The following is a 54,627-nucleotide window of genomic DNA, read 5'->3' as shown; positions in this document are numbered from 1 at the left end:
GTCGGCCAGTGACCCCATGGGCCCCCAACTTACTGTTTCCGTACCTGAGAGGGACGCCGTGCAGGATGCCGTGGAACCGGCCCAGGCGTTTGCCGCCGCGGCGGGGCTGGCGGGGCCCCTCGCGGCCGGGCCGCTGGCGCCCGAGCTTGAACCGCATCTCTCGCTGGCTGTGGCCCCCGCTGAGGAAGAGGACGTGCTGGCCGAGGTGTGGCGCACCAGCTCCCGCCTCGAAAGCATGCAGTGGGAGCTGGATACCGCCCAGGAGTCCCTGCGGCAGGCAGTCCGCAAAGCCTCGGCAGCCGGCGTCGCGGACCATGAACTGTGCGCGGCGGCCAACCTCACGCAGGACGAACTCACCACCGTGCTGGTAGCCGCGGCTCCCGTAACCCTGGAGCTCTAGCAAACCCTGTGGCTGGCCGTCCCCATTGGGGGCTGGGCTCGCTGCGCACGGGCTGCCCCTGCACGCTGAGCCGGCCCGTCACTGCGCCGCGCGGTACATCCAGCGCGGTACAGGGGCGCCCTGCGGAGTGGCTATTCGGGAACTTCCAGCTGGAACCCGCAGTGGCAGCGCAGGACCCGGGTGGGGAGGGCCACGGCGCTGAGCGTGCTGCCCGACCTGCCGCTGCGGTAGCAGAGCCGCTCAACCTCGAACTCCGCCTCTTCCATGGGGAAGCCGCAGTGGATGTAGTCGTCCCCGAAGAGGATGACGTCGGTCTTCCAGTGCACCTGGTTCAGCGCGGCCGCAACGTCCGTGGCGTAGGCGGTGTGTTCCTGGAACAGGTCGCAGTCGTTGCAGGTGTAAGAGACCGTGACCAGGTCACCGCCTGCCGCGCCGATGGCCGTGATCGCGTGGATGGTGAGCTGGTGCTCGGTTCCGCAGGCCTCGCACCGGGGCTGCCGGGGCTGTGGAAGGGGGCGCCGGGAATACGAGGGAGACATGACGCCTGCTCTTTTCCGCGTTGTGCATCCGAACCGCCGGTTGGCTGCAGCGGCGCGTCGTCCGCAGCCCTGCACACGGCGTGGACGCCGGTCCCCGGCACCGTTGACCCGGGGGCGCACTTTGAATGTACGTCACACCGGATTCCCTGTATAGGGGGAGCTGCCCGCCTACGTGGAGATGGGGGAGAGTGCCAGCGCAAGCACGAAGCCGAGGACGCAGGTAGCCAGCGGGGTCAGCCCCCAGAGCCACAGGATCCGGATGACCAGCTTCCGGTTGGTGACCGAAAAATGCTGGTTCTCCCCTGCACCCAGGGCGCCGGCTGTGACGGTGTGGGTGGTGGAGAGGGGCCAGTGCAGCCCGATCGCGCCCACAAAGAGCATCACCGCGCTGAATGTCTGTGCCACGGAGCCACGCAGGGGATCGATCCGGGTGATCTTGTAGCCGATGGTGTGCGAGATCCGCCACCCTCCGAAAAGGGTCCCGGCGGTCATCATCACCGCGCAAAGCCCCGCCACCCAGGTGGGGATCCCGCCGTCGGCATAGCCGGCCGCCAGCAGTGCCAGCAGCAGGACGGCGCTGACGCGCTGTCCGTCCTGCAGGCCGTGGCCGAACGCCACCGCCCCCGCCGCTACGGCCTGCCCCCGGCGGAACCGCTGGTTCACCACGTTGGCCTGGGTGTAGCGGGCCACCCATGTGGCCGGGTACACCAGGAGGAAGGAGCCGCTGTAGGCCACCAGCGGGGAGAGGACCAGCGGCAGGACCACCTGGAACAGCAGCGACTGGTCCACGCCGGCAACGCCCGGTCCCCCGATGGCCAGGCTCGCAAGCCCTGCACCGGCAAGGCCGCCCACCAGGGCGTGGGTGGAGGACGCGGGAATGCCGCGCCACCACATCAGGATGCCCCATGCGCACGCGCTGGCCAGGCCGGCCACCAGGATGGACAGTCCGTCGGTGCCGGCGGGGAGGCTGATCCAGGTCCGGCTGACGGCGACGGCGAGCAGGGCGCTGAGGAGGGCGCCGACAAAGTTGAAGAACGCGGCCAGGAGGATGCCCACGCTGGGGGTGAGGGCCCGGTTCCGCACCGCCAGGGCCACCGAGGTGGATGCGTCGCGGAAGCCGTTCAGGAAGGCAAACGCCGCGGCCAGCAGGACCACCGCGCCGAAGATGACTGCCGCCACGTCAGGATTCCTTGACGATGATGCTGCCTACCTGGGTGGCCACCCGCCGCATGTCCTTGGTGACCTCCACCAGCTGGTTGGCGATGTCGCGGTTGCGGGAATACTGCGCCCACTTCATGTCCGCGATCATGTCCGCCACCCACACGCGGTGTGTGCGCTCCGCCCGTTTGGCGAGGCGCAGGATCTCGATCCAGTAGTCCTCGAGGTCGTCCAGGTCATTGAGCCTGCGCATGGCGTCAACGGTCAGTTCGGCCTGCCGGCTGATGATCTCCAACTGGTCGGCGGCGCGTTTGGGGAGACGGTCAAGCCGGTACAGGGCCACCAGTTCCGCTGCCGCGTCCATCTTTTCCATGGCCTCGTTGAGGTACCGGGACAGGGCGTACATGTCCTCGCGGGGGAGGGGGTTTACGAAGCTGGTGCGCATGTGGGTCAGCAGCGCGAAATGCAGTTCGGCGGACTTGGCCTCGATGTTGTGCATGTCCTCGACGAGCTTGGCGTGCTCGTCCGCGGGTACGCCAAGGATCTCGGCCAGGGTGGCGGTGGCCAGCACGATCTGTTGTGCCATCTGTGAGAGCAGGTTCAGCCCTGCGGGCTCCTGTGGAAAAAGGCGCAGCTTCACGTGTTTACCGGTCTCCAGGGACTTATCAAGGCGGGCGTTGCTGCCGTGTGACTTGACGGCGGCGGGCAACTGGGGATTACTCTACCGGCCCGTAACTGCACCCCGGAATCGGCCACCTGGAAGAGGGCAGAAAAATGGTGCCGAACCGGATACGCCTCTCGGCGGTAGGCCGCTCTAGGCGGCTAATTGTTGAAGCCCGGGGGTTTCGCGGCTCGGCACCGGTTTCAGTCTTCTACTTCACCCGGCCCAAGTCAATCTTGACAGCGGGGGCTTGGTTCGTCCCGGAAATCCGGTCCGCCGGCGCCAGCCGGGGCTCAGTCCAGTTCGCCCAGGCGCCACGCGTTGGCGGCATGCTCCAGGTCCTCGGCGGTCTTCACCAGCTGGTGGGAGTTGCGGGTCAGCTTGCTGGCATGGGCCTCGTTGGCGTGTTCGGCGCCGTCGGCGAGGGTGGCCTGCCCGAGCGCCACGACGCGGCAGAACGCGGCGGAGCGTTCCAGCGCGACGTCGAAGTCGCCGTCGAACGCGCCGGAAAGGATGGCATCCGCCATGGTGCGCATTTCGTCGGCGCCCGGCGGCTCAGCCGCGCCGGCCACCACGTTGGATACCTGGGCGGTGTCCCGTCCCGCCCGGAAATAGACGCTGATGCGCTCAGGATCCTGGACGGTGGCGGCGCGCAGCGCGTAAAGCCGCCACAGCGCGCCGGGAAGTGAGCGGGCGGGGCTCTCCGCCCACATCTCGGCGATCGCATCCAGCCCCTGTTCGTCCGCGAGCTTGACCAGCCGTTCGGTGATCACGGGATCGTCGCTGTCGCGGCCATGGCGGACCAGTGCCTGCGCGGCAAGGTGGGCGGCCTCCGACACGCGGGCGGGATCGGCCCCGCCTGCGAAGGGCTCGAAGTCCAGCGGCGCGAAGGGCTTGGGCTTATGGTGCCGGTTGCTGCCGCCGTACGGAGTGTGTCCTGCTTGCTCGCTCATGCCCCCACGCTACTCCTGTGCCGCCGCGGAAATCGAGCGTCTTCAGGGCTTGTCCGCGGGCGGCGGGAAGGCCTGGAACCGTGGGGTGGAAAGGTTCGACGGCGGCGCCCGCGGGGTGTGCGAAGTGGCTGGAACCATGGGTTAGAGTATTAACGTCCAGAAATGGATTGGGCCGTACGGGCAGGCACAGAGTGTTTGACCGGCCGGCAGGGGCCTTTAGCTCAGTTGGTAGAGCATCGGACTTTTAATCCGTGGGTCGTGGGTTCGAGCCCCACAGGGCCCACCCATCAGGACTACGAAGGTCCGCCGCTAGCGCAGGCGGACCTTTCCTTTTAACCTCTTCCGGACCCCAGCTTCCATCCCGGCGGCAGCCCGCCCGAACCCCCTGATGTGTTCCGGCGGGTGCATGGGTCAGCTGGCGGGGTCGTACTGGAAAGCCCGCACCTCCTGTGCGCAGCGGCAGGCCCCCGGGCAGCTGCGGCGCAAGGATCCATCCGGAATCGCCAGCCCATTTGCGCACGCGGGGCACCGGGGTCACAGGCACAATAGGCTCATGGCAAATACCAGCAAGGGCCGGATGCCGCGCCTGGAAGACGTGGCCAAGGTGGCCGGCGTCTCCCACCAGACCGTCTCCCGCGTGGTGAACCACCACCCCAATGTCAGCAAGGCAACCCGGGAAAAGGTGGAGGCAGCCATCGCGGAACTGGGATACCGGCGCAACACCGCAGCCCGGAGCCTGGTTACGCGGCGCTCGCAGACCATCGGCGTGCTGGCCAGTGAGCTTTCCCAGTACGGTCCGGCCAACACCCTGCTGGGCGTTGAGCATGCCGCCCGCAACGCCGGCTACTTTGTCAGCATCGCTGCACTGCGCGAGGTCAGCCGGGAAGCCATTTCCGACGCCGTGGGCCACTTTATGGACCAGGCCGTGGACGGGATCGCGGTGCTGGTGCCGCACGCGGACACCCTCGCCGTGCTGGAGCAGATGAACCTTCCGGTGCCCGTGGTGGCCGTGGGCTCTGCTGGCAGCGCGAAGGTGAGCGGGGCCATGGTGGACCAGCGTGCTGGCGCAAGGCTCGCCGTCGAGCATCTCGTCGGGGAAGGCCACCTGCAGATCGGGCACATCGCCGGGCCGCCCGACTGGACGGACGGGGCAGAACGGGCGGAGGGGTGGCGGGCCGTCCTCCGGGAGGCAGGCCTGGACGAATCCCTCCTGGTGGAGGGGGACTGGAGCTCGGGGAGCGGCTACGCGATCGGCCGCCGGCTTGCGTCCGGACTCACGGCGACAGCCATCTTCGTGGGAAACGACCAGATGGCGCTGGGCCTCCTGCGTGCGTTCACGGAGGCAGGCGTCAAGGTGCCCGACGACGTCTCCGTGGTGGGTTTCGACGACCAGCCGGAAGCCGGGTACTTCACGCCGCCGCTGACCACCGTCCGCCAGGACTTCGAGGAACTGGGACGCCGCTGCATGGACATCATGCTGGAGGAGATCGAGTCCGGGGCCGCGGTGAGCTCCACCGTGGTGCCGCCGCAACTGGTCCTCCGCGCCAGCACCGCCTCCCCGGCCTCGTCCTAGCGGCGACGGAAGCCAGGGGGCCAAAAGCCAGGGGCGCCGCAAGCCCTTGGGCGGCACGCAACACTGCGGCAGGAAAAATCCAAAAAAATCTCCATGAATCTGCATCCAAATCCGTGCCCGCGGCGGTAGTAGGGGTGTCAGAACAAAACGCCCGGCAGCCGGGCCTTTCAAGGAGATGGACATGCGCAAAACGATCTTCACCGCGGGTGCCGGTGCGGCAGCCATTGCAGCCGCAATCGCCCTGGCCGGTCCCGCCAATGCAGCAGAGGGAGACGCCCAGCTCTCGGTGCTGCACGGGGTCCCCGGACTGACCGTGGATGTATGGGTCAACGGCGACCGCACGCTTGATGATTTCGCCCCGGGAACCCTTGCCGGGCCGCTTGCCCTCCCGGCCGGCACCTACGAAATTGCCATCACGGCGGCCGACGCCGCGGACGCCTCCGCCCCGGCGATCGGTCCCGTCAGCGTCAACCTGGCCGCCAATGGAAACTACACTGCCGCGGCCCACCTGGGCGCGGACGGCAAGCCCACGGCGAGCCTGTTCACCAATGACGTCTCCCAAATCCCGGCGGGCAAGGGCAAGCTGACGGTCCGGCACGCCGCGGCGGCACCCGCCGTCGACGTCCTGGCAGGAGGTACCGCCGTGGTCACCAACCTGGCCAACCCGAACGAACAGACCCTTACCCTTGATCCGGGAACGGTTCCTGCCGCGGTCGCCGCCGCCGGCACCACCACCCCGGTGATCGGCCCGGCGGACGTCACCGTGGGCGAAGGGACGCACACCATCGTCTACGCCTGGGGCAGCCTGGCGGACCAGAACCTGAAGCTCGCCGTGCAGACCATCGAAGGCCTGCACACGGCTCCGGCATCCGTGCCCGGTGCCCTTGGCGGCTCACCTGACCCCGGCAGGGCAGGCTCCGCAGTTGCCACTGCCGGGTTCAGCCTTGCAGCCCTGGCGTTGCTGGCCGGCGCTGTGGGCGTAAGCCGCGCAGTCCGTACCCGGCGTGCGGAGCTGTAAGCGGCGCCGCTGATTGACCGTCAGGCGCAGGGGCCCGGCCGCTCACCCGCGGACGGGCCTTTGCGCCGGGCCGTTTCCTGTCCAGTGACGTGTTCCCGGGAAGGGCGGAAGCAATGAACGCACGTACGACGCCGGCGGGTGGGTACCGCCGTCGGCATTCCATCAGGAGCGTGGCAGCGGCGGTGGCAGTCGGGGTGCTGGCTCTTTCCGGCTGCGGTTCCCCTGGGCCGGACGGTTCCCCGCAGGTGTCGCCTCCAGCGGCTGCCCCCAGCCCGGCGGCTCCGTCGGCCTCCGCTCTGCCGCAGGCCCCCACGGGCGAAAGCGGCCCTGCGGTTGCGCCGCCAGGTGCCATTCAGGTCAGGCCGGCCACCCTGTCGGCCAGTGCCGCCGTGCCGGCGCCCACCACGCTTACTGTGGCGGGCACCGCCATCGACATGCCGGTGGTGCCCGGGGGAGTGTCCGCCGGGGGAGCGATGGAGATTCCGGACGTGTTCGACCGCGCCGCGTGGTACAAGTTCGGCCCGGCGCCCGGGGCAGCCGAAGGCGCTGCCGTTATCGCCGGCCACATCGACACAAGATCGGACCGCGCGCCGTTCTCCGCGCTGAAGTCGGTCCCGGCCGGAACCATCATCCGGGTGGGAAGGGAAGGCGCTCCCGCTGTCACCTACCGGGTGGTTGGCGTGGAACTGATGGCGAAGGACAGGTTCGACGGCGGGTCCCTTTTCAGGCGGACGGGTCCACACGAACTCAAGTTGGTTACCTGCGGCGGCACATGGCTGGACGAGCGGATGGACTACAGCGACAATGTGATTGTTACCGCAGTCCCTGCCTGAGCCGGCTCCGCCATGAACCGGTTCGTGCCCGGCCAGTGGACCGCAATGTATCTCGTCGCCGAAGCCGGGAGGGAGCCGCCCGTGACGCTCCCCGGCCGTGACTCCCCTGGATGGGATGACGGGCTGACCGCATCCTTCCTGTCCGGCGATGAGCAGGCGCTGGCGGCGGCCTACCGCGAGTTCGCGCCACTGGTGCACACGCTGGCCCTGCGGTCCCTGGCGGACCGCGCGGCCGCAGACGACGTCACCCAGGAGGTCTTCATCCGGGTATGGCGCTCGCGGAGCACCTTCAATCCGCAGGTGGCCCGGCTCCCGGCCTGGATCGTTGGAATCACCCGCAATGCCATCACAGACGCCCAGCAGTCGTCCGCCCGCGAAGCGCGCAAGGCCTATGCCGCTGCGGGCGCCGGGATGGCAGCGGAGGCGGGGGCGGGGATGGAAGCGGCGGAAACGCTCGCCGACCGGCTGCTCCTGGACGGCGAACTGGAGCGGCTGGGTGAGCCCCAGGGCTCCATCATGAAGCTTGCCTTCTACGAGGACCTGACGCACGAACAGATCTCGCGGAAACTGGACCTGCCGCTTGGTACCGTCAAGAGCCACATCCGCCGCAGCCTGACACACCTAAGAAGCAGATTGGAGGTAGACCATGCCGCATCTTGATCCGGAACAGTTGAGCCTCCTGGCGCTGTACGACGACTGGGATGACCCGGATGGCCGGCAGCACCTCCTGGTCTGCTCCCGGTGCGCCGCCGATTACGCCGCCCTGCGCCGCACCGTGGAAGCGGTAAAGACAACGCCTGACACCAGCCGGCTGTCCGTTCCCGGGCCCCAGGTCTGGGCCGGAATCCACCGCGAACTGGGCCTCGGGGAGCCCGTCCGGGAGGACCCGCTCGCGGCTGCGGCTCCCCAGGAGGCAGGCGCCGGCACGGATGGTGCGGCAACTCCCGCTGCCACGCCGGCACCCGCGGCTGGGCCGTCGTCGAACGCTGTCCGGCTGGATACCGGAACGAAGGGCGCGCCCACCAGGGGTGCCCGCGGCGGGACGGCATGGTGGCAGCATCCAGGCACCTGGCTGGCCACGGCGGCAGCTGCTGTCCTGGTGGTTTTCGGCGCCGTCTGGGCCTTCGACCGGCCACCCCAGCCGCAGGAGCTGGCCGCAGCCCGGCTGAGCCCCCTCGCGCAGCACTCGGCGGCGGGGTCGGCCAAGGTGGTGGCGGCCGCAGACGGTTCGCGCAGCCTGTATGTGAGCCTGGACAAGGATGAGGCCAAGGGTTACCAGGAGGTTTGGCTCATTGCGCCGGACCTCTCCAAGCTGGTGAGCCTGGGGGTCATGAACACCACGTCGGGAACGTTCCAGGTGCCGGCAGGCCTTGACCTCTCCCAGTACCCGGTGGTGGACGTGTCCGACGAACCCATGGACGGCAATCCGGCCCACTCCAGCGTCAGCATCGCCAGGGGCACCCTCACATCCTGAGCTGCGCCGGGGCGCCCCGGGAGTGCCCCGTCGCAGTGCGTTTGCGGGTCAGCGGCCGAAGTGCGGGTGCGGCGCACCTTCGGGCAGGCGCTCAAGGATGTCTTCGGCCACCTTGCGGACCTTGATGTTCCGGTGGCTCGAAGCCTTGGCAAGGATGGAGAAGGCCTCCTGGTAGGAGCACCTGTTCTGGGCCATGATCACTCCGCACGCCACGTTGATGGAGGTGCGGCTGTCCAGTGCCGAGCGGAGGTCGCTGGCCAGCGAGCGTGTAGTGTGCAGGTTGATGGCCATCTGGAGGCTTCTCGTGGCCAGCTGCGCGAAGCTTCGTGCTTCGGCAATGGCCTGGAGCGGGAAGGCTTTTGCGTCCTGGGCGAAGAAGGCGAGGGCAGCGCTCGACTGGCCGAGGTTGCTGGTGCCGGGGACCCCGTCGTCGGAGGGAAGATCAGCGTCCAGGCGAAGCCTGACGGCAAGGGTGCTGCCGAAGCCGGCCGCCTGCAGTTGGCTTGAGTACTGCCGCCACCGGAAATCGCCGTTGCGTTGGAGGACCGCCACTGGGTGACCGCCGGACATCACATCGGTCACCGGCCCCTCGGCGCTTTCCCGCTCCCAGTCGAGCAACCGGACCACCTCGTCGGTGGTGCCGGTGATTACAGCCCCGCGCTTGGGCTGCAGCAGCACCAGTCCGCAGCCCACATCGATTCCGGCGGTCCGGACCACGTGGACAGCCGATGCTGCCACCAGCAGGTCCAGGGAATCTGCCAGGGTTTGGGCGCCGTTCACCAGGTCAAGAAGGAGGGCGTTGTTCCGTGGAGCCGCCCGTACCTGGCTGGTAGCGGAGGGCAGGGGGGAATGCCCGCCGCGGCGGGCCAGACGGGCCGGAGGGCCGGCGACGGCTGGGGGAGAGCCCTTGGTCTCGAAGGACTCCTCGTCGCCGGCCCCGCCTATTACCCGGGTCCTGTGGACCGGGAAGCTTGGGCCTATATGTTGTGAGTGATGCATACCAGTCTCGAACCCCCCTAGTGAGACAAGTACCGAGAGCCTGGAGGCCTTGTCTCTGTGAAAAACCTAATTGCCCTCCTGCCTCCGGTGAATGCGTAGCTGGTACCTGTTTTTCCGATTAGGTAGTACTTGGAGACTGGCTGTTCGCCGCCGACCTGGACGTTGCCGCAGGTGAGGTGCTCCTTGGCCCGCTCCTGACGCGCAGGAGCCGTTGCGCAGGATGGCCGGCGGCATCCTTGACGCTGGCAGCGGCACGGCAAACAATGTTTCTATAACGTTGTAAATTGATTGCCGAGGATACCTTCGTGACCCAGCCACAGCCCGCCGCAGCAAAAATCACCATTGATCCGTCGTTCACCGTGGGTCCCGTCCGTCGTCGTACGTTTGGCGCGTTCGTTGAGCACCTTGGCCGGTGCGTGTACACCGGGATCTTTGAGCCCGGGCACCCGGCGGCCGACCAGGACGGCTTCCGCAAGGACGTCCTGGAACTGACCCGCGAGCTGGGTGTCACCACCGTCCGCTACCCGGGCGGCAACTTCGTCTCGGGCTACCGCTGGGAGGATGGCGTGGGCCCGGTGGACCAGCGTCCCGTCCGCCTGGACCTGGCCTGGCATTCGACTGAACCCAACACCGTGGGCGTGGACGAGTTCGCCAAATGGTCCGCCAAGGCGGGCGTGGAACTGATGATGGCCGTGAACCTGGGCACGCGCGGCATCCAGGAGGCACTGGACCTCCTGGAGTACTGCAACATCGACGGCGGGACAACCCGCTCCGAACAACGCCGCGCCAACGGGGCCGCCAACGGCTACGGCGTCACCATGTGGTGCCTGGGCAACGAGATGGACGGCCCGTGGCAGATCGGCCACAAGAACGCCCTCGAATACGGCAGGCTGGCCGCGGACACCGCCCGCGGAATGCGCATGATCGACCCCGGGCTGGAGCTCGTGGCCTGCGGCAGCTCCAGCCCCGCCATGCCCACCTTTGGCGAGTGGGAGCGTGTGGTCCTCACCGAAACCTATGACCTGGTGGACCTCATTTCCGCGCACCAGTACTTCGAGGACACCGGCGACCTGCAGGAACACCTGGCCGCCGGGCACAAGATGGAAGCCTTCATCCACGACCTCGTGAGTCACATCGACCATGTGAGATCAGCCAGGAAGTCCAGCAAGCAGGTGAATATCTCCTTCGACGAATGGAACGTCTGGCACATGAGCCGCGAGGCGTCCAGGGTCCCCACCGGCAAGGACTGGCCGGTGGCACCCGCCCTGCTTGAGGACAGCTACATGGTGGCCGATGCCGTGGTGGTGGGCGACCTGCTGGTCACGCTGCTCCGGAACACCGACCGCGTCCACTCGGCCAGCCTGGCGCAGCTGGTGAACGTGATCGCACCCATCATGACCGAACCCGGCGGGCGGGCCTGGAAGCAGACCACCTTCCACCCGTTCGCCCTGACATCGCGGCACGCATCCGGAACGGTGCTGCGGCTCGCCGTGGAATCCCCGCTGGCCAGCGGCGGGGTGACGGCGGATTTCACCGCGCTGTCCGCCGTCGCCACGTTTGACCGGGAAAAGGGTGAGGCCGTGCTGTTCGCCGTGAACCGTTCGGCGCGCCAGGCGCTCACCCTCGACGCCGCAGTGGGTGCCCTGGGTACCGTGCGCGTGCTGGAAGCGGTGACCTACGCCAACAAGGACCCCTACTGGCAGGCCAGCGCCGATGACTCCACTTCCGTCCTGCCTTCCGGAAACGCCACGGTAAAGGCCGACGGCGGGCGGCTCACCGCCGAGCTGCCGGCAGTCTCCTGGTCCATGATCCGCCTGGCTGTGGGGTCCTGACATGCCTGGACGCGATGCCGGAAGCCCTTATGACGACGACGCCCCGCAGGTGGGAGGATGGACGGCATGGAACTGCACATCACAGGGGATCCTGCTGCGGACAAATTGCTGAGTGAGGACGATTTCGCCCTCCTGACCGGCATGCTGCTGGACCAGCAGGTAACGATGGAATCCGCGTTCGCCGGGCCGGAAAAGATCCGGACACGGTTGGGGTCGCTCAAACCCGAAGCCATCGCAACGCATGATCCGGCGGCTTTCGTGGAGATGTTCAAGGAACGCCCCGCCGTGCACCGCTTCCCCGGCTCCATGGCTGCACGCGTCCAGGCGCTTGCCGCGGCGGTCCAGGACGAATGGGACGGTGAGACCGCCGCCATCTGGACCAAAGGCTCGCCGGACGGTGCCGAGGTGCTGCGCCGGCTCAAGGCCCTGCCCGGTTTCGGGGAGCAGAAGGCGAAGATCTTCCTGGCCCTGCTGGGCAAGCAGCGCGGCCTCAAGGCGTCCGGATGGCGCGAGGCGGCGGGCCACTACGGCGACGACGGCGCCTACCTCTCGGTGGCCGACATTGTGGACCCGGAATCCCTGGCCAAGGTCCGCGCCAGCAAGCAGGCTGCGAAGGCGGCGGCGAAGGCTGGAAAAGAGCGTTAATGGCAGTAACCATGAACGACGTCGCGAGGGCTGCCGGTGTGTCCCTCAAGACCGTTTCGAACGTATTGAACGACTACGAATTCATCCGTCCCGCCACCAAGCAGCGGGTGCAGGATGCCATTGCGGAGCTGGGCTACGAGGCAAACCTCACCGCCCGCAGCCTCCGGTCCGGCAAGACGTCCATGCTGGGCCTGGTGCTGTCCGACCTCTCCGCCCCCTACTACGCCGAGCTGGCATCCAGGCTGATGAAAGCCGCGGCGCGGCACGGCTACCGGGTGCTGGTGGAGCAGTCCGACGCAGAGGCCGCCGCCGAACTCGGCGCCCTCCACGGGACCTTCCGCCAGCTTACGGACGGCCTCCTGTTCACGCCGTTGGTGGTGGATGCGGAGGCCATAGCTGCGCGGGCGGGCAGGAAGCCGCTGGTGATGCTGGGTGAGCACATTGTGGATCCCCGCTTCGACCTGGTGACCATGAAGAACAGGGAAGCCGCGGACGCCCTGACCAGGCACCTGCTGGCCGGTGGCCGCCGTCGTATTGCCGTCATCGGAGCTGACCCCGGCGAGTCCGCCGGAACCGGTGGGCTGCGCCTGGACGGGTACCGGACGGCCCTGGCAGCGGCGGGCATCCCTTACGACCCCGCGCTGGTGGCACCCGCGCAATGGCGCCGCGACACCGGTGCCGCCGCCGTCGCCGGGCTGCTGGACAAGGGTGTGGAGTTCGACGCAGTGTTCGGACTGAACGACGTCCTGGCGCTGGGGGCAATGCACGAATTGCAGGTCCGGGGGGTCAAAGTCCCGCAGGACGTGGCGGTGGCAGGCTTTGACGACCTCGACGAGGCGCGGTTTGCGTCCCCCTCCCTTACAACAATCGCGCCGGGCATGGACGAGATCGCGGAGCGGTCCATCGGGCTGTTGCTGGACAGGATCGCCGGCCGCGAGCCATCGGTTCAGGGGGTGCATGTGGAAGCCGGGTTCGAACTGAAGATCCGGGAATCCGCGCCCTAGGCTCCGTCCGGATGATGGACCTGAAACGTGGCGGAAACGTGCGGGGCCTACGCTGAATCCACGCTGTCCCCAGGCCGTCGAAGGGAACCCCATGCATTTGTTGCCGCGTGAGCAGGAAAAACTCCTGATCGTGGTGGCTGCCGATCTCGCCCGCCGGAGGCAGTCCCGCGGCCTCAAACTGAACTATCCCGAGGCCGTGGCCATCATCAGCTACGAATTGATCGAGGGTGCGCGGGACGGCAGGACCGTGGCCGAGCTCATGAGCTACGGCACCACGCTGCTCACCCGCGACGACGTGATGGAAGGCGTGCCGGAGATGATCCATGACGTCCAGATCGAGGCCACCTTCCCGGACGGCACCAAGTTGGTCACCGTCCACAACCCCATCCGTTAAGGAGCTTGGCAATGATTCCAGGTGAGTACATCCTGCGGCCGGAGCCCGTCACCGCGAATGCGGGCAGGGAGGCAATCGAGGTCGCCGTGACCAACACTGGCGACAGGCCCGTCCAGGTGGGCTCGCATTTCCATTTTGCCGAGGCCAATTCCGCCCTGTCCTTCGACCGCGAAGCAGCTTACGGCCGGCGCCTGGACATCCCTGCAGGAACGGCGGCCAGGTTTGAGCCGGGGGATTCGCGGACGGTCCGGCTCATTGGGCTGGCCGGGAACCGGGAGGTCTACGGGCTCAGCAACGCGGTCAACGGAAGGCTCGACGGCGGGACGCGCCAAAGCGGGCTTCTTGCGGAAGGGAACGGCGAGTGAGCTTCGACATTCCGCGCCGGCAGTACGCCGACCTCTACGGACCCACCACCGGTGACAAAATCCGCCTGGCAGACACCGAACTCTTCCTGGAAATCGAAAAGGACCTCACCGTGTACGGGGAGGAAGTGGTGTTCGGCGGCGGCAAGGTGATCCGTGACGGCATGGGCCAGAACGGCCAGGCCGCCCGCGACGAGGACATCCCGGACACCGTGATCACCAACGCCGTCATCCTGGATTACACCGGAATCTACAAGGCAGACGTGGCGCTGAAGGACGGCCACATCTTCCGGATCGGCAAGGCCGGCAACCCGCAGATCACGGACGGCGTGGACATCGTGATCGGCTCAAGCACGGAAATCATCGCCGGCGAGCGGAAGATCCTCACCGCCGGCGGCATCGACACCCACATCCACTTCATCTCCCCGGACCAGATCCCGACCGCCCTGGCCAGCGGCGTGACCACCATGATCGGCGGCGGCACCGGCCCGGCTGAAGGCACCAAGGCCACCACCGTGACGCCCGGAAAGTGGCACATCCAGCGGATGCTGCAGGCGGCTGAGGCGTTCCCCATGAACATCGGCCTGTTCGGCAAGGGCCACGCGTCCGCCGTCGAACCCCTCGCCGAGCAGATACGCGCCGGGGCCATCGGGCTCAAAGTCCACGAGGACTGGGGCGCCACCACCTCCTCCATCGACACCTCGCTGAGGGTTGCTGACGAATACGACGTCCAGGTGGCCATCCACACCGACACCCTGAACGAGTGCGGGTTCGTGGAAGACACCATCCGGGCCATCAACGGGCGCGTGATCCACACCTTCCACACCGAGGGCGCCGGTGGCGGCCATGCCCCGGACATCATCAAGATCGCGGCCATGCCCAACGTCCTGCCCGCCTCCACCAACCCCACGCTGCCCTACACGCGCAACACCATCGAAGAGCACCTGGACATGCTGATGGTCTGCCACCACCTCAACCCGGACATCCCCGAGGACGTGGCCTTCGCCGATTCCCGGATCCGTGCCGAGACCATCGCCGCCGAGGACGTCATGCAGGACCTGGGCATCTTCTCCATCACCTCCTCCGACTCCCAGGCCATGGGCCGCGTGGGTGAGGTGATCACCCGCACCTGGCAGGTGGCGGACAAGATGAAGAAGCAGCGCGGGGTGTTGGAAGACAACGACGGCGGGGCGCACGGCAGTGCGGACGGCGACAACTTCCGGCTCAAGCGCTACGTGGCCAAATACACCGTCAACCCCGCCATCGCGCAGGGGATCGCAGACACCGTAGGGTCAGTGGAAGTGGGCAAGTTCGCGGACCTGGTGTTGTGGGATCCGGCATTCTTCGGGGTCAAACCGGAACTGGTGCTCAAGGGCGGACAGATTGCCTACGCCCTGATGGGTGACTCCAACGGGTCCATTCCCACCCCCCAGCCGCGGACCATGCGGCCCATGTTCGCCACCTTCGGCAAGGCGGTTCAGCAGTCCTCCATCACCTTCCTGTCCCAGGCCGCGATCGACGCCGGCGTGCCCGGGGAATTGGGGCTGGAAAAGGTCATCCGCCCCGTCTCCGGCATCCGGAACCTCACCAAAGCCGACCTCAAGTACAACGACGCGACGCCCGATATCCAGGTGGACCCGGAAACCTACCAGGTGACGGTGGACGGCGAGGACGTCACCTGCGAACCGTCCGACGTGCTGCCCATGGCGCAGCGGTACTTCCTCTTCTAGAGCCGCGAATTCAAGACCCCGAAAGCAACCACATGATCATCGACAAAGTCCTGGGCAACCTGCACGACCTGCCGGACTCCGACCTCGCCGCCTACGCCGGCCTGCACCGCGAAAAAGTCGTCCTGCCCAGTGCCCAGCTGGTCAAACGCATCCAGCGCGCCACCACGGACCACGGCAAAGAGATCGGCATCCGGCTCCCGTCCGGGTCAGGCGACCTCCGTGACGGCGACATCCTCCACGTCGCCGACGCCAACATGATCGTGGTGTCGGTGCTGCCCACCGACGTCCTGGTCATCGCACCCCGCACCGTGCACGAAATGGGCGTTACCGCACACTCCCTTGGCAACAGGCACCTCCAGGCACAGTTCTTTGACGCGTCCTCCGAATACGGGGCCGATGTCATGGTGTGCGCCTACGACCACACCGTCGAGGACTACCTCCGCCACAACTCAGTGCCCTACAACCGCCAGGAACGCGTCATGCCTGTGCCTTTCCGCCATGCTGAACACTCGCACTGACTCTTTAGCGCTAAGCGCTTCAAGCGATTCCTTGGTTGGGTGCGCCGCCCCGGGATGGGGGCCGTGCCCGCTTCGCGGTGCCCGCCACGCCGCGGCCCCCATCCCCGGGCGTCGCTTGGGTTCGTCGCCTTTGGTGCGTCATTCGTGAGTGGGTACCAGCTTGCTTTGCAGCAACTTACTGACTCCGCTTTGCCTACCGGGGCTTTTGCGCACTCTTTGGGTTTCGAAACCTACATCGACCGGGAGCTCGTTTTAGATGAGGCTTCGTTTGGTAGGTGGCTGGCCGCTTTTGTGTCGCAGCAGCTGACCTATTCCGATGGCCTGGCGATTCGGCTTCTTTATGAGGGGGTTGATCTTGGGGAGCTGGATTCTTTGCTTTCTGCTTCTCTTTTGCCGCGGCAGGTGCGGGAGGCCAGTTTGAAGATGGGCGGCCGGCTCTTGGAGATTGGAGCTGAGGTGTTTCCTTCGCCCGCCCTGGACCTGTACCGGGGCTTGGTGGCCACAGGCCGTGCCGCAGGGCATCAGCCGCTGGCGTTCGCCGTCGTCGCCCGCTCACTGGGCGTGCCGCTCCAGGAAGCGCTCGCCGCCTACCTCTTCGCCACCGTCACCTCCCTCACCCAGAACGCCGTCCGCGCCATCCCCCTGGGCCAGAACGCCGGGCAGCGGGTGCTGCGGAAAGCGCACTACGACGTCGCTGCCGCCATCGCCACGATCGCGCACCTGACGGCGGACGACTTCGGCGCCGTCAGCCCCGGACTGGAAATTTCGCAAATGCGGCACGAACGCCAACGTGCCCGCATGTTCATGAGCTAGCAGGAGGAAACCATGACCGAACCCATCAAAATCGGCATCGGCGGGCCCGTCGGCGCCGGTAAAACCCAGCTCGTGGAGCGGCTCACCCGGCACATGAGCGGCGACATCTCCATGGCCGCCATCACCAACGACATCTACACCATCGAGGACGCCAAAATCCTCGCCGCCAACGGCATCCTCCCCGTGGACCGGATCATCGGCGTCGAAACCGGCGGCTGCCCCCACACCGCCATCCGCGAAGACACCTCCATGAACACCGCCGCCATCGAGGAACTCAAGGCCCGGCACCCCGACCTGCAGGTCATCTTCGTCGAATCCGGCGGCGACAACCTCTCCGCCACCTTCAGCCCCGAACTCGTCGACTTCTCCATCTACATCATCGACGTGGCCCAAGGCGAAAAGATCCCCCGCAAAGCCGGCCAAGGCATGATCAAGTCCGACCTCTTCATCATCAACAAAACCGACCTCGCACCCCACGTCGGGGCGGACCTGGCCATCATGGAGAGGGACTCAAAGGAGTTCCGCGGCAATAAGCCGTTCTGCTTCACGAACCTGAAAACCGACGAAGGCCTCGAGAAGGTCATCGAATGGATCCGGCACGACGTCCTGATGCTCGATTTGGCGCAATGAGTACGACGGCGGCAGTGCCACCGGCGGCTTCACCGGATGTAAGGGGCCGTGCCCGCTCCGCGGTGCCCGCCACGCCGCGGCCCCTTACATCCGGCTCAGCCGCCTCAGCAGGAACGTCACCGATGGGGCGGCTTGAGTTGGGCGTCAGTTTGCGAGGTGGCCGCTCGGTTGCCTCGCATCAGTACCACCAGGGCGCTCTTCGGGTTCTTCGTCCTCATTATCTCGATGACTCGGGGCAGGTTTGTTATGTCGTCGTCAATCCTGGCGGGGCGTATTTGGGGGCGGATCTCTTTCTTGTTGATGTTGAGGTCCACGATTCTGCTGACCTGCTGTTGACCACACAGTCCGCTACGAAGGTTTATCGGACCCCCGGGTCCTTTGCCGAGCAGCGGATGGCTGTCCGGCTGGGGGAGGGGGCTCGGCTGGAACTCATGCCGGACCAGCTCATCGCCTACCGGGAGTCCAGCTACCGGCAACGGACCTCTGTAACCTTGCGGCCGTCGTCGTCCTTGGTCATGGCCGAGGTGGTGACGCCCGGCTGGTCGCCGGACGGCGCCGCCTTCCGGTATGAGGAAGTGCGGCTGAGGAACCGCATCTGCGTGGAAACCGGGGCGGGCACCGAACTGCTGGTGTTGGACAACCTGCTGATCCGGCCGCCGCTGCACGACGTAAGCGGGCTCGGTTTCATGGAAGGCTACAGCCACCTCGGATCCCTGGTGGTGGTGGATCCCCGGGTGGACCAGGCGCTCGCCGACGAACTGCACCTGCTGACCGCCGGCGGCGAAGCGCTGACCGGCATTTCACTGACGCGCCCAGTTGCGGGAACTACCGGGCTGGTGTTGCGGAGCCTGTCCAACAGCACCGACGAACTGAACCGCCTGCTTCGGTCCTGCACCGACTTCCTGCGCAGTCGCTGGTTCGGCCAAGGGCCGCTGGACCTGAGGAAGCACTGATGACCAGCATCGCCGCGCTCTACCGGGACCGGGACTCCCTGCCGCTCCGGACCCGCGCGCTGTTCACCTTTGGTGCAGTGGCCGCGCTGCACGCTGCCGCCGTCGTCCTTTTGCTTGCCGGAACCCGGCCCGGGGGCGGCGGGGCGCTCTCCTGGGGACTTGTCCTCACCGCTTACCTCGCCGGAGTGAAGCACAGCTACGACTGGGACCACCTGGCGGCCATCGACAACTCGACCCGAAAGTTCGTGGCACAGCGGCAGCATCCGGTGAGTGTGGGCTTCGCGTTCAGCCTGGGCCACAGCTCGGTGGTGACCCTGGCCGGGGTGCTGGTGATCGCCGGTGCGTCCATGGTTGGCAGCCTGATGGAGGAAGGTACGGCCGGCAACGTCGTGCTGGGGCTGATCGGCAGCGGTGTATCCGGGCTGTTCCTGCTGGCCATGGGGCTGTTCAACGGCTCGGCCTTCACCCGCTCGGCCGCTGCCTTCCGGCGCTCCCGGGCCGGAGCGGCCATCGATCCCCGCGACCTGGAACCGCAGGGGCCGGTGGCGCGGCTGCTGGCCAAACCCCTCGCGAGGGTGCGCCGGCCGCGGAACATCTACGTGGTCGGCTTCCTCTTCGGGCTGGGTTTCGATACCGCAACCACCATCGGGCTGCTGATGATGACGACGGCGGCGTCCCTGGCCGGGGTGCCCCCGTTCGCCCTGCTCGCCCTGCCGCTCGCCTTCGCAGCCGCAATGACGCTGTGTGATTCGGTGAACGGCATGGTGATGATGCGGATGTACCGGTCGGCGCTGGCTGACCCGCGGCGGAAGCTTGGCTTCAATGCTGTGGTGACGGGCATCTCGGCTGTCTCGGCCCTGTTCATTGCCTTGATTACTTTGGCAGGCTTCATGCATGCTGCCTTCGGCCTGGATGATCCGGTGACGGCTTGGCTTTCATCGATCGACCTGGGAGAGGCCGGCCTGCTGCTGGTGGGGCTGCTGCTGGCCGTCTGGGGCGGCGCCGCGCTGGCGTGGAGGCAGGCCCGGAACGGATAGGGACGCGTTGCCGGCATCCACTGCCGGCAACGCGCCCCGTGGCTCCTAGCCGAAATCGGCCACGTAGCTGGGAACTCCGACGGCGTCCGTGGACACCGGTGCTCCGGTGTCGTTGACCACGTGGTCCAGTGTCCCGGCGCCGAGATTCACGGTCAGCAGGCTGTGCAGCCTGACGCCCGGAGTCACCGGAACCTCGAAGCCGCGGGTGGCGTGGATGGTGGGATCCACGTTGGTGTATACGTAGCTGCCGCCGCCCCAGAGTTCGTGGGTTTTGACGGAATCCGAGACTTTGTACCCGGCCCAGCCCAGGACCCCGTCATGCTGCCACGCTGCCTGGTTGGGGGCGTCGTAGGGCAGTTCGTTCTGGAAGAAGACGGTCTTGCCGTTTTCGCCGTTCCAGATGACGTTGTACTCCTGGTAGTGCTCCACGAACAGGCCGGTGGCAGTGACGTTGTTGCCGTTGACGATCACGCCGTTCCGGCCGGTGTTGGTGGTCCAACCGACACCGTTCCCATGGTCTGCGCGCCAGGCCCAGATGTGGTCCAGGAGGACGTTGTCGCTGTTGACTTCCAGGCTGACTGAGGCCTTGCCCACGTGGGGCCCGCCGATGCGGAAGAACACATCGTGGAGCGTGGTGGGGTTGGCTGGATCGCTGAGGACGGCTGAGCTGGCTGGTCCGCCCCCTGCGCCTGGAATCGCTTTGCCGATCCGCATCAGGGCAGGGGAGTTGACCTCGCCCGCGTCCACGGTAACGGCGGCGATGTCCACGCCGGGGACGTCCGCAACTGTCAGGGGAACCGATCCGTTGACGGCGGAAAGTGTTGCCATTCCAAGTCCAAGCACCACTGTTCCTGCACGCTTGACCTCGATGCTCCGGTCAACGTCGTAGACCCCGGGGGTAAGGAGCAGGTTCTTTCCACGGGCCAGCTGCGCGTTGATGGCCTGCGCTGAATCACCGGGCTTTGCAACATAGAAATCGGACAGGGGGATGCTGCGGCCTTGGGTGGGACCGTTTTCCCAGGTGGTCCCGGCCGGGTCCTTGCGGACGGAGGGCACGAACACGCTGTACTGGCCGGCCGAATCCAACGTCAGGTAGGGCTTCTCGCGGCTGATCGGAGTCTTGTCCAGCGTGGTGTACGGCGGGTTGGGGAAGGAGTCGGCGGGCGCGCCGTCCACGCCGGAGAAGACCTGGTTCCAGACCCCATTGGACCAGCTGCCGATGCTGCTGTCGCGCACCAGGTACTGCTGCTGGGAGCCATTGATGATGGCACCGGTCTTTGAGTCCGCTATGAACCCGCCGCTGGCGTACTGCGGGCCGGCGGTGCAGTAGTCCATCAGGGAGAGGTTGCCGCCGGTGATGTTGACCCGGCGCATCGGTGAAGCCTGGGATGCCGCCCAGAAATTCGCGGAACTTCGGCAGCCTTCCAGGCCGGTGACGTTGATGGTGAGGTTGGACAGGGAGCGCCAGAAGTTGTTCAGGGCGATGCAATTGTCCGCAGTGAGGCAGCGGTTGTAGACGTCGACGTGTCCATTGATGGTGACGTCGGTGGGTGCGGCGCCCAGTCCCGCCACCTCGGTGGAGTAGCCCACCTGGACGATCAGCGGCTCTTCGGGGGTGCCATAAGTCCCGGGCTTGAACAACAGCGAGTAGCGCTTTGAGCCCATCTCATCGTCCACCTGCTGGGCCGCAATGGCGTCCACGGTGGCCTGGATCTGCGCCACCGGCATGCCGGGGTCGAAGACGTAGGTATTGGAACCGAACGGGTTTTGCGGCGTCGGTGCCGGCGGTGGCGGCGACGCAGGAGCCTGGGCCGCGGGCTGGGCGGCTGAGGGTGCCGCCTGTGCTGGGGCCGTCCCGCCGGCGGCAACAAGGCCAAGGAGAAGGGCGGTGGCGGCTGCAACAGTGCCGGCGCGGGTCCGGCGCTGCGCCGGAAGGGGTCTGGGTGCGTCTGGGCGTAAGGCTAGCGGCATTGCTGGTCCTGTCAGTGGAGGGGCTGGACGACCACGACGGCTGCGACAGGCAGTCGGGGTCGAGAGGTGGGAGCGCTCCCGTCGGGAGAGCGTAGCATCGGGATTTTGCCCCGGCAAGGGTTGACGGGAGCGCTCCCACGCTGGATCGGTGTCGTATTGTCGGTGTAATGAACGAAAAGACCAGCCGGTCCGCTCCGGAAGGGGCAGGGCGGCTCAGTCCCACGCTGGAGGACTTGGCGTCAGCGGCAGGGGTGTCCCGCTCCACAGCATCCCGTGCCATCAATGGCGGCTCAAAGGTCAGCGCGCAGGCCCAGGCGGCCGTTGACGCCGCGATCGTGGCGCTGGGCTACACCCCCAACCGTGCTGCCCGGAGCCTCGTCACCCGGCGCGCCGGATCCGTGGCACTGGTGATCCCCGAACCTGACGCCCGGGTCATGTTGGACCCGTACTTCGCCGCCGTCATTACTGGAGTCAATGAAGCACTGCGCGAGACGGACCTGCAGCTGGTACTGCTGATGTCCCGGGCCGGTGACGACTCGGCGCGGACCATCCGCTACCTGCGCGGCGGCCACGTTGACGGCGCGATCGTGGTCTCCCACCACCACGCTGATGACTGGGTGGAGACTTTGGGCGGCACCGGTCTGCCCACCGTCTTCATCGGCAGGCCGTGGGACACGTCGTCCGGAATTCCCTATGTGGACCTGGACAACTTCGAGGGAGGCCGGTTGGCGGCACGGCACTTGGCCGGCATCGGCCGCACCCGGCTGGCGACTGTTGCCGGCCCTCCTGACATGACGGCCGCCGTCGACCGCCTGGAAGGATGGCGGCAGGGACTCAGGGAAGCCGGCCTTGAGCCCGGACCGGTCATCCACGGGGACTTCACGACGGCGGGCGGTGCCGATGCTGCAGCCCAATTGCTGGCTACATCGCCTGACGTGGACGGAATATTCGCCGCATCGGACCTGATGGCGCTCGGCGTCGTGGACACCCTTCGCGGAAGGGGGCGGCGGGTGCCGGACGACGTGGCAGTGGTGGGCTTCGACAACCACTCCATCCAGGCGGCAACCGGCCTGGGCCTCACCACGGTGGCCCATCCCATGGTGGACATGGCAGCCGCAGCCGGAAAGCTCCTGGTGGGTGCCATCGCGAATCCCGGCGGGGTTCCTGGACCAGTCATCTATCCTGCGGAACTGGTGGTGCGCGGAAGCTCCGTGCAGTAGCGGACCCAAAGCCGCAGGATGTCCGCCCGACTGCCTGGCTGCACCTAGGCGGCCAGACCGCCCTTTACCTTGCGGTGCGTCCTATGCCTGGCCGGCGCCAGGCGTGAATGGGCGCCCGCGAGGACCTCGCTGCCGTCCGGCACGGTGCTGTCCGAATCCAGGTGTGCGCCGTGCTCGATCAGGACGCTTGAGCCGATGCGCGAGTGGCTGCCAATGTGGACACGGTTGCCGATCACCGTGCCCCGGCCGATGCGCACGCCGTCGCCGATGACCGTCCTGTCACCGATGATCGCGCCGCGGTCGATCCAGCTGCCGTGTCCAATCCGGCAGCCTGAACCCACCTGCGCGCCGTGCTCCACATAGGTCATGGGGCCGATCCGGGTGCTCTCAGCCACGCTGGCCCCCGGAGCGATGAGGCCGCCGCCGTTGTCGTGGCGGCTGTACCGGGTGACCTTCCCGGCGTCGTCCTCTACTGACACAAACTTCGCGGTCATACCATCCCTCGTTACCACCGCGGCTATTTACCGCTCAGTAGGTTAACGGCCGGGAGCCCGCGAGGATTCCCAGCACGCGGGTCGCGACGGGCTACGCCACCAGGTTGGCGGCAGCCGTGTCCATGTGTTCAAGGATGGTCTTCCGGGCCAGGGTGGCATCGCCGGTGTCGATGGCGCCCACGATGTCCTTGTGGCGGTCCACGCTCATGTTGCTGACGCCCTTTTCCAGTCCGGCGAACATGATGGACATCCGGATGGAGCCCTCAAGGGATTCCCAGGAGTGGAGCAGTGTTTCGTTGCCTGTAAGCCGGCACAACGTCCGGTGGAACTCGAGGTCGGATTCGATCCGTTCCTCAAGGCTGCCGCTGGCCGCGGCATCCATGGCATCAATGGCCTTGTGCAGCGACTCGGTGACCTGCTGCCGGTCCGGCAGTTCGCAGAGGGTCCGGGCGGCCAGCGATTCCAGGGCGGCACGGACAGCATAAATGTCCCGGATTTCCTTTTCATCCAGGTGGCGGACGGACAGGCGTCCGCGGGGGCCGGCGGACAGCAGGCCTTCCTGTTCCAGCTGGCGGAGGGCTTCGCGGAGCGTGCCGCGGCTGATCTGCAGCATCTCGGACAGTTCCGTTTCCACCAGGTGCCGGCCCGGTTCCAGCTCGCCGCTGGTGATGGCGGTCCGCAGCGCCGAGAGCGCCTGCTCACGAAGGCTCTTCTTTTCCAGTCCCAGCAGGGGTGCGCCCAATCCGGCCATGGCTCTGTCCTCAATGTCTTAAGTCGACTGCTAACAGTCGGTAGTAATTCCGATGGTACGGCAGAAAGCACGGCACCGGCCTTGACCGGTGCCGTGCTTTCCCACATGTCTTGAAATCCGTCAGCCGAGTTCGGCGAGGACCTTGGCCACGATGCGGTCCACGGATAGCCCGTAGCGCTCGTGCAGGGTGGGCAGGGCGCCGGCGTCGAGGAACTGGTCCGGCAGCCCGATGGGCACCACGCGCTTGCCTGCTCCGGCGGTGACGACGGCGGAGGCAACAGTTTCGAAAAGCCCGCCCACCACGGAGTGGTTCTCCAGGGTGACGGCGAGCCGGTCCGTGTTGATTTCCTTGAGGACGGTTTCGGCGTCGAACGGCTTGATGGTGGGGGTGTGCACGACGGCGACGTCCACGTTGTGTGCCGCAAGGGCCTTGGCTGCCTGCAGGGCACGCATGGTCATCAGTCCGGAGGAGATGAAGACGACGTCGTTGCCGCCGCGCAGCACCTTGGCCTTGCCGAGTTCGAACGTGTAGCCGTACTCGTCCAGGACGGTGGGCACGTTGCCGCGCAGCAGCCGCAGGTAGGTCGGTCCCTCGGAGGCGGCGAGCTGCGGGACGGCCTGTTCGATGTCGATCGAGTCGCAGGGGTCAACGATGGTCAGGTTGGGCATGCCGCGGAAGATCGCCATGTCCTCGGTGGCCTGGTGGCTGGGGCCGTATCCGGTGGTCAGGCCCGGCAGGCCGCCCACAATGTTGACGTTAAGGTTCGGTTCGGCTGCGTCCAGGCAGAGGAAGTCGTAGGCGCGGCGGGCTGCGAACACCGAGTAGGTGGACGCGAACGGCACCAGCCCGGTCTCGGCGAGCCCGGCGGCGGCGCCGAAGAGCAGCTGCTCGGCCATGCCCATCTGGAAGAACCGCTCCGGGTAGGCCTGGGCGAAGATGTGCATGTCCGTGTATTTGCCCAGGTCCGCGGTCAATCCCACGATCTTGTCGTTTTCCTGTGCGGCCTTGACCAGGGCGTGCCCGAACGGTGCGTTGGAGGTCTTCTGGCCCGGGTCGGCGAACGACGCGATCATCGCCGAAGTCTTCAGTTTCGGCTTGGCCGCTGCTGCGGTGTCGGGGGCCTCGGTGGTGGTGCTCATGCTGAAGCCTTTCCTTCGTATCCGGCGGTGAGCTGCTCGCGGCAGGTCTGCCATTCGTTCTCTTCGATGCGCATGAAGTGCGCCTTTTCGCGGTTTTCGAGCAGCGGAACGCCGCGGCCCACCTTGGTGTCGCACAGGATCACGGAGGGGCGTCCGACGGCGGCGGCCTGGGCGGCTGCGTTGTCGAACGCTGCCAGCAGCGCGCCGACGTCGTTCCCGTCCACGCGCTGGGTGTACCAGCCGAAGGATTCCCACTTTTCGGTGACAGGCTCGGTGCGGAGCACGGTGTCGGTCTTGCCGTCGGCCTGCAGGGCGTTGATGTCCACCATGGCGGTGAGGTTGCCGAGCTGGTGGTGGTGCGCGCCCATGGCGGCCTCCCAGGTGGAGCCTTCGTCCAGTTCGCCGTCGGAGAGGAAGTTGAACACCCGGGCAGACGAGCCCTGATAGCGCAGGCCCAGGGCCATGCCGACGGCGATGGTCAGCCCGTGCCCCAGCGAACCGCCGGAGATTTCCATGCCGGGGGTGTAGGTGGACATCCCGGACATCGGCAGCCGCGAGTCGTCCGAGCCGTAGGTTTCCAGTTCCTCCACGGGGACGATCCCGGCTTCGGCCAGGGCCGCGTAGTGGCCGATGGCGTAGTGGCCGGTGGAGAGCAGGAACCGGTCGCGGGCTTCCCAGTGCGGGTCCCCGGCGCGGAAGTTCAACTGGTCCCCGTAGACGGTGGCGAGCATGTCCGCGGCACCGAGGGCCTGGCCAACGTACCCCTGGCCCTGGACCTCGCCCATGTTGAGGGCGTGGTGCCGGATGCGGTACGCGGCGGCGCTGATCTTCTCCAGCCGTTCGGGCGTCACTGCGGTCTGCAGTGTTTGACCCTGCGGGGCGGCGTCCTGGACGGTATCTGTAGGCATTGCTGGCTCCGTGGTCGTTTCGTGCGGGGTGGTCATTCAGGCGTTGACGGTGTTCGGGGTGCTTTTGGTGGCCTCGTCAGCCAGTTCGCGTTCCCGCCTGCCCCAGGTTTCCCGGGTAGCGACGGCGGCCCAAAGGCCGATCAGGGCGTACGCGCCGAAGAGCAGTGCCGGGCCCATCCAGCCGAAGCTGACGAACAGCAAGGTGGTGATGAACGGCGTGAAGCCGGAAACCATGGCCGAGATCTGGTACGCGAGGCTGGCACCGGAGGCGCGGGTCTTGGCCTGGAAGAGCTCCGGGAACCAGGCACCCTGGGCGCCGGCCAAGGAGTTCTGGCAGACCGCATAGGAGATCACGATGGTGAGGATGATGGCGATGAACAGGCCGGTGTTAACCAGCAGGAACATCGGGATCGCGAACAGTGCGGCAAAAGCGGTGGACCAGACATAAAGGGGGCGGCGGCCAATGCGGTCCGTCAGTGCGGCCCAGGCCTGGGTGGCGAAGATGCCGATGGCAGACGCGATGCAGAGGGCGACCAGGGTCTGGGTCTTGTCCGCCAGGTGCTGGCTGTTGAGGTAGGAAATCATGTAGGTGATGGATACTGCGTAGCCGGCAGTCTCGGCGATGCGCAGGCCGATGCCCTTGACGATGTTGCGCCAGTCAGTCTTGATGACCTCGACGATCGGTGCCTTCACGATGGTGCCGCTGTCCTTCACCTCATCGAAGACCGGGGATTCCGGGACCTTGGACCGGATGATGAGGCCTACGACGACCAGCACGATGCTGGCCAGGAACGGGATCCGCCATGCCAGCTCACCTCCGAGGCTGGTGCTCGCCAGGAAGGTCAGGTTGGCAAGCAGCAGGCCCACGGGGAAGCCGGCCTGGACGATTCCGGTGAACTTGCCCTTTGATTTCCAGGGGGCATGCTCGTAGCTCATCAGGATGGCGCCGCCCCATTCCGCGCCGAAGGCCAGGCCCTGGACGATGCGGACGAAGACCAGCAGTGCCGGGGCCAGCAGTCCCACCGCGGCGTAGGTGGGGAGCAGGCCAATCGCGAAGGTTGCCAGGCCCATCAGGATGAGGGAAGCGACCAGGACCGGCTTGCGGCCCACCTTGTCGCCGAGGTGGCCGCCGATGATGCCGCCCAGCGGGCGGGCGGCGAAGCCGACGCCCAGGGTGGCAAAGGAGGCGAGGGTCCCCGTTACGGGATCGCTGCCGGGGAAGAACGCGGTGCCGAAGTACAGTGCGGCAGCGGTGCCGAAGCCGATGAAGTCATACGTCTCGATGACGGCCCCCACGCCGGATCCGATGGCAACTCGCCGGGCGTCCTTGGTGCCGTGGACCGGCCCGCGCATGGTCAGAGCATCTTTGCTCATGGTGGTTCCCTTTCGAAAAGCGGCTGGAGGAAGTCCGCCGCTGTCGACTGTTAACAATTGATGGACACCAGTGTGACCCACATCATTATGACTGTCAACAGTCGACTTTCAGAGTTGACTGTTGACAGTTAACGAACGTATTGTGGTCCCCATCACTACCGCCCGGCACGAACCAAAGGATCAATGATGTTCCACTCCAGACTTGGGTGCTCATCCATCAGCTTCCGGCACCAGGACCTTGGCACGGCCTTGCGCACCATGAAGGAACTGGGCTTCGAAGAAATCGATCTGGGCGCCCTGCCCGGCGTTTGCGACCACGTGCCCTACGGGCTCAACGCGGCCGCGGTGGACACTGTCTCCGCCGAGGTCAACGCATCCGGCCTGCGGGTCCGCTCCGTGAACGGCGACGTCGGTGACCTCAACAAGGTGCTCGACGACGAGGGCCGGGCTGCGCGGGAGCGCCACCTCGACGCCCTGCTGACCCTGACGGCCAACATAGGGGCGAAGGCATTGGTCCTGCCGTGCGGCGCCCTGGACCATACCCCGGTCCGGAGCGTCGAAGAGGATCTGGACCTCGTGGCCGCCCAGCTCACCGGTGCCGGACAGCGGGCCGCGGAGTTCGGCGTCGAACTTTGGACCGAGTCCCTCCACTTCCTTCGGTTCTGTTGGAACCTGGAGCGCGCAGGACTCCTGGCCGACCGCCTCGCCGGTTCCGGCGTCGGAATCGTCATGGACTTCAGCCACATTGTGGCGTCCGGCGAAGATATCCAGGCCTACCTGGACCGGCACCAGGGCCGCATCAGCCACGTCCACCTGCGCGACGCCGTGCCGGGGAACATCAACCTCAGCATCGGCAACGGTGACGCCGACTTCGCCGGCGGCCTGAAACGCCTTGCCGCCGACGGCTACACCGGCCACTTCTCGCTTGAACTGGAAACCCGGGACGTCACCCATGACGAACGCCCGGCCGCCGCCGCCAAAGCGGCAAGCTTCATCACCGACCTCATCTGAGCCCCAAAATCAATTCAAGGAGCACCACCATGACCACCATCCAGCGCACCGCCGTCCTCACCGGAGCAACCTCGGACCGGGGCATCGGCATCACCACGGCCCGCCGCTACGCCCGTGACGGCTGGGGCATCGTCATCCTCGACCTCGACGGCGAGAAGTCCGCCAAGGTCGCAGCCGAAATCGGCAACGAGTTCAACGTCCCCGCCTTCGGCCACGAGATCGACGTCGCCAACGAAGCCTCCGTGATTGCCGCCCAGGCCGCGGTCGCCGCCGAAGTGGCAGCGGGCAACCTCGCGCCCGTCGGCGCCTTGGCCAATATCGCCGGCATCACCTCGCCCGTCCCGTTCCTGGAAACCACCCTGGAGCTGTGGCACAAGGTCATGGATGTCAACGCCACCGGCACCTACCTGGTGACCAAGGCCTTCCTGCCGGACATGATCGGCAACGGCTGGGGCCGGATCGTGAACATGTCCTCCGTGTCCGCCCAGCGCGGCGGCGGCGTCTTCGGCAAGGTCCCCTACTCCGCCGCAAAGGCAGCCATCCTGGGCTTCACCAAGGCGCTGGCCCGTGAGCTGGGCACCACCGGCGTCACCGTCAACGCCATCACCCCCGGCGCCGTGGACACCAACATCCGCGTGGGCAGCACCGAGGAGCAGGAAGCAGCCATCAACGCCGGCATCCCGCTGGGCCGCAACGCCACCACCGAGGAAGTGGCCGCCGTGATCGCCTTCCTCTCCTCCGAGGACTCGGCCTACCTCACCGGCACCACCATCGACATCAACGGCGGCAGCCACATCCACTAGCAGCCGGCCCCGGCGCCAGCCAGAAAGCTCCCTCCATGACAAAGATCTTCAATGACCCCTCCGACTTCGCCGAAGAAGCCCTCGCCGGGTTCTGTGACGTCCACTCGGACCTGGTCCGGCAGGTTCCCGGCGGTGCCGTCCGCCGCTTCCGGCCGGCAAAGCCCAAGGTTGCCGTCCTGGCCGGCGGTGGCTCCGGGCACTACCCGGCGTTCGCCGGGGTGATCGGCGCGGGCTTCGCGGATGGAGCGGTGGTGGGAAACATCTTCACCTCGCCCTCCGCCCAGCAGGCCTACTCGGTGGCCAAGGCCGCAGAGTCCGGCGCCGGTGTCGTCTTCACCTACGGCAACTACGCCGGCGACGTGATGAACTTCGGCATGGCCAGCGAGCGCCTGGCCGCCGAGGGCATCGCCGTGGAGAACGTCCTGGTGACTGACGACATCGCCAGCGCCCCGCCGTCGGAATCCGCCAAGCGCCGCGGCATCGCCGGTGACTTCACGGTCTTCAAGGTGATGGGCGCTGCCGCCGAGAATGGCGCGGACCTGGCCGAGGTGGTCCGCCTGGGCCGCAAGGCCAACGAACGCACCCGCACCATCGGCAGCGCGTTCGCCGGCTGCACCTTCCCGGGCGCAGACGCCCCGCTGTTCACGCTCCCGGCGGGGCAGATGGGCCTGGGCCTGGGCATCCACGGTGAACCCGGCCTGCACGACACCCACCTGCCTTCGGCCAAGGAACTGGGCCGCGAACTGGTGGCCCGCGTACTCTCCGAAACCCCGCCGGACGCCGCCAGCCGCATCGCCGTCATCCTTAATGGCCTCGGCTCCACCAAGCATGAGGAGCTCTTCGTCCTCTGGGGGACCGTGGCACCGCTGCTGCGTGCCGCCGGCTACACGCTGGTGATGCCCGAGGTGGGGGAGCTGGTCACCAGCCTTGACATGGCAGGCGTCTCGCTGACCGTCACCTGGCTTGATGAGGAACTGGAACCGCTGTGGGTTGCCCCTGCCGAGACTCCGGCCTACCGCCGGGGCAGCGCTGCCCGGGAGACCGGGGCGCGTGGGGTCGAGGAAACGTCCGACGGCGGATCGGCCGCTGCTGCGTTCGTTGCCACCGCATCCTCCCGCGGGTATGCCGCGGCCTGCGTAGCGGCCATCGACGCCGCCCGTTCGTCGCTGCACGACGCCGAAGAGCGGCTGGGCCGCATGGATGCGATTGCCGGTGACGGCGACCATGGCCGGGGCATGGTCCGCGGCGTGGACGCGGCCGCCGCAGCCGCGTCCGCCGCACTGGGCCACGGTGCCGGAGCCGGCGATGTGCTGGCTGCCGCCGGGGACGCCTGGGCGGACAAGGCAGGCGGCACCTCCGGTGTCCTGTGGGGCGCTGGACTGCGGGCTTTCGGTGAAACGGTGGGCAATGCCTCCGCACCCGCTCCCAGTGCCCTTGCGGCAGCAGTGACGGCGTTCGCGGACCGGATTGTCCAGCTGGGCAAAGCCGAAGCGGGGGACAAGACCATGGTGGACGCGCTGCTGCCGTTTGTTGCCAGGTTCAGCTGTGCGGTGGGCTACGGCGTGGAACCGGGCCGCGCCTGGGAGGACGCGGCACGCGAGGCGGCCATCGCCGCGGAAGCCACCGCGGACCTCCTGCCACTCAAGGGCCGGGCCCGGCCCCTTGCGGAAAAGAGCCTGGGCACGGCGGATCCCGGCGCCACGTCGCTGGCCATGGTCTTCGCCGTCATGGGGCCGCACTTCACCGGTGCCACCGGGTCCGAAGGCAGCACCGCCACCGTTGCGGCGACGGCCGCTGAGTCATGACAACGGAAGGAAACACCATGGGGCTGCGGCTCATTGTCGGCGCGGACGAAGCCGGCGTGGACTACAAGGACAAGGTCCTCGCGGACCTGCGGAACGATCCGCGCGTCAGCGAGGTCATCGACATCGGCGTCAACCGGAGCGACGCCCCGGCCGATTTCTCCAAGCCTTACCCGTACGTGGGCATAGCGGCCGGCGAGATGATCAGGGACGGTGCCGCTGACCGGGCCATCCTGTTCTGCGGTACCGGAATCGGCGTCGCCATCGCCGCCAACAAGGTGGACGGCATCCGCGCCACCGCCGCGCACGACTCGTTCTCGGTGGAGCGGTCCATCCTGTCCAACGACTGCCAGGTCCTCACCATGGGGCAGCGCGTGGTGGGCATCGAACTCGCCCGCCGCCTGGCAAAGGAATGGATCGGGTACACGTTCGATCCGTCGTCGGCCTCGGCGGGCAAGGTCAAGGTCCTCACCGACTTCGAGGGCTGCTAAGCCGGGTCCCGGCCCGCGGGGCGGCGGCTGTTCGGCAACACGGCTGCCCGCCCCGTTGCGCGGTGCTCCTACACTGGGGTGATGATCACAGTCACCGGAAGTGTGGAAACCAACCTGTCCGCGGAGAAGGCCTTTGCCTTCATGAGTGAGTTCGAAAACACCACTAAGTGGGATCCCAACACCCCCGTGATGGACAAAATCACCCCGGGGCCCGTTGCCGTAGGCCACAAATACCACGCTGAGTCCGAGTTCCGCGGAAAGCGCCAGACGCTGGTCTACGAGGTCATCGAGCTCACGGACAACCACATAAAACTGCGCGGCGAGAACAAGACCGTCACCTCGTTCGATTCCATCGATGTCAGGCCCAACGGGAGCGGCTCCGTGGTGACGTACACGGCCGAGTTCAGCATCCATGGGCCGGCCAAGATCATCCAGCCGCTGCTGAAGCCTGCCTTCAATTCGCTGCGTGATCCAGCGTTGAACGGGATCCGGGACACGCTTAATTCGCTGGCAGCGGCCTGACGCCTGCAAAGAATCCCCGGATCCCACTGCGCGGATCGTCCTCAACCCGGGCGCCGTCGTCCAGCATCATGGTGCGGCGCGCGTCCCCAAATTCCGGCCACTCCAGCCCTGCCGTGTCCGGCGATCCAGTGCGCGCAAAGGCTGCCCAGGCCCCGCTCATGGTGTTGCTGAGGGACTGCGGCGCCGCGCCCCGGGTAAGGAACGCAGCCTCCGGCCCGTCCAGGTGCCGGAAAACGAACGGGATGTCCAGGGCATGGCAGGCGCCCAGCTTTCCGCCCATGGCCGGGCTGCGCCAGGTGAACAGGTAGGCGAAGTTTCTCCCGGCCGCGCCGTTTGGCGCGGCCGGTTGGCGCGCTGCCAAAAGACGGTTGGTGGGCTGGCGGTAGACGGAATCGGCGATGGCGGCTTCAAGGATTTCCTTGCCCCCGGGCTCCCGGGACAGTACCCGGGCCAGTGCTTCGGTGTAGCCCGGTGCCTGGGCAGACGGAACCCCTGCGGCGGCGAGGACGGCGGCGGCGCGGTCAGGATACCCTGGGTCCTCCGGGGCAGCCGGGCGCATTTCGACGGCGAAGGAGCCTTCGTTGAGGTTGGTTCCGGCCAGCAGGTCCACCCCGCTGTTGAGCCCGCGGCGGATACCGTCCAGCGGCGGCTCCGGCAGTGAGGGTGTCCCCACGGTCGGCTGGAAGGGCAGCGGGACGGCGTAAGTCTCCGCCGCGATCCGCTTTTCCAGGGCGGCCTGGGCCTCAAGCAGCCGCCCCGCGGGGAGGGTCAGCAGTTCCTTCGCGGATGGTTTGTCCAGGCCGCACAGTTCCAGGAATTGCGCGCTGATGTGCGCGGATTCGTCCGGCCGCCGGTACCGTTCCGCGGTGCCGCTCTGCATGATGGCGCGGTGGAAGAGCCCTTCCGACGACGGCATGCCCAGCAGGGTCCCGATGGCCGCGGCGCCTGCCGACTCGCCAAAAACAGTGATGTTTTCCGGGTCGCCGCCGAATGCCCCGATATTCCGGCGTACCCAGCGCAAGGCTTCCAGCTGGTCCAGCAGGGCGGCGTTGGACGAGTCCTCGTACCCTGGGCCAAGCAGGTCCGCCAGATGCAGGAAGCCCAGGGCGCCCAGGCGGTAGTTGATGGACACGAGCACCACGCCCGCCGCGGCGGCCAGCCGGGCGCCGTCGTACATGGCGTCGCTATTGGCGCCCAGCAGAAACGCGCCGCCATGGATCCACACCATCACCGGCCTTGCCGGCCCGTCCTCCGGCGGGGCCCAGATGTTCAGGTTGAGGCAGCCGTCTTCGCTCCATTTCCGCGGCCTGCTGAGCGGCGGGGCGGGGTTCTCCAGGTTTTGGGGTGCTGCGGGGCCGGCGGCGGTGCAGTCCAGGACGCCTGCCCACGGGGCTGCCGGGACCGGAGGGCGGAAGCGGTTGGCCCCCGACGGCGGTGCAGCGTAGGGGATGCCAAGGAACCGGCGGATAGTGGTCCCTTCAGCTTCGAGGGAGCTGCCGAGGATGGACCCGGCGGGGGTGGAGAGACGCGTCATGGTTGACAGGTTACGGCGTCCGCACAGGTAGGCTGGCATCACCGTTCGGCAGTGGGCGGCCACGATGCTGTGGCTCTTCATAACTGTCCGGGAGGTAAGACGCGTGCCCCACGCCGACGTCTTTGGTGCCGAAAATTTTGCTGACGTTGCCCTGCATCTTCAGGAGTCGTTCCTCCATACCCCCGAGGTCGGCGCGATCCTGCAGGATCTCGCGGCCTATGCCGTGGGCCGCCTCGGCAGCACCGATCCCGGGTGTTCGTGCGAAATCACGGTACTGCGGCCCAAGAAACCCGTGACCACGGCCTGCAGCAACCCCGCCGCGAAGGTGATGAACCAGGTGGAGTTCAAGCACGGCGACGGTCCGGGTTTGACGGCCATGCGGACCAGCGCCATGGTCCTGGTGGCCGACCTGCGGCTGGAACAGCGGTGGCCGGACTATGTCCAAGCAGTGCAGGATCAGGGATTCCTTTCGGTGCTGAGCATCCCCGTGGAGCTAGAGGGGGACGCGCAGGGCGTGCTGACGTTCTACTGCTCGCATCCCGTCGACCCCCGCGACAACCGCGTGGATGTTGCGGAGACGTTTGTGCGGCGGGCCTCCAAGGGCCTGACGCTCTGCCTCCGCATGCTCAGGCTGGAGGAGACCAGGGACGGCATGACCGCCGCCATGCAGACCCGCACCGTGATCGACCTGGCTACGGGGGCCATCATGGCTCAAAACCGCTGCACCCAGGATGCTGCCTTCAAACTGCTTCGGGAAGCATCCAACACGCGCAACATGAAACTCCGCGATGTGGCGGCCATGGTGATCTCGTCAGTGGCCGGGGTGACGGACACCTTTACCTACTTCGACGAGTAGGGGCCCTTCCGCTCCGGATCCTGCGGCTCCGGTTGGAGGAGGAACAGGGCATAACTGCTGAGCGGGACGCGCAGTAGCAGGCCCCGGGCGGCACAGTGTTCGTTGACGGCCTGTGCCAGGGCGTCCCGCTCCTTCGGTGACAGGGTGCATTGGCCGGCGCAGTAGTCGCGGATGAGCTGTTCCGAGGCGTCGCCGCCCAAGCCGACGAACTCCAGCCACAGCTGTGCCAGATCCAGTCCGTGCTCCTTGATGACAGCATCGGTGAGGGCCTGCTGGTCAACGGCATCCATCGTCCCGTCCTAGCCTTGGTTATGGATTCCTGCAGCTGTGCTTCGGAACGGCGGCGTGGATGGATGGGAATGAACCGCAAATATTTCGCTGGGAGAGTGGCGCCACGCCCCTGCGCATGGACTCGCCCCGGCGCTCCCGTCGCCGCATCCAGCGCCGGGGGACCTTCGCCCCTAGGCGGCGAACCGGCCCCGGAAGTCAACTTGAGTGTCTGGAGCACGCGAGTACAACAGGAGGCAAGGACCATGGGCGCATGTGATGTCTGCGGCAGCAGCGAGGGCCGCATGTTCACCGTCAGTATGGGAAACCAGACCGGCACGTTCGACAGCTTCGAATGTGCCATCCACATGATGGCTCCGGCATGCGAGCATTGCGGCTGCCGGATCCTGGGCCATCCCGTTGAAAGCCAGGCAGGCATCTACTGCTGCCTCCATTGCGCGAAGGAAGCGGGCAACCCGCACCAGGCCGCGCATGCTGAGCATACGACGGTGGCCGTGCCGGCGGAAGGCACGTCGGGAGGGCAGCGCTAGCGTTGCCCTGAAGAAGCGACAGGAAAAGGGAGACCGTGGCGGACAGCGGAAGTTTCAGGATTGTGGTGGGCGTTGACGGGTCGGACCAGTCCAGGGCAGCGATGGACTGGGCAATTGAGGAGTCCAGGCTGCGCACGGGAGAGGTACAGGCCGTGACCGCCTGGAGCTTTCCCTATGTCAGCGATGCCCTCGGCACAGCATGGGACTATGACATCTTCCAGAAGGACGCCCAGGCCATCCTCGAAGAAGAACTTGAACGCGTCAAGAACCAGGGCGTGACGGTCACGGGGCGCATCGTGGAGGGCAATCCCGCGTCGGCGCTCATCGAGGCCTCCCGGGATGCTGACCTGGTGGCGGTAGGTTCACGCGGCCACGGCGGCTTCACGGGGATGCTGCTGGGTTCAGTGTCGCACCAGACCATCCATCATGCGCACTGCCCCGTGCTGGTAATCCGGGAGCCTGACGCGGGATAACCACCTTGGTACCTTCGCCTTTCAGTGAATGGAAACGCCGTTCTGTGGGTCCCGCGCTGCCGCAAGGCTTGCAGCATGGACATGATTCGGGTGGAGCCCCGCTGCCGCGTGCTGATCGACAACGACTGGGCGGGAGACCCGGACGGGCTGGTGGCCCTGGCCCACCACGCCATGTCGCCCGCCAACGCGATCGTCGGCGTCACAAGTTCCCTGACCAACCCGATGTTTGGGCCGCCGGCGGGCATGGCGCAGAAGGGCGCGAACCTGGCCGGGGAACTGTTGCGCGTCCTCAAGAGCCCGGAGCCGGCAGTGGCCCACCCGGGATCCGACAGCCCCTTCACCGGACAACCCCGGGACAACCCGGCTGCCCGGGCGATCGCTGCCACCGCAGCAGCCGGCGGAGTGCTGCCCCTGGTCCTTGTCTGCGCCGGCCCGCTCACCAACGTGGCCGATGCGCTCCTGCTGGATCCCGCCGTCGCCTCCTCCCTCACCTTGGCCTGGGTTGGCGGGGCCGCGGCGAATGGGGAGGAATACAACTACTTCACGGACCCGGCCGCCGCAGACTTCGTGCTCGGGAACCAGGAGCTGTCCGTGTGGCAGTTCCCGGCTGAGACGTACCGGCAGGTTGTTGCCCCGGTGGCCGAACTTGACCATGCCTTCAGGAACTCGGGCGCGGCAGGCGCCTGGCTGTGGGAGCTCTTCAACAGCCTGCACGTGCCGGACTTCGTGAAATTCGGGCCGCTGTGGTGCCTGGGTGACAGCGCACCCCTGGTGGTTACCGGCCTCGACGATGCCACGTCCACCTTCACGGAAACACGCAACCATCCCTCGCGGCGGACCTACACCTCCGTGGACACGCGGCTGATCATGGCGGATTTCCTCGCAAAGCTGCGGCTGCAGCAGTAGCAGGCTAAAACGATGGCCCGGACCGCCACAGGCAGTCCGGGCCATCCGCTGGTGTCAGGCGGGCTGCGGTGCCCCCGCCGGTGCCTGCTGCCGGGCGAAGTTGCCCAGCCAGCGCGCGCTCTCCTTGGGAGTCCGTTCCTGGGTGGAACGGTCGACGGCGATCAGGCCGAACTTGGGCCCGTAGCCGAAGATCCACTCGAAGTTATCGAACGCGGTCCAGGCGATGTACCCGCGGACGTCGATGCCGTCCGCAAGGCAGGAAGCAACGCCGTCGACGGCCGTCTGCAGGTACGCCACCCGCTGCGTGTCATCCTCCGTGGCCAACCCGTTCTCGGTGACCATCACCGGGATGCCGGCAACGCGCCAGGCCTCGCGGATGGTGGCCTCCAGCGCTTGGGGATAGATTTCCTCGCCCATTTGGTTGACGGCCACGCCTTCCGGAGCCGGAGCGTGGCCGTCCGGGCCGTACACGGTGCGGCCGTAAGTCTGGATGCCCACGAAGTCGTCGCCGCGGGAGGCTTCCAGGAACCGCTCGTTGACGTCCCGGCGCACCTGGGCCGCGATTTCTTCGCCGCCGGGGACCGACTGGATGTCCGAGTTGGCCAAGGTCCAGCCCACGCGCAGATCCGGGCGGTGTGCCTTGATTGCTTCGGTGGCCGCCTTGTGCGCCGCGAGTTTAACGTTGAAGCCGGCCTCCGTGGAGCAGAACTGGAACGGGGCAACCGTGCTGGCGTCCACGCCCAGGCGCTGTGCGGCAGCCGCCCACATGGGGACCTTGCCGCGGTTCTCCGGCGCTTCCCCGCCGATGCCGAATGACTCCAGCAGCCAAGGGAGGTTGGGCTCGTTCAGGGTGCAGGCGACGCCGATCAGGTCACCCAGGTGCGCCATGACCCGGCCGCAATAGCGGGCGAACAGCTCCGGCGTGCGTTCGCCCTCCCAGCCGCCCGAACGGAGCAGCCACAGCGGTGACGCGAAATGGTGGAACGTGACCACGGGCGTCAGCCCGTGCTCCCGGCAGGCCTCGAGCACCCGCTTGTAGTGGTCCAGCGCAGCCACCGAGAAATGCCCTTCCTCCGGTTCGATCCGGGCCCATTCCACGGAGAACCGGTAGCTGGTAAAACCGAGGAAGGCGATCAGGGCAATATCCTCCCGGTACCGGTGGTAGTGGTCCACGGCATCCCCGGACGGCTCCGCGAAAATGGTGCCCGGAAGGTGTTCCAGGAACCAGACATCGCTGTTGACGTTGTTGCCTTCCACCTGGTGGCCTGCGGTGGCCACGCCCCAAAGGAAGTCCTGCGGAAACGGGTTGGTCATTGGGGTTCCTCTCATCATGGACGCACGCCGGCGTCCCAGGCCTCACTGCCTGCCTCCATCCTGTCCAACCGCGTGACCGCCGCCACAATACTTTTTCAATCAATGACATTCTCATGTTTGGTCCAGCAGGCCCCAACGGATTCTTGAAGGGAGCCGGACAGCCCCGGCCCCTCGAATTTCCTCCGTTTGTCACCGTCATAGAAGAATGCGAAGGCGCACCAGATGAAACTTATGACCTCCACCGCACGCGGCAGCGCTGCCGTCCTGACGGGTGCCCTGCTGATCGGCTCCCTGGCCGCCTGTGGCGGCGGATCCAGCCAGGCCTCCGCCAAAGCCGACACCGGCAGCATCACGCTGGCCATCGACAGCGACTCGGCCTCCTTCGGCTACGACCCGCTGCGCGTCTCCGCAGCGCAGCGCCAGTTCTTCGAAGGCCTCTACGACAGCCTCATGACCCTGCAGCCGGACGGTTCCACGGGGCCGGGCCTGGCCAAGGAGTTCAGCTACAACGCGGACAACACGGTCCTGACGCTGACACTCAAGGACGACGTCACGTTCACGGACGGTTCCAAGCTGGACGCCGCACTGGTCAAGGCCAACCTCGACCGCCGCTCCGATCCCGCACTGAGCGCGTACTCGGCCGTCGCCAAGGGTGGTGCGCAGGAAATCACCTCCGTGGATGTGGTGAGTCCCACCCAGGTATCCCTGACGTTCGCCAAGCCGCAGCCGGGATTTGAAAAGAACCTGGCCTCCACCACCGGCATGATCGTGGGCAAGAACGGTGTCACAGACACCGCCAGCCTGTCGGCAACCCCGGACGGTTCCGGCCCGTACACCCTGGACCCCTCCACCGTGAAGGGCAACAAGTACGTGATGGTGAAGAACGACAAGAGCGCCGACGCGTCCAAGTACGCCTACAAGAAGGTGGTCTTCAGCGTGGTCCAGGACCCGCAGGCCCGGGCCAACGCCCTCGTGTCCGGCCAGGCGGACGTGGCCATGCTGACCTCGAACACGGTTGACTTCGCCAAGTCGAAGGGCGTCGGGGTCACCCAGATCGGCGGCACCGTCAACACCATGATCTCCTTCGACAAGATCGGCAAGACCGCCCCGGCGTTCGCCCAGGAGAAGGTCCGGCAGGCCATCCAGTACGCCATCAACCGCCAGGCCCTGGTGGACGCCCTGCACAAGGGCGATGTCCCGGCCTGGAACGCCCTCCCCAAGGATTCAGCGGGCTTCACCAAGGACCTTGAAACCGAATTCGCGTACAACCCGGACAAGGCCAAGAGCCTGCTGGCCGAGGCCGGCTACCCCAACGGCTTCGAGTTCACCATCATCGCCAGCGCCCAGACCCAAACGGACCTGCAGGCCGTCCAGAAGGACCTCGCCGCCGTCGGCATCACCATGAACGTGAAGATGGCCGCGTCAACGGATGAAGCCTTCGCCGCCGTCGCCACCACACCCCTGGGCTACGCGCCGCTGAACTGGGACAACCCCGTCGGCGTGATGTACGGCGTGGTCCTCAACGGCTTCACCAACGTCCAGAAGGCCACCGATGACCAGCTCAGCGCCGCCACCGGCGAACTGGCCGCCGCCAAGGACGACGCCGCCGCCAAGGCAGCCGCCACGAAGCTGAACACCCGCCTGATGGAGTCCGGCTGGATGATCCCGCTGTACGAGGCGCTCACCAACCAGGGCTACAACACCAAGAAGGTGGCTCCGGTGAAGTTCGCCGGCACCAACGCCTACCCGCTCCTTTCGTCCTACACCCCGGCCAGCTAACACCCGCACGTCCTGCCGGGTGCTCTCCGCCACGGGAGCACCCGGCAGGACGGCCTGACCGATGGAGGTCACCATGGCACTATTCATCACCAAGCGCCTGCTGATGGCGCTGGCCACCGTGCTGGTGGTTGCGGTGCTGGCATTCCTGCTGGTGCACGCGATGCCGGGCAGCCCTGGGGCCGTGTCCCTCGGCGCCGGAGCCTCCCAGGAGGCCATCGACGAGGTCAACCAGCGGCTGGGCTGGAACGACCCGCTCCCCGCGCAGTTCTTCACCTGGCTCGGTTCCGCGGTCCAGGGCGACCTGGGCATCTCGCTCATCGATGGCCGCTCCGTCAGCGCGGACCTGGCGAGCCGGTTGCCTGTCACCGCCTCCCTTGCCGCCGGTGCCACCATCCTCAGTGCCGTCCTGGGCATCGCCCTTGGCGTCACCGCGGCCGTCCGCGGGGGAGTGCTGGACCAAGCCATCGGCGGCTTCGTCGGCCTCCTGGTGGCACTGCCCGCGTTCTGGGTGGGTGTCCTCTTCGTCTACCTTTTTGCCGTCCAGTCCTCCATCTTTCCCGCCACCGGCTACGTCCCGTTCGAGGTCTCCCCGCAGGACTGGGCGCTGTCCCTGGCGCTGCCGGTGATCACCCTGGCAGTGGGCGGTGCGGCCTTCATCGCCCGGCAGACCAGGGCCTCCATGCTCGAGGCCCTGCAGCAGGAACACATCCGCACGCTGCGCGCCACGGCCACCCCCACCTGGAAAATCCTCTACGTCCACGCCCTGCGCTACGCCAGCCTGCCCATCGTGGCCGGCATCGCCCTGCAGTTCATCGGCCTGTTCGGCGGCTCCGTCATCGCTGAGCAGCTGTTCGCCATGCCCGGCCTGGGCCAGGCCGTCCAGACCTCGGTCAGCACCCATGACGCCCCCGCCGTGCAGGGCGTGGTGGTCATCGCCACCGTGGTGGTGGTCGCCGTCAACCTGGTGCTGGAGTTGGCCACCAAGTTCCTCGACCCGAAGTTGCGTGCCTCATGATCCCTTCAATGGCTCCGGTCCCCGCAGACCAGCTGGAAACCCCGACGCCGGCAGCGGCTCCCGTGCGCAATGCCGGCAAGGCCGCCATCGCCAAATTTTCCCGGCACCGGCTGTTCGCCTCGCCCGGCGCCGTGGCCGGGCTCGTCTGGCTCGTGGCGATGGTCGCCGCGTCACTGACCGCGCCGCTGTGGCTGCCGTACAAAACCGAGGACCAGGACTTCACTGCCGTCCTCTCCGGCCCCACCGGCGCGCACTGGCTGGGAACGGATGAACTGGGCCGTGACATCCTCAGCCGCATCTTCGCCGCGGCGGCAGGCACCCTGGGGACGTCCATGCTCACGGTGATTGTCGGCGTCGGGCTCGGCACCATCCTGGCCATGCTTGCTGCCGGCGCCGGTGAACGGACCGAAGGCGTGATCAGCCGGGTCACCGAGGTCATGATGTCCCTGCCGGGCACGGTGATTATCCTGGCCGTGATCGGCGCGGTGGGAACCAACATCCCCGTGGTCATGGCCATCCTGGGCATCCTGATGTCCGCCGGTATCTACCGGGTGATCCTGGGCCAGGCCAAGTCGCTGCAGTCCCAGCTCTATGTGGACGCGGCCAAGGTGGACGGCGCCAGCCCGCTGCGCATCAGCCTCCGCCACGTCCTGCCCGGGCTGGCCAACACCATCGTGGTCCAGGCGGCACTCATCTTCGCCGTCGGCATGCTCATCCAGGCCGGCCTGGCTTTCATCGGCTTCGGGCCGCCCATCCCGCAGCCCAGCTGGGGTGGCATGATCCAGGGCGCCTCCCAGCACGTCTACGACGCCCCGTGGATGATGGTCCCCACCGGTGCCGTCCTGGCGCTCACGGTCCTGTCGGCCAATGCCATCGGCAACGCCCTGGGCAAGGCCCCCAACGCCGCCGCACCGCACCTGCCCTCCGCCGCGGCACGCAGGCAGCGCGGAAAGGCCGTCGCCGCAATCGCCGCCGCCCCCGTCCCTGCCGCGAAGGACGGCGCCCTTGTTCGGGAAACGGCCAAGGGGACGCTCAGTGTCCGCAACCTCTCCGTCGGCGTCGACAATGGCGTCCGGCTCGTCACCGACGTCTCCTTCGACGTCGAACAGGGCACGGTCCTGGGCCTGGTGGGGGAGTCCGGCTGCGGCAAGACGATGACCGCGCTGTCCCTGCTCGGGTTGCTGCCCTCCGGCGTTTCCGTCACCGGCGGACAAATCCTCTGGAACGGCAGGAACCTTGCCGCGACCACGGACAAGGACATGGAATCCGTCCGCGGCCGCGAGATCGCCCTGATCAGCCAGGAACCCATGCGCGCCCTGGACCCGATGTTCACGGTGGGCTACCAGCTCACCGCCACCATCCGCCGGCTCCGCGGAATGGGCAACGCCGAGGCCCGCAAGGAAGCGCTCAGCCTGCTGGAGAAAGTGGGCATCGTTGATGCTGCCCGGATCCTGAAGACCTATCCGCACCAGATCAGCGGCGGCATGGCGCAGCGCGTGGCGATCGCCCTTGCCCTCTCCGGACAGCCCCGGCTGCTGGTGGCGGACGAACCCACCACTGCCCTGGACGTCACGGTCCAGGCCGAAATCCTTTCCCTGCTCCGTGCACTGGTGAAGGACACCGGCATGTCTGTGGTCATGGTCACCCACGACCTCGGCGTGGTGGCGGACATCTGCGACCAGGTGGCCGTGATGTATGCCGGGCAGGTGGTGGAAAACGGCAGGACAGCAGCCATCCTGGACAGCCCCCGGCACCCCTACACGCTGGCCCTGCTGGCCGCGGACCCGCACGCCAACCATGCAAACGACATGCCGGAACGCCTTGCCACGATTCAAGGGCAGGTACCCCAGCCCAAGGACTGGCCCACCGGCTGCCGGTTCGCCGCCCGCTGCCAGTTCGCCGGCTCCGCCTGCCTCGAACCCGTCCCCCTGCTGCCCTCCGGCGCAGCAGAGGGCCTGGTGCGGTGCGTCAAAGCGGAGCAGCTCGCCGTCGAAGGCATGGACTGGCTGGCCACGGACGTCCCGGCCTCCCGCCTGCTCGAGGTCACCTCCAAACAGACGCTACTCACCGAAAAGGACATGGCATGAGCACCGCAGTCACGGAGCGCCCAGGGCCAACGCCGGCCACCACCGTCCCCATGCTCGAAGTGAAGGACCTGGTGGTGCGCTACGGCCGCGGCCGCCGGGCAGCCACAGCACCTGCCGCCGTCGACCGCGTCAGCTTCAGTATCGCCCCCGGTGAAACGGTGGGCCTGGTGGGGGAATCCGGCTCCGGCAAGTCCACCATCGGCAAGGCAATCCTTGGCCTGCAGAAAGTTTCCGGCGGCACCATCAACTACCAGGGCCGGGACATCACCTCCGCCACCGCGGCCCAGCGCCGGGACCTGGGCGGGGAACTGCGGGCCGTCTTCCAGGACCCCAACTCCTCCCTGAACCCCCGGAACACCATCGGCACCTCCCTGGCCGAACCCCTGCGCCTGCGCGGCATCGCCGCTGCGGAGGCCCGGGTAAAGGCCGGGGACATGCTGGAACGTGTGGGCCTGCCCCGGGAGGCCGTGGACCGGTACCCCAGCCAGTTCTCCGGCGGCCAACGCCAGCGCATCTCCGTGGCCCGCGCCCTGATCTGCGATCCCCAGCTGGTGGTCTGCGACGAAGCCGTCAGTGCCCTTGACCTTTCCACCCAGGCGCAGGTACTCAACCTGCTGGCCGACCTCCGCGACGAGCGGGGCCTCAGCTACCTGTTCATCGCGCATGACATCGCCGTGGTGCAATTCCTGGCCCAGCGCGTGGTGGTGCTGTACCGCGGCCAGGTGATGGAAAGCGGTCCTGCCGCCGCCGTCACCGGGAACCCCAGGCACCCGTTCACGCAGGCGCTGGTGGCGGCCTCCCCCGTGCCGCGGCCGGCGGAGCAGGCGGCGCGTCGCGAAGGCCGCGAATCACTGGGCGTCCGTACCGGGGCCGCTGCGGTGCCCGCACCCGGCGGCTGCCCCTTCCGGCTCCGCTGCCCGCTGGCCACCGACCTGTGCGCCGCCGAACGGCCGGCGCTGCGCCGGGTGGGAACGGCCGACGTCGCCTGCCACTACGCCTGAACCTCCAGTCAGCGAAGGGGACGCCACCCCATCGCTGCAACGACAGCCTTCAACACAGAAGTGGAGCCCTGATGACAGAGCAACGACAGCGGCCGGCTGGATCCACCGACAGGATCGTCATGCTGGGAGTCAACGGCGGTCCCGTTGTGGGTCCTGACGAAGCCAAACCCGCCTTGGCGCTGGTGGTCAATGACGCGGTGTATCTGGTGGACTGCGGGCTTGATACGTCCCGACAGCTCGTCAGGGCGGGACTGGGATTCGCCGGCATTCGCAACGTGTTCATCACGCACCACCACCTGGACCACACTTCCGGGCTGCCGGGACTCCTGCTGCACGGGTGGACAGCACGCCCGCCCCTGCCGCCGGTGGATATCTGGGGTCCACCAGGAACCAAGCAAAAAGCAACAAATCTTCTCGCCGGCTTTGAGGACGAGATTGCCCTTTTCGAGTCCGGCGGCGGTTTCGGTGCCTTCATGGCACCTGATGGCCATGACATCGAGGTGCCCCCGGACAGGGCAGTCGTCCCCGTCATGGAAGACGCCAACGTCCGTGTAGATGCCACCAGGGTGTTCCATGGCCCGGAAGTGGCGAACGCCTATGCCTACCGGTTTACGGTCAAGGGCACCGGCAAGGTGGTGGTGTTTTCCGGTGACACGGCCGCCCATGACGCTAATCTTGCCGCCATCGCCAAGGGGTGTGATGTGCTCGTCCACGAAACGCAGGACAACAGCGCCATTGAGCGTATCGCAGCCGAACTTCCCTTCCCGCGTGGAGAGGAGCTGAAGAAGCATCTGTTCGAGGCACACTCCAGCGTCCTCGACCTGCCTGCCGTAGCCCTTGCTGCGCAAGCCAAGAAGCTGGTCTTCAGCCACTACACGCCTGTTGCGCAACCGCCGTCCACCTGGCTTGCGCTGGCGGTTCCCGCGGCCGAAGCCGTGGGCTACGAGGGGGAAATTTTCGCCCCGAATGCACTGGACGTTATACCCCTTTAGCCCACCGCCCTGCTGTCACTGCCTGCACGCCTGTAACCCGCTATACAGAACGGACCCCTCATTCCATGACTTCCACTCCTTGGCTCGCTGCCATGATTTCGCCCGGGCAGGACTTCGACGGTGCCCCGCGCCTCCGCAAGGAATTCCGGCTTGAGGAGGGCCACGGCGGCGTGGTCAAGGCGATGCTGCGGGCCACCGCCTTCGGCATCTACGAGGCCTGCATCAACGGCACGCAAGTGGGGGACGACGTCCTGAGCCCGGGTTGGAGCGCCTATGAGTGGCGGCTCCGGTACCGCAGCTATGACGTCACAACCCTGGTGACGCCCACCAGCGTGCTGGGCGTGGAACTGGGCAACGGCTGGTACCGCGGCCGGCTGGCCTGGCACGGCATGGCCAACCTCTACGGCAGTGAGCTGGGATTCTTCGGCCAGTTGGACATCGAGTTCGCGGACGGCCACGTGCAGTCGATCGCCTCCGATGCCTCCTGGCAGGCAGGCCCGTCCGCCACCACGTCTAACGACCTCTACGACGGCCAGACCATCGACGCCCGCCGCCTTCACAAGGGGTGGGCGGAGCCCGGCTATGTGCCGGGCGCTGACTGGACCGGCGTACGGGAGCTGGCGTTCGACGCCGACCGGCTTGCTGAGCCGGTCGGCCCGCCCGTGGTTCGGGCCGGCGTCGTGCGTCCCGTGGAAATCTTCACGTCTCCCTCCGGCCGTACCCTGGTGGACTTCGGCCAGAACCTGGTGGGCTGGCTCCGGTTTACCGTGCAGGGCGAGGCCGGGCAGGCCATCACCGTGCGGCACGCCGAGGTCCTCGAAGCCGGAGAGCTGGGCGTCCGGCCCCTGCGGTCAGCCAAGGCCACGGACACTTTCATCCTCTCCGGCGGCCTGGACTCCTTCGAGCCCACCAAGACCTTCCATGGCTTCCGCTACGCCGAGATCGCCGGCTGGCCGGGAACACTGACCGCGGATGACGTTGAGGCCGTGGTGGTCCACTCCGACCTGGAACGCACCGGCACCTTCGAATGCTCCAACGAGCTGGTGAACCAGCTGCACCGCAACATCGTCTGGGGCCTGCGCGGCAACTTCCTGGACCTGCCCACTGACTGCCCGCAGCGCGACGAACGGCTGGGCTGGACTGGCGACATCGCCGTGTTCGCCCCCACTGCGGCGTATCTGTACGACGTCAAGGGCTTCCTGCAGGACTGGCTCCTGGACCTTGCCGCCGAGCAGAAGGCCGCGAACGGTCTGGTGCCCATCACCGTGCCCGATGCCCTGAAATACTGCCCGCAGCCGCCCGAATTCCCGGCTCCGGAATCGTCCGCCCTGTGGAGTGAAGCCTCCGTGTGGGTGCCATGGGCACTCTGGGAGGCCTACGGGGACCTCAGCGTGCTGCGGAACCAGTACGAGTCGATGGCCTCGCACACCCGCCGGGTGGAGGGGCTGCTCTCGCCCACGGGCCTGTGGGACTCCGGCTTCCAGTTCGGCGACTGGCTGGACCCGGACGCCGCGCCGGACCAGCCATGGGCGGCCAAGGCGGACACCGGCGTGGTGGCCACCGCCTGCATGTACCGCACCGCGCGCCTCACCGCGCGAACGGCCGGACTCCTGGGAAAGCACGACGACGAGGCACACTTCGAGGCGCTCGCCGCCCGGGTGCGGAACGCCTTCGCCGAGCACTACGTGGCGGCCAGCGGCACCATCCGCAGCGACTGCACCACCGTGTACGCGCTGGCCATTGCCTTCGATGTGCTGGAGACGCCGGAACTCCGCGGGTTCGCAGGCAACCGCCTGGCGGAACTGGTGCGGGACAATAACTACCGGGTGTCCACCGGGTTCGCGGGAACGCCGTTCATCACCCACGCGCTCACCGACACCGGCCATGTGGACGAGGCCTACCGCCTGTTGCTGGAGCAGGGCTGCCCGTCCTGGTTGTACCCGGTGACCATGGGTGCCACCACCGTCTGGGAACGCTGGGATTCCATGCTCCCGGACGGCACCATCAACCTCGGCGAAATGACCAGCTTCAACCACTACGCCCTGGGTGCGGTGGCGGACTGGATGCACAAGGCCATTGGGGGCATCCGGCCGGCCGAACCCGGCTACGCGCGCGTACTGATTCAGCCGCAGCCGGGGGAGGGGATCAGCTGGGCCAGGACGTCCCTGAAGACCCCGCACGGTGAGGTCCGGGTGGAATGGACGCTCGACGGCGGTGCGTTCCGTCTGGAGGCAACCGTCCCTGCCGGGGTGGCGGCCGACGTCGTGCTTCCGGACGGCGAGCGGCACACGGTTGAGGGCGGCGAGTACCACTTTGCCTGCGCACCGGCACCTGTGCTCGATTACCAGGCGAGCCGCTGATGGGCCACCAAGCGGTCCAGCACCTGCGCCTCGACGGGATCCGGATGCGGGACCCGTTCATCCTGGAGGCCGCTCCCGGTGAGTTCGTCTTGTTCGGAACCAGCGATGAGAACGTGTGGGGCGGCCCCGCCACCGGCTTTGACTGCTACACCAGCCGCGACCTGGAGCACTGGGAAGGCCCCATCGCGGCGTTCCGGCCGCCGGCCGGCTTCTGGGCGGACACCCAGTTCTGGGCGCCGGAGGTGTATGCCCTGGACGGACGGTTCTTCATGCTCGCCACCTTGGCGACATCCTCCGGTGCACGTCCGCGCGGTGTTGCGGTGCTCGCCTCTGACAACCCCACCGGCCCCTACCAGCCGTGGAGCGACGGGCCGGTCACCCCGCCAACCCAGCCGTGCCTGGACGGAACCCTGCATGTCGACGACGGCGGCGCCCGCTGGCTGGTTTACAGCCGCGGCACCGAGGGGACGCCGGCTGGACCGGGAATCCGGGACGGGGAACTGTACGCGGTCCACCTCTCAGCGGACCTGCGCTGCACCGTTGGAGAGCCGGTCCTCTTGTTCGCGGCGTCCTCGGCCAACTGGACCCGTCCCCTTCGTTTCCCGGAGGGCGTGGAACCACCAAAGGGGCTCAACCTTGCCACGGACCCGTTGTTCACCGATGGCCCGTTCCTCATCGGCGGGGCCGGGGGCACCCTGCTGATGCTGTGGTCCAGCCACGGCGAGGACGGGTATGCCATGGGCCTCGCCGAATCGGTCAGCGGAACCGTCACAGGGCCCTGGATCCAACGTCCTGAACCCCTGTGGTCCAGCGACGGCGGCCACGGCATGGTCCTTCGCGCGTCCGGCGGCCGTGACTACCTGGCCTTTCACTGGCCGAACAGCACGCCCGACGAACGTGTGCGACTGACCGAAGTGGACGTCAGCGGGGCGGGTATCCGGATCCTGTGACGCGGGCCTGCGGTGCCGGATGCAACACGGGCGCTGATCTGCAACGATGTGCCACAGGACAAAACCAGGAGGACTCATGCCGTACACCGTGGATTTCAAGAACGTCTCGACTGTTGGTTTGGAATCGTCGCCGGTTGCCGACGCGCTGGCGGGGCTGCGCGCCAACGAGGCGCGCTACTACAAGAACAAGTACGACCACGACTTCACCACCACCCCGGCGGAAGATGATCCGGAGACGCTGCAGTACATCACCAACATCCTGTCCGCGGAGCGGAACCTGGTCATCGCGTCCAAGCCCCTGGAGGTGTCATCCTTCGAGGTGGACGGCCTGCGGATGGCGTACGTCTTCTACGAATCAGGGCTGTCCATCAATGTCATGTACGGCCTCGAGGAAGGTGGCAAGCGGGCGGTTGGCTTCAAGCTTTCGGACGGCATGGAGGTGCCTGAAGAACTGGCCTCCAGCTTCAAGTTCGCCCGTCAGAAGTCCAAGCTTGCCGGCACCATCCGTGGCTCCTACTTTGTGATCAAGGGCCAGTACAACTAGGGCAGCAGCGCCGAAGAACGCCTTCCAACGATTGAAACCGGGCCCTGCCCCGGACGCTGCTGCACGGCACGATGGCGGAATGAACTCCAACCCCATCCTTTCGGGCTTCAACCCTGACCCGAGCATCGCCACCAGCCCGGAGGGCTACTACGTGGTCACTTCGTCCTTCGAATACCTGCCCGGCCTGCCGGTCTATCACAGCCCGGACTTGGAACGCTGGCAACTGGTGGGCCACGTGGCCACGAGGGAGGAGCAGGTACGGATCGCCAACGTTCCCACGCCGGGAGGCGTGTGGGCGCCGACCCTCCGCTACCGGGATGGGCTGTTCTACCTGATCGTCTCCGTCTTCCTCGGCGGGCGGGGCTGCGTGGTGTTCACGGCCACCGACCCGGCCGGCCCGTGGAGCGACGGCACCGTCATCGAAGCGGTGGACGGCATCGACCCCGACCTCGCCTGGGACGACGACGGAACTGCGTACGTGACCTTTGCCCGCCACCCTGACGCGATCCAGCAGGTCCGGGTGGACCTCGAGACCGGGGAAGCCCTCGAACAGCCGCGGGCACTGTGGTCCGGCAGCGGACTTTACTCACCCGAAGGACCGCACCTCTACCGGCGCGGTGACTGGTGGTACCTGCTGGCCGCGGAAGGCGGAACGGACCGCGGCCACGCCGTCACAGTGGCCCGCTCGCGGCACCCGGAAGGCCCGTTCGAATCCGCGCCGCATAATCCCATCCTTACCGCCGCGGGAACCGGTTCGCCCGTCCAGAACACCGGGCACGCAGACCTCGTTGACCTGCCCGACGGCGGAACGGCCATGGTCCTGCTCGGCGTCCGCCCGCTGGGGCTGGCGAAGTCTTTCTCGCCCTTGGGCCGGGAGACGTTCCTGACCGCAGTGGACTGGGCCGACGGCTGGCCGCATGCGCGGCTTCCCCGTGTGACAGGGGGCCGGCCCGAGGAGTGTGAGTATGACTTCAGCAACGGCGCCGGGCTGGAGGACCCGCAATGGATCGGCGTGCGCAGGGTACCGGCGGAGTTCTCCGCCCCCACCTCCAAGGGGCTCCTGCTCACGGGCGAAGGCAACACCATGGGCTCGGGCCGGCCTTGTTTCCTGGCCCAACGCCAGCGCCACCTCGGGATGGAATTCAGGGCCGTGCTTGACGTCGCCGCCGGCGCGGGCGGCATCGCCGTGCGGAACGCCGAGGACAACTGGTTCGGCATCGAAGCCGCCCAGGACGGCGGATCTGTCCGGATCACGGCGCGCGCCGTCGTCGCAGGCTTTGACCGCACCTGGGAAACAACGGTTCCGTCCGGAGACGTTGAACTTGCCATCGTGGCCAGCCCGCCGCCGTCGGACTTCAGCGCCGGTGCCGTGGGCGGCGACAGGATCCGCCTCCTGGTCCGGTCCTCCGGGCCCGGCCGCAACCCGGACGATGAGCTGCTCACCGAGCTCGATGGCAGGCATTGGGCTTTCGAGACCGCCAAGGGCTTCACCGGCCGGGCCTTCGGCGTCTTCGCTGTGGACGGCGAGGTCCTGGTCCGCCGGCTTTCCTACCGCGGCAAGGACTGACCCGCTACGCGGCCACGGCGCCGGCATCGGTACCCCGGGCGCCCCGCATGCGGAGGAGCGAAACGGCGGAGATGAGGAGCCACGCGGCGTTGGTGGCCACTGAGGGCCACGCTTCGTGGAAGGCGCCGTTGAGGATGAAGGCAGCGGCCCCGAGCAGGTTTGCGCTTTGGAACGCCCGGCCGGCCTTCACCCAGCCCATGGAGACCGACAGGAACGCCGTCAGAATCATGGCGGCGCCGGCCCAACCGGAGATTTCCCATACGAGTTCCATAGGTGTCCTTTCGTGAATCGTTGCCTGATGGCAATTCTGGGGGCCTGAAGACATGTAGATCAATTGCATTCTTCTGCACGCCTGGTTTAGAAATGCTTAATATGGATATGGATCCGCGCCGGCTGCTTGTGCTTCTCGCTGTTGCCCGGACGGGCGGCGTGCTGGCCGCCGCCGACGAACTGCGCCTGACGCCCTCCGCGGTGTCCCAGCAAATCACCAAGCTGGAGCGGGAAACCGGGCACTCGCTGATGGTCCGTACGCCAAAAGGGTCAGTGCTGACTCCCGCAGGCCTCGCCATGGCTGAAGCCGGCGAAGAGATTGAACGCGCCCTCAGCGTCGCCCGGACCCGGATGGAGAGCGGGGCCAACATTTCAGGCGTGGTGCGGCTGGGCGGCTTCACCAGCTTTGTCCGCACCGTGGTGATTCCCCGGCTGCCCGAGTGGCGGAGCCAGTATCCACAACTCCAGATCCACATCGTGGAGGATGATTTTCCCGCGCTGATGCGGCTGCTCCGGCAGCGCCAGCTCGACGCCGTGGTGGTGGAACATGACTCCACCACCGCCGGCCAGCTTTCCCTCGGAGCCGGAATGATCGAGGAACCACTGCTGGATGAACCGTGGAGGCTGGTGGTCCCCTCCGGGGCCCTGCTCACCACGGAGAATGTTGACCTCGGCAGGCTGCCGGTTCCCTGGCTCGGAGTGAACTCATCGGCCGCCAACTCCGCGGTCCTGGGGCGGCTGCGCCATTCGACGGGCGCCACCATAGAGACGGTCCATCAGTACCAGGAGACCCTCACGGCGCTCGCGCTGGTCGCCGCCGGCGAGGGGGTTGCCATTGTGCCCACCCTGGCCCTGGCCGGAGTGGCGAATGAAGGGGTGGACATCCTTGACGTTCCCGGGCTGGGGACGCGGCGCATCGTCCTGCGGCGGTTCGATGGGCGCCGGCGTTCCAGCACCCCGGTGGACACCGTTGCGCGGCTCCTGCGCGAATCAGCGGCGGCGTTCGACACGCGGTCCGCGTCCTGACCGGCCCTGATGCGCCTTGCGGTGCCGTTGACGGCCCGCAGGGGCATGAGTACTGTGGGCGCACAATCCGTCCGCGGCGCCGGCGAGCTGCCGATGACTGCGGCGGCCAGTGATCCGGGCGCGCCGGCAAAAGGAGGCAGGTGTCGTTCTTCCAGCTTTCGCTGATTGCCGCCGTCGCGCTCCTCGGGCCCCTGCTGGCGTTTCCCCGGACCTGGCACCTTCCCATGGTGCTGGGGCAACTGCTCGCGGGCATCGCCATCGGCCGAACCGGCCTGGGCCTGGTGGACTCCTCGGACCCGACGTTCACGTTCGTTGCGGACGTCGGATTCGCCCTCATCATGTTCGTCGCCGGAACGCATGTGCCGGTGCGGGACAAGGCCCTCCGCCCTGCCCTGGGCGGCGGCGCCCTGCGGGCCGCCATCGCAGCGGTCCTCGCGGCCGGCGCCGGAATCCTCATCGCCTTCGCCTTCGGCACCGGGCACGCACCGCTCTACATAGTGCTGCTCGCCTCCTCCTCGGCGGCCCTTGTCCTGCCCATCGTCGACTCCCTGCAGCTGACGGGACCAAAGGTCCTTACGACGACGGCGCAGGTGGCGGTGGCGGACATCGCCTGCATCGTGGCGCTTCCACTCGCCGTGGACCCGCCCAACGCGCCGAGGGCAGCGATGGGGGCCTCCGCCGTCGCAGCCTGCTCCGTGCTGCTCTTCTTCCTGCTGCGCTGGCTGGAGCGCAGCGGCACCCGCGGGCGGGTGCACGACGTGTCCGAGGAGCGGAAGTTCGCCCTGGAACTGCGGATCCAGCTTGCCCTGCTCTTCGCATTGTCCGGGCTTGCCGTCGCAGGGCACGTGTCCATCATGCTTGCCGGATTCTCCTTCGGACTGGTGGTGGCGGCGGTGGGTGAACCCCGGCGCCTGGCGCACCAGCTCTTCGCGGTCAGCGACGGTTTCCTGGGGCCGGTGTTCTTTGTGTGGCTGGGCGCATCGCTGGACCTCCGTGCGCTGGCCGGCACGCCGGGCATGGTGCTCCTCGGGATCTGCCTCGGGGCCGGCACCCTCCTGGTCCACGGCAGCCTGCGCCTGCTGGGCCAGCCGCTCCCGCTCGCCGTGCTGTCCGCATCCCAACTGGGCGTGCCCGTTGCCGCTGCCACCATCGGCTCCCAGTTGGACCTGCTGGAACCGGGGGAAGCCTCGGCGTTGATCCTGGGGGCGCTCATCACCATCGGGGCAAGTGCGGCGGCCGGTTCACGGGCTGCCCGCACCTTCGCCCGGAACGCCCCGGCGCCCGCTAAATAGCCCGCTCTACCCCCGGGAGTGGGTCCACAAGCCGGAGCTTGCCTGGGCCTGGAAGCCCATGTTCCGGGACACCGCGCGGGCGGCGGCACGGACCGCCGGGGCAAGGACGTTGGGCGGCGTGGCACCGTCCGGAACCACAATCGACAGCGAGGCCACCACGGTGCCCTGCGCATCGAAGATGGGCGAGGCCACGGAGACCGTCCGGGACGGGACGGTCCGGCGGATCATGGCGATGCCGGTCCGCCGCACGTCGGAGAGTGTCCGGCGCAGCTGCCCCTCCGGCATTTCGGGCACGCCGGGCTCGTTCTCCGGAGGGCGTTTCAGGATGGTCTCCTGGAACTGCTGGTCCGCTCCTGCGAGCAGCACCAATCCGATGGCCGTTGAGCGAAGCGGCGCCCGGCCGCCCACCCGGTAGGCGACCTCGGTGGCGTCCTTCCCGGACAGCCGCTCAATCAGCACCGCCTGCTCGTTGTCCCGGACTGCGAGCAGGACATGGTGCCGGGTGACCTCGAACAGGTCCTCAAGGTAGGGAAGCGCAATTTCCCGCACACCGTGCCCGCGCGGAGACAGGGAAGCCACTTCCCACAGCCGGACCCCCACCACGTACCGGCCGTCGTCGAGCCTTTCCAACGCGCCCCACGCCACCAACCGGGCGATCAGGCGCAGCGCAGTGGGCGCGGGCATGTCCGCGTGGCGGGCCAGCTCGGACAGGGTCAGCGCGCGGCGCCGGTCCGAGAAGACGGCGAGCAGGCTCAGCGCGCGGTCGATGACGGGTTCGCCCTGTTTGGGCCGCTTTCCGCGCGCAGGCGGGGTGTCCGTTTCCGGAGTGGCAATCATGGCAGTGGTTCCTAGCGCCGTTGGCAGTTCCTGTGGCCCACGGGGAAGGCAGTGAGCTGAACCACAATACTATTCCAACCATTGAAAGAGCTGTGTAGAGGACCAGTGGCCGGACAGGAAGCTGGAACTCCCAGCAACCGCATCCAGGAGTCCTGCCGCATGACCGTCCCAACCCGGCTTCGGGCCGAACACCTGCCGGAAGCCATGGGCTTGACCGTTAGTGCACCCCGGCTCAGCTGGACGCCGCCCGCCGGCAGCACCACCCAGGCTGCGTACCGGATCACCGCCAGCAACGGCTGGGACACCGGCAGGCAGGAATCAGCCGCTTGCGCCGCCCCGTACACCGGCCCCGCGCTGGACTCCCGCAGCCGTTTCGAATGGCGCGTCCGCACCTGGAACACCGATGAAGCCGGCAACGAAACACCTACCGGCTGGTCACAGCCCATGCCTGTGGAACTGGGACTCCTGCACGCCACCGACTGGACGGCGCAGTGGATCGGCGCCGACGAACCGGCAATGGCGCGGGCGGGGGAGCGCCCCGGCTACGCCTTCACCAAGACCTTCACGCTGGACGCCGCCCCGGAGAAGGCCCGCGCCTACGCCACCGCCCACGGCATCTACGAACTCTTCATCAACGGCCGCCGCGTGGGGGACCAGCAGCTCACCCCCGGTTCCACCAGCTACAACACCACCCTCCAGGTCCAGGCCTATGACGTCACCGGCCTGCTCCGCGAGGGTGCCAACACCATCCGGGCCATCCTCACCGACGGCTGGTACCGCGGCAGCTTCGGGTACACGCGCGACGCCGACATGTACGGCACGCGGACAGCTTTCCTTGCGCAGCTCGAGGTGGGGTCCGGGACCGCCACGCAGGTCATCGGCACCGACAGCTCCTGGCTGGTGTCCGCCACGGAGATCACCGGCGCCGACCTCATGGCGGGCCAGCGGGTCGACTTCCGGGCGCACGACGCCGGGAGCACACCTACTGGAGGC

The 54,627-nt window shown here is 67.3% G+C and carries 55 protein-coding genes and 1 tRNA gene (2 of these 56 cut by a window edge); 40 read left to right on the top strand and 16 right to left on the bottom strand.

Features of this window, described 5'->3' with window-relative positions; genetic code table 11:
* Positions 1–400, top strand: partial view of a hypothetical protein gene (locus tag NIBR502771_RS03750; RefSeq protein ID WP_141158545.1) — the 3' portion only. 8 nt of this gene lie to the left of the window's left edge; 400 of the gene's 408 nt are visible here — the last part of the coding sequence; its start codon lies beyond the left edge, outside the window; its stop codon occupies positions 398–400.
* 131 nt (positions 401–531) lie between these two features.
* Here NIBR502771_RS03750 and NIBR502771_RS03745 read toward each other — a convergent pair whose 3' ends face one another.
* From NIBR502771_RS03745 to NIBR502771_RS03730, 4 genes are all read right to left on the bottom strand, one after another.
* Positions 532–939 (bottom strand): hypothetical protein, encoded by a 408-nt coding sequence (locus NIBR502771_RS03745; RefSeq protein WP_141158544.1) that lies wholly within the window; start codon positions 937–939, stop codon positions 532–534.
* A 168-nt stretch (positions 940–1,107) separates the two neighbouring features.
* The gene (locus NIBR502771_RS03740) at positions 1,108–2,118 is read right to left on the bottom strand and encodes an inorganic phosphate transporter (RefSeq protein WP_141158543.1); all 1,011 of its coding nucleotides are present in this window, start codon (positions 2,116–2,118) and stop codon (positions 1,108–1,110) included.
* Position 2,119: 1 nt separating this feature from the next.
* Positions 2,120–2,737: a DUF47 domain-containing protein gene (locus NIBR502771_RS03735; protein WP_141161397.1), complete on the bottom strand. Its 618-nt coding sequence runs from the start codon at positions 2,735–2,737 to the stop codon at positions 2,120–2,122.
* 314 nt (positions 2,738–3,051) lie between these two features.
* A complete protein-coding gene (locus NIBR502771_RS03730; protein WP_141158542.1) occupies positions 3,052–3,711 on the bottom strand; it encodes a hypothetical protein in 660 nt (219 codons plus the stop codon).
* Positions 3,712–3,921: 210 nt separating this feature from the next.
* Here NIBR502771_RS03730 and NIBR502771_RS03725 point away from each other — a divergent pair.
* The 6 genes from NIBR502771_RS03725 (at position 3,922) to NIBR502771_RS03700 (ending at position 8,609) form a co-directional block, all read left to right on the top strand.
* Positions 3,922–3,994 (top strand) — tRNA-Lys (locus tag NIBR502771_RS03725).
* A gap of 270 nt (positions 3,995–4,264) precedes the next feature.
* Positions 4,265–5,284: a LacI family DNA-binding transcriptional regulator gene (locus NIBR502771_RS03720; protein WP_141158541.1), complete on the top strand. Its 1,020-nt coding sequence runs from the start codon at positions 4,265–4,267 to the stop codon at positions 5,282–5,284.
* 181 nt (positions 5,285–5,465) lie between these two features.
* Positions 5,466–6,302, top strand: a complete 837-nt coding sequence (locus NIBR502771_RS03715) for a DUF4397 domain-containing protein (protein WP_141158540.1) — start codon at positions 5,466–5,468, stop codon at positions 6,300–6,302.
* Between the two features lie 113 nt (positions 6,303–6,415).
* Positions 6,416–7,135 (top strand): class F sortase, encoded by a 720-nt coding sequence (locus tag NIBR502771_RS03710; RefSeq protein WP_141158539.1) that lies wholly within the window; start codon positions 6,416–6,418, stop codon positions 7,133–7,135.
* 45 nt (positions 7,136–7,180) lie between these two features.
* Complete coding sequence (locus NIBR502771_RS03705) at positions 7,181–7,795, top strand: sigma-70 family RNA polymerase sigma factor (RefSeq protein WP_210411387.1); 615 nt, start codon at positions 7,181–7,183, stop codon at positions 7,793–7,795.
* Positions 7,782–8,609, top strand: coding sequence for an anti-sigma factor (locus tag NIBR502771_RS03700; RefSeq protein ID WP_141158537.1), 828 nt, complete (start codon positions 7,782–7,784; stop codon positions 8,607–8,609). The genes NIBR502771_RS03705 and NIBR502771_RS03700 overlap by 14 nt, the downstream gene beginning before the upstream one ends.
* Positions 8,610–8,657: 48 nt before the next feature.
* On the opposite strand, the gene NIBR502771_RS03695 is transcribed toward NIBR502771_RS03700, so the two are convergent.
* Positions 8,658–9,608 (bottom strand): ANTAR domain-containing response regulator, encoded by a 951-nt coding sequence (locus NIBR502771_RS03695; protein ID WP_141158536.1) that lies wholly within the window; start codon positions 9,606–9,608, stop codon positions 8,658–8,660.
* A gap of 305 nt (positions 9,609–9,913) precedes the next feature.
* Here NIBR502771_RS03695 and NIBR502771_RS03690 point away from each other — a divergent pair, with 305 nt between their 5' ends.
* The 11 genes from NIBR502771_RS03690 to NIBR502771_RS03640 all read left to right on the top strand — a co-directional run bounded on the left by NIBR502771_RS03690 (position 9,914) and on the right by NIBR502771_RS03640 (position 19,526).
* A complete protein-coding gene (locus tag NIBR502771_RS03690; RefSeq protein WP_141158535.1) occupies positions 9,914–11,440 on the top strand; it encodes an alpha-N-arabinofuranosidase in 1,527 nt (508 codons plus the stop codon).
* A 57-nt stretch (positions 11,441–11,497) separates the two neighbouring features.
* On the top strand, positions 11,498–12,085 hold the full coding sequence (locus tag NIBR502771_RS03685) for an HhH-GPD-type base excision DNA repair protein (RefSeq protein WP_141158534.1): 588 nt from the start codon (positions 11,498–11,500) through the stop codon (positions 12,083–12,085).
* Complete coding sequence (locus NIBR502771_RS03680) at positions 12,085–13,089, top strand: LacI family DNA-binding transcriptional regulator (RefSeq protein ID WP_141158533.1); 1,005 nt, start codon at positions 12,085–12,087, stop codon at positions 13,087–13,089. Before NIBR502771_RS03685 ends, NIBR502771_RS03680 begins: the two co-directional genes overlap by 1 nt.
* Positions 13,090–13,180: 91 nt before the next feature.
* Positions 13,181–13,483 (top strand): urease subunit gamma, encoded by a 303-nt coding sequence (locus NIBR502771_RS03675; protein ID WP_141158532.1) that lies wholly within the window; start codon positions 13,181–13,183, stop codon positions 13,481–13,483.
* An 11-nt stretch (positions 13,484–13,494) separates the two neighbouring features.
* Positions 13,495–13,848: an urease subunit beta gene (locus NIBR502771_RS03670; protein WP_141158531.1), complete on the top strand. Its 354-nt coding sequence runs from the start codon at positions 13,495–13,497 to the stop codon at positions 13,846–13,848.
* Positions 13,845–15,575 carry an urease subunit alpha gene (gene ureC, locus NIBR502771_RS03665; protein WP_141158530.1) on the top strand — a complete coding sequence of 577 codons (1,731 nt, stop codon included), beginning with the start codon at positions 13,845–13,847 and terminating at the stop codon, positions 15,573–15,575. Before NIBR502771_RS03670 ends, ureC begins: the two co-directional genes overlap by 4 nt.
* Positions 15,576–15,607: 32 nt before the next feature.
* Positions 15,608–16,093, top strand: a complete 486-nt coding sequence (gene ureE / locus NIBR502771_RS03660) for an urease accessory protein UreE (protein ID WP_141158529.1) — start codon at positions 15,608–15,610, stop codon at positions 16,091–16,093.
* 144 nt (positions 16,094–16,237) lie between these two features.
* Positions 16,238–16,906, top strand: coding sequence for an urease accessory protein UreF (locus NIBR502771_RS03655; RefSeq protein ID WP_141158528.1), 669 nt, complete (start codon positions 16,238–16,240; stop codon positions 16,904–16,906).
* 12 nt (positions 16,907–16,918) lie between these two features.
* Positions 16,919–17,536 (top strand): urease accessory protein UreG, encoded by a 618-nt coding sequence (gene ureG, locus NIBR502771_RS03650; RefSeq protein ID WP_141158527.1) that lies wholly within the window; start codon positions 16,919–16,921, stop codon positions 17,534–17,536.
* Between the two features lie 122 nt (positions 17,537–17,658).
* On the top strand, positions 17,659–18,489 hold the full coding sequence (locus tag NIBR502771_RS03645; protein ID WP_141158526.1) for an urease accessory protein UreD: 831 nt from the start codon (positions 17,659–17,661) through the stop codon (positions 18,487–18,489).
* A complete protein-coding gene (locus NIBR502771_RS03640; protein ID WP_141158525.1) occupies positions 18,489–19,526 on the top strand; it encodes a HoxN/HupN/NixA family nickel/cobalt transporter in 1,038 nt (345 codons plus the stop codon). Before NIBR502771_RS03645 ends, NIBR502771_RS03640 begins: the two co-directional genes overlap by 1 nt.
* A 45-nt stretch (positions 19,527–19,571) precedes the next feature.
* Here NIBR502771_RS03640 and NIBR502771_RS03635 read toward each other — a convergent pair whose 3' ends face one another.
* On the bottom strand, positions 19,572–21,497 hold the full coding sequence (locus NIBR502771_RS03635; protein ID WP_141158524.1) for an adenylyl cyclase: 1,926 nt from the start codon (positions 21,495–21,497) through the stop codon (positions 19,572–19,574).
* A 167-nt stretch (positions 21,498–21,664) separates the two neighbouring features.
* On the opposite strand from NIBR502771_RS03635, the gene NIBR502771_RS03630 reads away from it, so the two are divergent.
* Entirely contained in the window at positions 21,665–22,717 is a 1,053-nt protein-coding gene (locus NIBR502771_RS03630) for a LacI family DNA-binding transcriptional regulator (protein WP_141158523.1), read from the top strand.
* A gap of 44 nt (positions 22,718–22,761) precedes the next feature.
* On the opposite strand, the gene NIBR502771_RS03625 is transcribed toward NIBR502771_RS03630, so the two are convergent.
* The 5 genes from NIBR502771_RS03625 to NIBR502771_RS03605 form a co-directional block, all read right to left on the bottom strand.
* Positions 22,762–23,211 carry a transferase gene (locus NIBR502771_RS03625; RefSeq protein WP_141158522.1) on the bottom strand — a complete coding sequence of 150 codons (450 nt, stop codon included), beginning with the start codon at positions 23,209–23,211 and terminating at the stop codon, positions 22,762–22,764.
* Positions 23,212–23,302: 91 nt separating this feature from the next.
* On the bottom strand, positions 23,303–23,962 hold the full coding sequence (locus tag NIBR502771_RS03620; RefSeq protein ID WP_141158521.1) for a GntR family transcriptional regulator: 660 nt from the start codon (positions 23,960–23,962) through the stop codon (positions 23,303–23,305).
* Between the two features lie 120 nt (positions 23,963–24,082).
* The gene (locus tag NIBR502771_RS03615; RefSeq protein WP_141158520.1) at positions 24,083–25,102 is read right to left on the bottom strand and encodes a transketolase family protein; all 1,020 of its coding nucleotides are present in this window, start codon (positions 25,100–25,102) and stop codon (positions 24,083–24,085) included.
* Positions 25,099–26,010, bottom strand: coding sequence for a transketolase (locus tag NIBR502771_RS03610; RefSeq protein ID WP_141158519.1), 912 nt, complete (start codon positions 26,008–26,010; stop codon positions 25,099–25,101). The genes NIBR502771_RS03615 and NIBR502771_RS03610 overlap by 4 nt, the downstream gene beginning before the upstream one ends.
* 36 nt (positions 26,011–26,046) lie before the next feature.
* The gene (locus NIBR502771_RS03605; RefSeq protein ID WP_141158518.1) at positions 26,047–27,384 is read right to left on the bottom strand and encodes an MFS transporter; all 1,338 of its coding nucleotides are present in this window, start codon (positions 27,382–27,384) and stop codon (positions 26,047–26,049) included.
* 186 nt (positions 27,385–27,570) lie between these two features.
* Here NIBR502771_RS03605 and NIBR502771_RS03600 point away from each other — a divergent pair, with 186 nt between their 5' ends.
* The 5 genes from NIBR502771_RS03600 to NIBR502771_RS03580 all read left to right on the top strand — a co-directional run bounded on the left by NIBR502771_RS03600 (position 27,571) and on the right by NIBR502771_RS03580 (position 32,013).
* Positions 27,571–28,395 carry a sugar phosphate isomerase/epimerase gene (locus NIBR502771_RS03600; RefSeq protein WP_141158517.1) on the top strand — a complete coding sequence of 275 codons (825 nt, stop codon included), beginning with the start codon at positions 27,571–27,573 and terminating at the stop codon, positions 28,393–28,395.
* A gap of 29 nt (positions 28,396–28,424) precedes the next feature.
* Positions 28,425–29,198: an SDR family NAD(P)-dependent oxidoreductase gene (locus tag NIBR502771_RS03595; RefSeq protein ID WP_141158516.1), complete on the top strand. Its 774-nt coding sequence runs from the start codon at positions 28,425–28,427 to the stop codon at positions 29,196–29,198.
* A 35-nt stretch (positions 29,199–29,233) separates the two neighbouring features.
* Positions 29,234–31,003: a dihydroxyacetone kinase family protein gene (locus NIBR502771_RS03590; protein WP_141158515.1), complete on the top strand. Its 1,770-nt coding sequence runs from the start codon at positions 29,234–29,236 to the stop codon at positions 31,001–31,003.
* Complete coding sequence (locus NIBR502771_RS03585; RefSeq protein WP_305775681.1) at positions 31,000–31,491, top strand: RpiB/LacA/LacB family sugar-phosphate isomerase; 492 nt, start codon at positions 31,000–31,002, stop codon at positions 31,489–31,491. The genes NIBR502771_RS03590 and NIBR502771_RS03585 overlap by 4 nt, the downstream gene beginning before the upstream one ends.
* Positions 31,492–31,572: 81 nt before the next feature.
* A complete protein-coding gene (locus NIBR502771_RS03580) occupies positions 31,573–32,013 on the top strand; it encodes an SRPBCC family protein (RefSeq protein ID WP_141158513.1) in 441 nt (146 codons plus the stop codon).
* Here NIBR502771_RS03580 and NIBR502771_RS03575 read toward each other — a convergent pair.
* Positions 31,991–33,547: a carboxylesterase/lipase family protein gene (locus tag NIBR502771_RS03575; protein WP_141158512.1), complete on the bottom strand. Its 1,557-nt coding sequence runs from the start codon at positions 33,545–33,547 to the stop codon at positions 31,991–31,993. The two genes, NIBR502771_RS03580 and NIBR502771_RS03575, sit on opposite strands and share 23 nt — an antisense overlap.
* A gap of 103 nt (positions 33,548–33,650) precedes the next feature.
* Here NIBR502771_RS03575 and NIBR502771_RS03570 point away from each other — a divergent pair, with 103 nt between their 5' ends.
* A complete protein-coding gene (locus tag NIBR502771_RS03570; RefSeq protein WP_246839801.1) occupies positions 33,651–34,403 on the top strand; it encodes an ANTAR domain-containing response regulator in 753 nt (250 codons plus the stop codon).
* On the opposite strand, the gene NIBR502771_RS03565 is transcribed toward NIBR502771_RS03570, so the two are convergent.
* Complete coding sequence (locus NIBR502771_RS03565; RefSeq protein ID WP_141158510.1) at positions 34,388–34,693, bottom strand: hypothetical protein; 306 nt, start codon at positions 34,691–34,693, stop codon at positions 34,388–34,390. The two genes, NIBR502771_RS03570 and NIBR502771_RS03565, sit on opposite strands and share 16 nt — an antisense overlap.
* A gap of 243 nt (positions 34,694–34,936) precedes the next feature.
* Between NIBR502771_RS03565 and NIBR502771_RS03560 the strand changes: the two genes are divergently transcribed.
* The 3 genes from NIBR502771_RS03560 (at position 34,937) to NIBR502771_RS03550 (ending at position 36,600) form a co-directional block, all read left to right on the top strand.
* The gene (locus NIBR502771_RS03560; RefSeq protein ID WP_141158509.1) at positions 34,937–35,221 is read left to right on the top strand and encodes a hypothetical protein; all 285 of its coding nucleotides are present in this window, start codon (positions 34,937–34,939) and stop codon (positions 35,219–35,221) included.
* 35 nt (positions 35,222–35,256) lie between these two features.
* A complete protein-coding gene (locus tag NIBR502771_RS03555; protein WP_141158508.1) occupies positions 35,257–35,694 on the top strand; it encodes a universal stress protein in 438 nt (145 codons plus the stop codon).
* Positions 35,695–35,769: 75 nt separating this feature from the next.
* On the top strand, positions 35,770–36,600 hold the full coding sequence (locus tag NIBR502771_RS03550) for a nucleoside hydrolase (RefSeq protein WP_141158507.1): 831 nt from the start codon (positions 35,770–35,772) through the stop codon (positions 36,598–36,600).
* A gap of 54 nt (positions 36,601–36,654) precedes the next feature.
* Here NIBR502771_RS03550 and NIBR502771_RS03545 read toward each other — a convergent pair whose 3' ends face one another.
* Positions 36,655–37,914, bottom strand: coding sequence for a glycoside hydrolase family 1 protein (locus NIBR502771_RS03545; RefSeq protein ID WP_141158506.1), 1,260 nt, complete (start codon positions 37,912–37,914; stop codon positions 36,655–36,657).
* Positions 37,915–38,136: 222 nt separating this feature from the next.
* On the opposite strand from NIBR502771_RS03545, the gene NIBR502771_RS03540 reads away from it, so the two are divergent.
* From NIBR502771_RS03540 to NIBR502771_RS03500, 9 genes are all read left to right on the top strand, one after another.
* Entirely contained in the window at positions 38,137–39,693 is a 1,557-nt protein-coding gene (locus NIBR502771_RS03540) for an ABC transporter substrate-binding protein (RefSeq protein WP_141158505.1), read from the top strand.
* Positions 39,694–39,754: 61 nt separating this feature from the next.
* Positions 39,755–40,708 carry an ABC transporter permease gene (locus NIBR502771_RS03535; protein WP_141158504.1) on the top strand — a complete coding sequence of 318 codons (954 nt, stop codon included), beginning with the start codon at positions 39,755–39,757 and terminating at the stop codon, positions 40,706–40,708.
* Complete coding sequence (locus NIBR502771_RS03530) at positions 40,705–42,795, top strand: dipeptide/oligopeptide/nickel ABC transporter permease/ATP-binding protein (protein ID WP_141158503.1); 2,091 nt, start codon at positions 40,705–40,707, stop codon at positions 42,793–42,795. Before NIBR502771_RS03535 ends, NIBR502771_RS03530 begins: the two co-directional genes overlap by 4 nt.
* Positions 42,792–43,796 (top strand): ABC transporter ATP-binding protein, encoded by a 1,005-nt coding sequence (locus NIBR502771_RS03525; RefSeq protein ID WP_141158502.1) that lies wholly within the window; start codon positions 42,792–42,794, stop codon positions 43,794–43,796. The genes NIBR502771_RS03530 and NIBR502771_RS03525 overlap by 4 nt, the downstream gene beginning before the upstream one ends.
* Positions 43,797–43,867: 71 nt before the next feature.
* Positions 43,868–44,788, top strand: a complete 921-nt coding sequence (locus NIBR502771_RS03520; protein WP_141158501.1) for an MBL fold metallo-hydrolase — start codon at positions 43,868–43,870, stop codon at positions 44,786–44,788.
* Positions 44,789–44,853: 65 nt separating this feature from the next.
* On the top strand, positions 44,854–47,148 hold the full coding sequence (locus NIBR502771_RS03515) for a family 78 glycoside hydrolase catalytic domain (protein WP_141158500.1): 2,295 nt from the start codon (positions 44,854–44,856) through the stop codon (positions 47,146–47,148).
* Positions 47,148–48,098 carry a glycoside hydrolase family 43 protein gene (locus NIBR502771_RS03510; protein ID WP_246839799.1) on the top strand — a complete coding sequence of 317 codons (951 nt, stop codon included), beginning with the start codon at positions 47,148–47,150 and terminating at the stop codon, positions 48,096–48,098. Before NIBR502771_RS03515 ends, NIBR502771_RS03510 begins: the two co-directional genes overlap by 1 nt.
* Positions 48,099–48,174: 76 nt before the next feature.
* The gene (locus NIBR502771_RS03505; RefSeq protein WP_141158499.1) at positions 48,175–48,642 is read left to right on the top strand and encodes a phage tail protein; all 468 of its coding nucleotides are present in this window, start codon (positions 48,175–48,177) and stop codon (positions 48,640–48,642) included.
* A gap of 79 nt (positions 48,643–48,721) precedes the next feature.
* Positions 48,722–50,209 (top strand): glycoside hydrolase family 43 protein, encoded by a 1,488-nt coding sequence (locus NIBR502771_RS03500; protein WP_141158498.1) that lies wholly within the window; start codon positions 48,722–48,724, stop codon positions 50,207–50,209.
* Between the two features lie 4 nt (positions 50,210–50,213).
* Here the strand turns inward: NIBR502771_RS03500 and NIBR502771_RS03495 are convergent, their stop codons facing one another.
* Positions 50,214–50,480: a hypothetical protein gene (locus tag NIBR502771_RS03495; protein WP_141158497.1), complete on the bottom strand. Its 267-nt coding sequence runs from the start codon at positions 50,478–50,480 to the stop codon at positions 50,214–50,216.
* 101 nt (positions 50,481–50,581) lie between these two features.
* Here NIBR502771_RS03495 and NIBR502771_RS03490 point away from each other — a divergent pair, with 101 nt between their 5' ends.
* Positions 50,582–51,505: a LysR family transcriptional regulator gene (locus NIBR502771_RS03490; protein ID WP_141158496.1), complete on the top strand. Its 924-nt coding sequence runs from the start codon at positions 50,582–50,584 to the stop codon at positions 51,503–51,505.
* 140 nt (positions 51,506–51,645) lie between these two features.
* Entirely contained in the window at positions 51,646–52,797 is a 1,152-nt protein-coding gene (locus NIBR502771_RS03485) for a cation:proton antiporter (protein ID WP_141158495.1), read from the top strand.
* Between the two features lie 6 nt (positions 52,798–52,803).
* On the opposite strand, the gene NIBR502771_RS03480 is transcribed toward NIBR502771_RS03485, so the two are convergent.
* Complete coding sequence (locus NIBR502771_RS03480) at positions 52,804–53,634, bottom strand: IclR family transcriptional regulator (protein ID WP_141158494.1); 831 nt, start codon at positions 53,632–53,634, stop codon at positions 52,804–52,806.
* A gap of 159 nt (positions 53,635–53,793) precedes the next feature.
* Here NIBR502771_RS03480 and NIBR502771_RS03475 point away from each other — a divergent pair, with 159 nt between their 5' ends.
* Positions 53,794–54,627, top strand: the start of a protein-coding gene (locus tag NIBR502771_RS03475) for an alpha-L-rhamnosidase (protein WP_141158493.1). The gene runs 1,878 nt beyond the window's last position; only the first 834 of its 2,712 coding nucleotides appear in the window; its start codon is at positions 53,794–53,796; its stop codon lies off the right edge, out of view.

The organism is Pseudarthrobacter sp. NIBRBAC000502771, from assembly GCF_006517215.1.
GTDB lineage: Bacteria > Actinomycetota > Actinomycetes > Actinomycetales > Micrococcaceae > Arthrobacter > Arthrobacter niigatensis.
Note: the sequence above shows the minus strand (reverse complement) of the source record. Positions and strands in the feature narration are given on the sequence as shown.

What these genes read in the sequence shown, in the direction of transcription:
- NIBR502771_RS03605 (WP_141158518.1), bottom strand. Translation starts at nt 27,384, where the DNA reads ATGAGCAAAGATGCTCTGACCATGCGCGGGCCGGTCCACGGCACCAAG.
- NIBR502771_RS03640 (WP_141158525.1), top strand. Translation starts at nt 18,489, where the DNA reads ATGACCAGCATCGCCGCGCTCTACCGGGACCGGGACTCCCTGCCGCTC.
- NIBR502771_RS03630 (WP_141158523.1), top strand. Translation starts at nt 21,665, where the DNA reads ATGAACGAAAAGACCAGCCGGTCCGCTCCGGAAGGGGCAGGGCGGCTC.
- NIBR502771_RS03580 (WP_141158513.1), top strand. Translation starts at nt 31,573, where the DNA reads ATGATCACAGTCACCGGAAGTGTGGAAACCAACCTGTCCGCGGAGAAG.
- NIBR502771_RS03670 (WP_141158531.1), top strand. Translation starts at nt 13,495, where the DNA reads ATGATTCCAGGTGAGTACATCCTGCGGCCGGAGCCCGTCACCGCGAAT.
- NIBR502771_RS03500 (WP_141158498.1), top strand. Translation starts at nt 48,722, where the DNA reads ATGAACTCCAACCCCATCCTTTCGGGCTTCAACCCTGACCCGAGCATC.
- NIBR502771_RS03490 (WP_141158496.1), top strand. Translation starts at nt 50,582, where the DNA reads ATGGATATGGATCCGCGCCGGCTGCTTGTGCTTCTCGCTGTTGCCCGG.
- NIBR502771_RS03745 (WP_141158544.1), bottom strand. Translation starts at nt 939, where the DNA reads ATGTCTCCCTCGTATTCCCGGCGCCCCCTTCCACAGCCCCGGCAGCCC.
- NIBR502771_RS03560 (WP_141158509.1), top strand. Translation starts at nt 34,937, where the DNA reads ATGGGCGCATGTGATGTCTGCGGCAGCAGCGAGGGCCGCATGTTCACC.
- NIBR502771_RS03585 (WP_305775681.1), top strand. Translation starts at nt 31,000, where the DNA reads ATGACAACGGAAGGAAACACCATGGGGCTGCGGCTCATTGTCGGCGCG.
- NIBR502771_RS03645 (WP_141158526.1), top strand. Translation starts at nt 17,659, where the DNA reads ATGGGGCGGCTTGAGTTGGGCGTCAGTTTGCGAGGTGGCCGCTCGGTT.
- NIBR502771_RS03625 (WP_141158522.1), bottom strand. Translation starts at nt 23,211, where the DNA reads ATGACCGCGAAGTTTGTGTCAGTAGAGGACGACGCCGGGAAGGTCACC.
- NIBR502771_RS03545 (WP_141158506.1), bottom strand. Translation starts at nt 37,914, where the DNA reads ATGACCAACCCGTTTCCGCAGGACTTCCTTTGGGGCGTGGCCACCGCA.
- NIBR502771_RS03675 (WP_141158532.1), top strand. Translation starts at nt 13,181, where the DNA reads ATGCATTTGTTGCCGCGTGAGCAGGAAAAACTCCTGATCGTGGTGGCT.
- NIBR502771_RS03575 (WP_141158512.1), bottom strand. Translation starts at nt 33,547, where the DNA reads ATGACGCGTCTCTCCACCCCCGCCGGGTCCATCCTCGGCAGCTCCCTC.
- NIBR502771_RS03715 (WP_141158540.1), top strand. Translation starts at nt 5,466, where the DNA reads ATGCGCAAAACGATCTTCACCGCGGGTGCCGGTGCGGCAGCCATTGCA.
- NIBR502771_RS03480 (WP_141158494.1), bottom strand. Translation starts at nt 53,634, where the DNA reads ATGATTGCCACTCCGGAAACGGACACCCCGCCTGCGCGCGGAAAGCGG.
- NIBR502771_RS03535 (WP_141158504.1), top strand. Translation starts at nt 39,755, where the DNA reads ATGGAGGTCACCATGGCACTATTCATCACCAAGCGCCTGCTGATGGCG.
- NIBR502771_RS03635 (WP_141158524.1), bottom strand. Translation starts at nt 21,497, where the DNA reads ATGCCGCTAGCCTTACGCCCAGACGCACCCAGACCCCTTCCGGCGCAG.
- NIBR502771_RS03695 (WP_141158536.1), bottom strand. Translation starts at nt 9,608, where the DNA reads ATGCATCACTCACAACATATAGGCCCAAGCTTCCCGGTCCACAGGACC.
- NIBR502771_RS03620 (WP_141158521.1), bottom strand. Translation starts at nt 23,962, where the DNA reads ATGGCCGGATTGGGCGCACCCCTGCTGGGACTGGAAAAGAAGAGCCTT.
- NIBR502771_RS03590 (WP_141158515.1), top strand. Translation starts at nt 29,234, where the DNA reads ATGACAAAGATCTTCAATGACCCCTCCGACTTCGCCGAAGAAGCCCTC.
- NIBR502771_RS03700 (WP_141158537.1), top strand. Translation starts at nt 7,782, where the DNA reads ATGCCGCATCTTGATCCGGAACAGTTGAGCCTCCTGGCGCTGTACGAC.
- NIBR502771_RS03505 (WP_141158499.1), top strand. Translation starts at nt 48,175, where the DNA reads ATGCCGTACACCGTGGATTTCAAGAACGTCTCGACTGTTGGTTTGGAA.
- NIBR502771_RS03515 (WP_141158500.1), top strand. Translation starts at nt 44,854, where the DNA reads ATGACTTCCACTCCTTGGCTCGCTGCCATGATTTCGCCCGGGCAGGAC.
- NIBR502771_RS03520 (WP_141158501.1), top strand. Translation starts at nt 43,868, where the DNA reads ATGACAGAGCAACGACAGCGGCCGGCTGGATCCACCGACAGGATCGTC.
- NIBR502771_RS03495 (WP_141158497.1), bottom strand. Translation starts at nt 50,480, where the DNA reads ATGGAACTCGTATGGGAAATCTCCGGTTGGGCCGGCGCCGCCATGATT.
- NIBR502771_RS03595 (WP_141158516.1), top strand. Translation starts at nt 28,425, where the DNA reads ATGACCACCATCCAGCGCACCGCCGTCCTCACCGGAGCAACCTCGGAC.
- NIBR502771_RS03540 (WP_141158505.1), top strand. Translation starts at nt 38,137, where the DNA reads ATGAAACTTATGACCTCCACCGCACGCGGCAGCGCTGCCGTCCTGACG.
- NIBR502771_RS03510 (WP_246839799.1), top strand. Translation starts at nt 47,148, where the DNA reads ATGGGCCACCAAGCGGTCCAGCACCTGCGCCTCGACGGGATCCGGATG.
- NIBR502771_RS03615 (WP_141158520.1), bottom strand. Translation starts at nt 25,102, where the DNA reads ATGAGCACCACCACCGAGGCCCCCGACACCGCAGCAGCGGCCAAGCCG.
- NIBR502771_RS03565 (WP_141158510.1), bottom strand. Translation starts at nt 34,693, where the DNA reads ATGGATGCCGTTGACCAGCAGGCCCTCACCGATGCTGTCATCAAGGAG.
- NIBR502771_RS03550 (WP_141158507.1), top strand. Translation starts at nt 35,770, where the DNA reads ATGGACATGATTCGGGTGGAGCCCCGCTGCCGCGTGCTGATCGACAAC.
- NIBR502771_RS03730 (WP_141158542.1), bottom strand. Translation starts at nt 3,711, where the DNA reads ATGAGCGAGCAAGCAGGACACACTCCGTACGGCGGCAGCAACCGGCAC.
- NIBR502771_RS03680 (WP_141158533.1), top strand. Translation starts at nt 12,085, where the DNA reads ATGGCAGTAACCATGAACGACGTCGCGAGGGCTGCCGGTGTGTCCCTC.
- NIBR502771_RS03600 (WP_141158517.1), top strand. Translation starts at nt 27,571, where the DNA reads ATGTTCCACTCCAGACTTGGGTGCTCATCCATCAGCTTCCGGCACCAG.
- NIBR502771_RS03705 (WP_210411387.1), top strand. Translation starts at nt 7,181, where the DNA reads ATGTATCTCGTCGCCGAAGCCGGGAGGGAGCCGCCCGTGACGCTCCCC.
- NIBR502771_RS03610 (WP_141158519.1), bottom strand. Translation starts at nt 26,010, where the DNA reads ATGCCTACAGATACCGTCCAGGACGCCGCCCCGCAGGGTCAAACACTG.
- NIBR502771_RS03530 (WP_141158503.1), top strand. Translation starts at nt 40,705, where the DNA reads ATGATCCCTTCAATGGCTCCGGTCCCCGCAGACCAGCTGGAAACCCCG.
- NIBR502771_RS03710 (WP_141158539.1), top strand. Translation starts at nt 6,416, where the DNA reads ATGAACGCACGTACGACGCCGGCGGGTGGGTACCGCCGTCGGCATTCC.
- ureE (WP_141158529.1), top strand. Translation starts at nt 15,608, where the DNA reads ATGATCATCGACAAAGTCCTGGGCAACCTGCACGACCTGCCGGACTCC.
- NIBR502771_RS03720 (WP_141158541.1), top strand. Translation starts at nt 4,265, where the DNA reads ATGGCAAATACCAGCAAGGGCCGGATGCCGCGCCTGGAAGACGTGGCC.
- ureG (WP_141158527.1), top strand. Translation starts at nt 16,919, where the DNA reads ATGACCGAACCCATCAAAATCGGCATCGGCGGGCCCGTCGGCGCCGGT.
- NIBR502771_RS03525 (WP_141158502.1), top strand. Translation starts at nt 42,792, where the DNA reads ATGAGCACCGCAGTCACGGAGCGCCCAGGGCCAACGCCGGCCACCACC.
- NIBR502771_RS03685 (WP_141158534.1), top strand. Translation starts at nt 11,498, where the DNA reads ATGGACGGCATGGAACTGCACATCACAGGGGATCCTGCTGCGGACAAA.